The 57,671-nt window shown below is 50.3% G+C and carries 41 protein-coding genes and 3 pseudogenes (2 of these 44 running past the window's edge); 14 read left to right on the forward strand and 30 right to left on the reverse strand.

Features of this window, described 5'->3' with window-relative positions; translation table 11 throughout:
- Positions 1 to 1,195 carry the 3' portion of a tetratricopeptide repeat protein gene (locus tag IPN95_17905; GenBank protein ID MBK9451244.1) on the forward strand. The gene continues 1,160 nt to the left of window position 1, outside the view, so the window shows 1,195 of its 2,355 coding nt (coding positions 1,161–2,355); its start codon lies off the left edge, out of view; the stop codon is at positions 1,193 to 1,195.
- A gap of 69 nt (positions 1,196 to 1,264) precedes the next feature.
- On the opposite strand, the gene IPN95_17910 is transcribed toward IPN95_17905, so the two are convergent.
- The gene (locus tag IPN95_17910) at positions 1,265 to 3,055 is read right to left on the reverse strand and encodes an aminopeptidase P family protein (protein MBK9451245.1); all 1,791 of its coding nucleotides are present in this window, start codon (positions 3,053 to 3,055) and stop codon (positions 1,265 to 1,267) included.
- Between the two features lie 230 nt (positions 3,056 to 3,285).
- Here IPN95_17910 and IPN95_17915 point away from each other — a divergent pair, with 230 nt between their 5' ends.
- Positions 3,286 to 5,814 carry a PAS domain S-box protein gene (locus IPN95_17915; GenBank protein MBK9451246.1) on the forward strand — a complete coding sequence of 843 codons (2,529 nt, stop codon included), beginning with the start codon at positions 3,286 to 3,288 and terminating at the stop codon, positions 5,812 to 5,814.
- 76 nt (positions 5,815 to 5,890) lie between these two features.
- Positions 5,891 to 7,834 (forward strand): hypothetical protein, encoded by a 1,944-nt coding sequence (locus IPN95_17920; GenBank protein MBK9451247.1) that lies wholly within the window; start codon positions 5,891 to 5,893, stop codon positions 7,832 to 7,834.
- A gap of 90 nt (positions 7,835 to 7,924) precedes the next feature.
- Here IPN95_17920 and IPN95_17925 read toward each other — a convergent pair whose 3' ends face one another.
- The 8 genes from IPN95_17925 to IPN95_17960 all read right to left on the reverse strand — a co-directional run bounded on the left by IPN95_17925 (position 7,925) and on the right by IPN95_17960 (position 17,994).
- Entirely contained in the window at positions 7,925 to 10,168 is a 2,244-nt protein-coding gene (locus tag IPN95_17925) for a copper-translocating P-type ATPase (GenBank protein MBK9451248.1), read from the reverse strand.
- A gap of 81 nt (positions 10,169 to 10,249) precedes the next feature.
- Positions 10,250 to 10,819 carry an AraC family transcriptional regulator gene (locus IPN95_17930; GenBank protein ID MBK9451249.1) on the reverse strand — a complete coding sequence of 190 codons (570 nt, stop codon included), beginning with the start codon at positions 10,817 to 10,819 and terminating at the stop codon, positions 10,250 to 10,252.
- Positions 10,820 to 10,834: 15 nt separating this feature from the next.
- A complete protein-coding gene (locus IPN95_17935) occupies positions 10,835 to 11,791 on the reverse strand; it encodes a hypothetical protein (GenBank protein MBK9451250.1) in 957 nt (318 codons plus the stop codon).
- Between the two features lie 89 nt (positions 11,792 to 11,880).
- Positions 11,881 to 12,861, reverse strand: coding sequence for a hypothetical protein (locus tag IPN95_17940; protein ID MBK9451251.1), 981 nt, complete (start codon positions 12,859 to 12,861; stop codon positions 11,881 to 11,883).
- A gap of 49 nt (positions 12,862 to 12,910) precedes the next feature.
- On the reverse strand, positions 12,911 to 14,758 hold the full coding sequence (locus tag IPN95_17945) for a tetratricopeptide repeat-containing sensor histidine kinase (GenBank protein MBK9451252.1): 1,848 nt from the start codon (positions 14,756 to 14,758) through the stop codon (positions 12,911 to 12,913).
- Positions 14,759 to 15,041: 283 nt separating this feature from the next.
- On the reverse strand, positions 15,042 to 15,848 hold the full coding sequence (locus IPN95_17950; GenBank protein ID MBK9451253.1) for a BtpA/SgcQ family protein: 807 nt from the start codon (positions 15,846 to 15,848) through the stop codon (positions 15,042 to 15,044).
- Positions 15,849 to 15,890: 42 nt separating this feature from the next.
- Entirely contained in the window at positions 15,891 to 17,003 is a 1,113-nt protein-coding gene (locus IPN95_17955) for a lactonase family protein (GenBank protein MBK9451254.1), read from the reverse strand.
- A 286-nt stretch (positions 17,004 to 17,289) separates the two neighbouring features.
- On the reverse strand, positions 17,290 to 17,994 hold the full coding sequence (locus IPN95_17960) for an NUDIX domain-containing protein (protein MBK9451255.1): 705 nt from the start codon (positions 17,992 to 17,994) through the stop codon (positions 17,290 to 17,292).
- A 17-nt stretch (positions 17,995 to 18,011) separates the two neighbouring features.
- Between IPN95_17960 and IPN95_17965 the strand changes: the two genes are divergently transcribed.
- The 3 genes from IPN95_17965 (at position 18,012) to IPN95_17975 (ending at position 20,101) form a co-directional block, all read left to right on the forward strand.
- Positions 18,012 to 18,665, forward strand: a complete 654-nt coding sequence (locus tag IPN95_17965) for an orotate phosphoribosyltransferase (protein MBK9451256.1) — start codon at positions 18,012 to 18,014, stop codon at positions 18,663 to 18,665.
- Positions 18,666 to 18,706: 41 nt separating this feature from the next.
- Complete coding sequence (locus IPN95_17970) at positions 18,707 to 19,201, forward strand: NADH-quinone oxidoreductase subunit C (GenBank protein ID MBK9451257.1); 495 nt, start codon at positions 18,707 to 18,709, stop codon at positions 19,199 to 19,201.
- 276 nt (positions 19,202 to 19,477) lie between these two features.
- Entirely contained in the window at positions 19,478 to 20,101 is a 624-nt protein-coding gene (locus tag IPN95_17975) for a hypothetical protein (protein MBK9451258.1), read from the forward strand.
- A gap of 149 nt (positions 20,102 to 20,250) precedes the next feature.
- On the opposite strand, the gene IPN95_17980 is transcribed toward IPN95_17975, so the two are convergent.
- The 3 genes from IPN95_17980 to IPN95_17990 are packed head-to-tail and all read right to left on the reverse strand — an operon-like array spanning position 20,251 to position 22,138.
- The gene (locus IPN95_17980; GenBank protein MBK9451259.1) at positions 20,251 to 21,168 is read right to left on the reverse strand and encodes an aspartate carbamoyltransferase catalytic subunit; all 918 of its coding nucleotides are present in this window, start codon (positions 21,166 to 21,168) and stop codon (positions 20,251 to 20,253) included.
- Positions 21,169 to 21,726 (reverse strand): bifunctional pyr operon transcriptional regulator/uracil phosphoribosyltransferase PyrR, encoded by a 558-nt coding sequence (gene pyrR / locus IPN95_17985; protein ID MBK9451260.1) that lies wholly within the window; start codon positions 21,724 to 21,726, stop codon positions 21,169 to 21,171. It abuts the gene before it with no gap.
- The gene (locus tag IPN95_17990) at positions 21,719 to 22,138 is read right to left on the reverse strand and encodes an EVE domain-containing protein (protein ID MBK9451261.1); all 420 of its coding nucleotides are present in this window, start codon (positions 22,136 to 22,138) and stop codon (positions 21,719 to 21,721) included. Before IPN95_17990 ends, pyrR begins: the two co-directional genes overlap by 8 nt.
- 121 nt (positions 22,139 to 22,259) lie before the next feature.
- Here IPN95_17990 and IPN95_17995 point away from each other — a divergent pair, with 121 nt between their 5' ends.
- The 3 genes from IPN95_17995 to lon all read left to right on the forward strand — a co-directional run bounded on the left by IPN95_17995 (position 22,260) and on the right by lon (position 28,523).
- Positions 22,260 to 22,616, forward strand: coding sequence for a hypothetical protein (locus IPN95_17995; GenBank protein ID MBK9451262.1), 357 nt, complete (start codon positions 22,260 to 22,262; stop codon positions 22,614 to 22,616).
- A 113-nt stretch (positions 22,617 to 22,729) separates the two neighbouring features.
- Positions 22,730 to 25,819, forward strand: a complete 3,090-nt coding sequence (gene secD / locus IPN95_18000; GenBank protein MBK9451263.1) for a protein translocase subunit SecD — start codon at positions 22,730 to 22,732, stop codon at positions 25,817 to 25,819.
- Between the two features lie 205 nt (positions 25,820 to 26,024).
- Positions 26,025 to 28,523, forward strand: a complete 2,499-nt coding sequence (gene lon / locus IPN95_18005; GenBank protein ID MBK9451264.1) for an endopeptidase La — start codon at positions 26,025 to 26,027, stop codon at positions 28,521 to 28,523.
- A gap of 8 nt (positions 28,524 to 28,531) precedes the next feature.
- On the opposite strand, the gene IPN95_18010 is transcribed toward lon, so the two are convergent.
- Genes IPN95_18010 through IPN95_18030 form a run of 5 tightly spaced genes read right to left on the reverse strand, consistent with a single transcriptional unit; the run spans position 28,532 to position 36,418 of the window.
- On the reverse strand, positions 28,532 to 30,946 hold the full coding sequence (locus IPN95_18010; protein MBK9451265.1) for a DUF3536 domain-containing protein: 2,415 nt from the start codon (positions 30,944 to 30,946) through the stop codon (positions 28,532 to 28,534).
- On the reverse strand, positions 30,943 to 32,871 hold the full coding sequence (glgB, locus tag IPN95_18015; protein MBK9451266.1) for a 1,4-alpha-glucan branching protein GlgB: 1,929 nt from the start codon (positions 32,869 to 32,871) through the stop codon (positions 30,943 to 30,945). Before glgB ends, IPN95_18010 begins: the two co-directional genes overlap by 4 nt.
- Positions 32,864 to 33,835 carry a hypothetical protein gene (locus IPN95_18020; GenBank protein ID MBK9451267.1) on the reverse strand — a complete coding sequence of 324 codons (972 nt, stop codon included), beginning with the start codon at positions 33,833 to 33,835 and terminating at the stop codon, positions 32,864 to 32,866. The genes glgB and IPN95_18020 overlap by 8 nt, the downstream gene beginning before the upstream one ends.
- The gene (locus IPN95_18025; protein ID MBK9451268.1) at positions 33,832 to 34,473 is read right to left on the reverse strand and encodes a hypothetical protein; all 642 of its coding nucleotides are present in this window, start codon (positions 34,471 to 34,473) and stop codon (positions 33,832 to 33,834) included. Before IPN95_18025 ends, IPN95_18020 begins: the two co-directional genes overlap by 4 nt.
- Positions 34,397 to 36,418, reverse strand: a complete 2,022-nt coding sequence (locus IPN95_18030) for an alpha-1,4-glucan--maltose-1-phosphate maltosyltransferase (protein ID MBK9451269.1) — start codon at positions 36,416 to 36,418, stop codon at positions 34,397 to 34,399. The genes IPN95_18025 and IPN95_18030 overlap by 77 nt, the downstream gene beginning before the upstream one ends.
- A gap of 540 nt (positions 36,419 to 36,958) precedes the next feature.
- On the opposite strand from IPN95_18030, the gene porQ reads away from it, so the two are divergent.
- The gene (gene porQ, locus IPN95_18035) at positions 36,959 to 37,996 is read left to right on the forward strand and encodes a type IX secretion system protein PorQ (protein MBK9451270.1); all 1,038 of its coding nucleotides are present in this window, start codon (positions 36,959 to 36,961) and stop codon (positions 37,994 to 37,996) included.
- A gap of 150 nt (positions 37,997 to 38,146) precedes the next feature.
- On the opposite strand, the gene ppsA is transcribed toward porQ, so the two are convergent.
- Both ppsA and IPN95_18045 read right to left on the reverse strand, forming a co-directional pair.
- A complete protein-coding gene (gene ppsA / locus IPN95_18040) occupies positions 38,147 to 40,585 on the reverse strand; it encodes a phosphoenolpyruvate synthase (GenBank protein MBK9451271.1) in 2,439 nt (812 codons plus the stop codon).
- A gap of 289 nt (positions 40,586 to 40,874) precedes the next feature.
- Positions 40,875 to 42,176 (reverse strand): citrate synthase, encoded by a 1,302-nt coding sequence (locus IPN95_18045; protein ID MBK9451272.1) that lies wholly within the window; start codon positions 42,174 to 42,176, stop codon positions 40,875 to 40,877.
- A gap of 224 nt (positions 42,177 to 42,400) precedes the next feature.
- Between IPN95_18045 and IPN95_18050 the strand changes: the two genes are divergently transcribed.
- Positions 42,401 to 42,754: a hypothetical protein gene (locus IPN95_18050; GenBank protein MBK9451273.1), complete on the forward strand. Its 354-nt coding sequence runs from the start codon at positions 42,401 to 42,403 to the stop codon at positions 42,752 to 42,754.
- On the forward strand, positions 42,712 to 43,449 hold the full coding sequence (locus IPN95_18055; protein ID MBK9451274.1) for a hypothetical protein: 738 nt from the start codon (positions 42,712 to 42,714) through the stop codon (positions 43,447 to 43,449). Before IPN95_18050 ends, IPN95_18055 begins: the two co-directional genes overlap by 43 nt.
- A gap of 191 nt (positions 43,450 to 43,640) precedes the next feature.
- Here IPN95_18055 and IPN95_18060 read toward each other — a convergent pair whose 3' ends face one another.
- From IPN95_18060 to IPN95_18075, 4 genes are all read right to left on the reverse strand, one after another.
- Complete coding sequence (locus IPN95_18060) at positions 43,641 to 44,192, reverse strand: transposase (GenBank protein MBK9451275.1); 552 nt, start codon at positions 44,190 to 44,192, stop codon at positions 43,641 to 43,643.
- Between the two features lie 253 nt (positions 44,193 to 44,445).
- Positions 44,446 to 45,849 carry a B12-binding domain-containing radical SAM protein gene (locus tag IPN95_18065; GenBank protein MBK9451276.1) on the reverse strand — a complete coding sequence of 468 codons (1,404 nt, stop codon included), beginning with the start codon at positions 45,847 to 45,849 and terminating at the stop codon, positions 44,446 to 44,448.
- Positions 45,846 to 46,775 carry a methyltransferase domain-containing protein gene (locus tag IPN95_18070; GenBank protein ID MBK9451277.1) on the reverse strand — a complete coding sequence of 310 codons (930 nt, stop codon included), beginning with the start codon at positions 46,773 to 46,775 and terminating at the stop codon, positions 45,846 to 45,848. The genes IPN95_18065 and IPN95_18070 overlap by 4 nt, the downstream gene beginning before the upstream one ends.
- A gap of 103 nt (positions 46,776 to 46,878) precedes the next feature.
- Entirely contained in the window at positions 46,879 to 49,362 is a 2,484-nt protein-coding gene (locus tag IPN95_18075; GenBank protein ID MBK9451278.1) for a hypothetical protein, read from the reverse strand.
- Positions 49,363 to 49,680: 318 nt separating this feature from the next.
- On the opposite strand from IPN95_18075, the gene IPN95_18080 reads away from it, so the two are divergent.
- Both IPN95_18080 and ltrA read left to right on the forward strand, forming a co-directional pair.
- Positions 49,681 to 50,007: a hypothetical protein gene (locus IPN95_18080; GenBank protein ID MBK9451279.1), complete on the forward strand. Its 327-nt coding sequence runs from the start codon at positions 49,681 to 49,683 to the stop codon at positions 50,005 to 50,007.
- Between the two features lie 50 nt (positions 50,008 to 50,057).
- Positions 50,058 to 51,275 carry a group II intron reverse transcriptase/maturase gene (gene ltrA / locus IPN95_18085; protein MBK9451280.1) on the forward strand — a complete coding sequence of 406 codons (1,218 nt, stop codon included), beginning with the start codon at positions 50,058 to 50,060 and terminating at the stop codon, positions 51,273 to 51,275.
- 50 nt (positions 51,276 to 51,325) lie between these two features.
- Here ltrA and IPN95_18090 read toward each other — a convergent pair whose 3' ends face one another.
- The 7 genes and pseudogenes from IPN95_18090 to IPN95_18120 all read right to left on the reverse strand — a co-directional run.
- Complete coding sequence (locus IPN95_18090; GenBank protein MBK9451281.1) at positions 51,326 to 51,604, reverse strand: hypothetical protein; 279 nt, start codon at positions 51,602 to 51,604, stop codon at positions 51,326 to 51,328.
- Between the two features lie 16 nt (positions 51,605 to 51,620).
- Positions 51,621 to 51,773, reverse strand: coding sequence for a hypothetical protein (locus tag IPN95_18095; GenBank protein MBK9451282.1), 153 nt, complete (start codon positions 51,771 to 51,773; stop codon positions 51,621 to 51,623).
- Between the two features lie 361 nt (positions 51,774 to 52,134).
- A complete protein-coding gene (locus tag IPN95_18100; protein ID MBK9451283.1) occupies positions 52,135 to 53,814 on the reverse strand; it encodes a hypothetical protein in 1,680 nt (559 codons plus the stop codon).
- 350 nt (positions 53,815 to 54,164) lie between these two features.
- Complete coding sequence (locus IPN95_18105; protein ID MBK9451284.1) at positions 54,165 to 55,193, reverse strand: alpha/beta hydrolase; 1,029 nt, start codon at positions 55,191 to 55,193, stop codon at positions 54,165 to 54,167.
- Between the two features lie 87 nt (positions 55,194 to 55,280).
- Positions 55,281 to 56,415: pseudogene (locus IPN95_18110) on the reverse strand (hypothetical protein).
- Between the two features lie 135 nt (positions 56,416 to 56,550).
- A pseudogene (rluF, locus tag IPN95_18115) lies at positions 56,551 to 57,299 on the reverse strand (23S rRNA pseudouridine(2604) synthase RluF).
- Positions 57,300 to 57,617: 318 nt separating this feature from the next.
- Positions 57,618 to 57,671, reverse strand: a pseudogene (locus IPN95_18120) (SNF2 helicase associated domain-containing protein) (it continues 3,322 nt past the right edge of the window).

Here is a 57,671-nt window from a genome sequence, read left to right on the forward strand (position 1 = left end):
GGTGGCAGTCGTCGGGATTTTGTACGTTGCCAAAGTTCCCGGCGTGGAATCGCTCAGACGTTTGCTTGCGGGGATGGGTGTTGCGGTTCTCTGCATTGCCTATAGCGCGATGACAGAACCGCCCAATGCAAGTGCCAATGTCGAACGTCAAGCGGTGGGCACGATCGCCACATTTTACAAAGGTTCGGAATGGCTTGGCCGTGAGGCCTATATCAATCACAATTGGTTTTTCTGGTCAGCGGATTTGGATGCATATCACCCCCGGTACAAGCGGGTGACGATGGCCAATTTGGATCAGGCAAAAGACGGTGCGATCGTAGTTTGGGACATCCATTATTCGACCCGGCTTTCGGGCGATGTTTTGCCTGAATATTTTGCTGACCATCCTGAATTCGTCGAATTGCTCCGTGTGGGTCATCCCGATCTCAAGGAATGTGTGATTCTTTACGAGAAGGTTGCCGGAGACAGCGCGGCGCGTATCGCGCGTTCGGAGGCTTTCAGTGTGCAAAACGCGCAGTTTTTGCCAGCCATAGCGGCAAGGGCCAATTTTTTGAAGTCACAGCGGGATTACCGCGGCGCCATCGAGCGCTTTGATTTTATGCTGGCCAACGTGCAAAATGATCCTGGAATCTGGTACAGTCGTGGCTTGACGATGATGGAGACAGGTTATTATACCGAGGCCATCGCCAATCTGAAGAATACGGTGACGCTGCAAACCCATCTACCGCTCGCATGGTACCACCTGGGCGTGGTGCAAGCGCGGACGGGAGACCTCAAAGGTGCCCTGATTTCGTTGAATCGCAGCCTCGCCTTGGAGAATGCTTCAGAGACACTGTACCACACGCGTGGTGCTGTAAGATCTGAAATGGGTGATTTTAACGGAGCCATCGCGGATTATTCGCTAGCCATCCAGTTGAATCCGGCCAATCTCCAGGCTTATTGCGACCGCGCAGCGGCTTATGCCCTTGGCAGGCAGATTCCACAGGCGCGGGCCGACATCAATATCGTGCTCGCTGCCAAACCAGATGATCTCCAAGCGATTTTTGTGCAAGGGCGTATTGAAATGCAGGCAGGAAACAAAGCCGAAGGCTGCCGTTTGATGCAAAAAGCCGTCGATGGCGGATTGAAGGACGCTGCACAGTTCCTGCTCAAGTCCTGTGGAGCCTCCGCCGATTCGTTGAATTTGCCCCAATAAGGTCTTGCGCACAATCAATCTTGGAATGGATCCTTTTCAAGGTCTTTGGAACAAAAGATGCTTCGCCTTTTACCGAAGGTAAGGTGCGCATTGTACTGCAAGCCATTCTCTTTCTTCGGGTTCGAGAAGTGGATTTAGCCGACGTTGAACCTCGGCATGATACGTTTTCAGCCATTCCAGCTCCAAGCGATCCAGCAATTCCCATTCGATCATCGTCGATTCAATGGGGAAGAGGCTGAGCGTTTCAAATGCGAAAAATTTCCCGGTGCGTGTCGATTCAGCTTCAACGACCAATACCAAGTTTTCGATGCGAATGCCATAACGATCAGGCTCATAGAAGCCGGGCTCGTTGGAAATGATCATGCCGGGTTCGAGTGCCGTGCGACTGCGAGGGCTTGCAACCGGCGCGATGCCTTGCGGACCTTCATGGACATTGAGAAAGTAGCCGACGCCATGGCCGGTACCGTGGCCATAATTCAATCCCGCGGACCAAAGGTGCATCCGAGCCAGCGGATCGAGTTGATAACCCGTCGTTCCGGCAGGAAACTTGGCTTTTGCCAAGCCAATGTGGCCCTTCAAAACCAAGGTATAGGCTTTGGCCGCGCCGCTTGGAACGGCGCCGAGCGCAAAGGTGCGCGTGATATCCGTCGTGCCGTCGCGGTATTGCCCGCCGGAATCCAGCAGGAAAACGCCTTCGGATTGGAGGGTGGCGGAGCCGCTCGCGGCGGGTCGGTAATGCACGATCGCGCCATTTCCGGCATAACCCGCAATGGCTGGAAAACTTTCGCCAAAATATCCCGCTTGTTGCGCTCTGAAGCTTGCCAGTTGTTCACCAACCGCAAACTCCGTGAGATTTCCGGTTTTGAGGGCATTTTCCATCCAACGCACGAGCCGCAGCAACGCCACGCCATCTTTTTCCATTGCCCGCCGGATGTGGCCCAATTCGACGGAATCCTTTTTTGCTTTCATCGCCGTCGAAGGGGCAACGGCATGGATTTGTTTGCATTCCGCTCCGAAAGCCTTTTCGATGAAAACGGAAACCGTGCCGGGATCAATCAACACGGAACCGTTCAGTTTTGAAAGTGCCTGCGAAAGTCCGTCATAGGGTTGCACTGCCACACCCGCCTTGGCAAGCTCCAATTTCAAAACATCGGGAACTTTAGCAGGTTCGACAAACAGAATGGCATTCTCCAAATCGATCAAAGCAAAGGCATAGAATACCGGATTGTATTCCACATCACGTCCGCGCAGGTTAAAAATCCAGGCGATATCGTCCAAAGTGACGACCAAATGCGTGTTGGCGCCAAGGTTTTGCATTTCCTTGCGGATTTCCGCGAGTTTTTCCTGACAACTACGTCCGGCCAGGTTGGCCTCATGCGCAAAAATCGGCGTCTCAGGCAATAAAGGACGGTCGAGCCAGGCCTCTGCAACGGGATCAAAGTCCGTGACAATCTCAATTCCTGTTCCTGCGAAAGCGGATTCCAGCCCGCGCATGGTCTCTATACTGAGCAGTTTTCCGTCGATGCCAAGCCGGTCGCCCGATTTGAGTTTTGTTTTAATCCAATCATAATGCTCCGGCGCACCCGAAACTGATTGCTTGTAAAATGTTACCTCGCCGCCTTCCAATTCTTGCGCAGCCTGCAAAAAGTAGCGCGAATCCGTCCAGAGACCTGCCGTTTCCAGGGTCACCACGGCAACACCTGCAGATCCTGTGAAGCCGCTGATCCATTCCCTGCTTTTCCAGTGGTCACCGACATATTCACTTTGGTGGGGATCGTTGGAGGGGATGATCAATGCCGCCAACTGCCGCGATAGCATGGCTTTGCGAAGAGAATCAAGCTTTTTTGCCGAATCTGTCATTTTCGATGCGTTCCATTTTAGTGGAAGTAATGTGGGCAAAATATGAAAATCAAGCGTGATTGTTACATGCCGGGGACAATGGTTTTATGAAAAATATCCGCATATCGAGATGTGACCTATTGTGGTTCAGGATTAACCCCTAAATTGGAGTTTGACAAGGATATTCTGTGTTCAACAACGTTAGTTCCAATTCGCGCTTAAGGCCCAGAGGAATCAACTTCGGAGGTCGTTTGAACGTTTACCGCATCTATACAGCTGCGGCGGCCATCCTTGTTTTCGGTCTGAAAGTGATGGTCGTGGATCCGGAGAATACCTTTGATCCACTTGCCATTCGCCTTTCGCTTTCTTTGTTTTTTGTGTTGATTCTTGCGGCAAGCTTCTTTTCTGATTGGGTCAAGGAGCGGATGGAGGGACTGTATGCCGTTGGGATGACGCTACTTGCGGGCTGGATGTGCCTGCTCATGCAACGCAACAGCTTCGCTGCGGAATTCATGTCAGGATTTAATATCCTCTCCATCGTGTCGATCTTGTTGTTTGAAAATCGGCGATTGATGGCATTTTTCACCATCGCAAGTTCCATCATGCTCGCGGTCGCCACAGTCACAGTTGGAAGTCCTCCTGATGGAATTTGGATCTTTTTGGGGTTGAATTTGACAGTGTTTCTCATTGGCAACGTTGCCGTGGCGGCGCGATCTGCCACGCGTACCAATCTGGAAATCAGCCTTAGCCACCTTCTCACCATTCAGGAAGCAGCGGTGGAAAGCAATTCCGACGGCATCATGTTGGTTGATCAAGAAGGTAATTACCTCAAAGCCAACACGGCTTTCTGCCATCTATGGGGGATTTCCCAGGAGATCATCGAGGGAAACCGGCTGGAGGAAGGCGAAAAGTTTGCAATGGCGCAGGCAGTTCATCCGGAGGAGGTGCGCAAGATTTGGAGTGGGAACGAAGGCGGAATGTCCATTGGGGAACTGCGCGAAATCGAATTTTTGGATGGCCGCATTGTGGAATCCTGTTGGCGCCCGATGATCAACGGAGACGTGCTGATTGGCCGACTTTGGATATTCAGGGATATCACCCAGCGCCGCAATCGCGAGCGTCAATTGCTGGAAAACGAACGACGCCTCCGCGGCCAAAACGAACGATTGATGGAGTTTGCCACGAGTTTCGTGACCAATGCCGGCAATTTGGAGGCATCCTACCAAGAGATTACAAGCGTTTCGGCCGATTTATTGGGTGTGGATACCGTTGGACTCTGGCTATTTGACAAAAATGCAGGTACGATGTCGATGCACTTGCAGTACGATAGAGAAACTGCAACGTTTTCCTCCGGAGCGACTGTTTCCATCAATGCGCATCCTGCCTATTTTGAGGCCCTATTTAAAAACAGGGTACTTGTCGTCAATGACACGCTCAAAGACGCAACCACACAACCTTTTTACAAAGGCGAATACAGTGGTCGCGCCCTCGCCCTCATGCATGCGCAGATACAGGCGCAAGGCGAGCGCATCGGGTTCATGAGCTTCGAATGCGCCGATGAAGCACGTCAATGGACCGCTGACGATCAACATTATGCAGCCTCCCTTGCCGATTTGGTTTCGATCGCGATGGCTTCCGATCATCGGCAGCGCGCCCAAGACGAACTTTCAAGTTCGCATGCCATCATGCAGGCCATTTTTGACCTGTCTGAAACGGGCATCATCGTGGAAGACAGCGAACACAACATCCTCAAATACAACGAACTCTATCTCAAAATCTGGAATATGTCCAAGGAGTTTGTGGAAACACAACCCTATCCGGTATTGTTGGCACGCTGCTTGGAGCAGCTCAAGAATTCCGAATCCATCCAAGAGGGCCTCGACAAAATCAAGATTCGCCCAGGTATGGAATATGCCGGGATCATGGAGTTTCACGATGGCACGATTGTCGAACGTTATTCCAAAGCCATCAATGTCGGCGAGACCCTCAAAGGAAGGGTTTGGTTTTATCTGGACATCACGGAAAGGAAGCGCAAAGAGCTCGAACTCATCAACCGCAACTTCGAGCTTGACAGTTTTGTGTACCGCGCCTCGCACGACCTGAAGGCTCCGTTAAACTCCATTATGGGGCTCATCGGCCTGATCAGGGAGGAGCATGACCTCGATACGATCTTGCGCTACGTCACCATGATGGACAAAAGCGTGAAAAAGCTCGATGATTTCATCCGGCAGCTCACGCAATTTTCCCAAGATGCAAGGCTCAAAATTGTGCGCAAACCGATCGATTTCAAGGAAATGGTCGACGACATTCTCGCTGATCTGCGCTTCATGGACAACGCCGCGCGATTGGCGATCACCATCGATGTGCAGCAGGCAAAAACGTTCCATTCCGATCCGGTGCGTTTGAGCATTGTTTTCTCCAATTTCCTGTCGAATGCCATCAAGTACCAAGACCTGAAAAAGGAGAAATCCACATTGTTGATCCAGATCGTTGCCGATGAAACCCAAGCCGTCTGCCGCTTTGAAGACAATGGATTGGGGATTGATGCCGACCATTTGGAAAAGGTGTTTGACCTATTTTTCAGGGCCTCCGTGCAAGCCACAGGTTCCGGCTTGGGGCTTTACATCACCCACAACGCGATTCAAAAGCTCGGAGGCAATGTCAAAGTGACTTCGGAATTGGGAAAGGGCACTGCATTCGTTTTGACTGTTCCAAATGTTGTAGCTGCTGAGGACGATGTTGTTGCAGCCAAACAGGACATTGAAACACAACCTGTGTAAAACCCCGCAGTGGGTACGAACAAACGCGTCGTAAATTGTCGGCGTGTCAGGATGGATCCGTATATTGATAATGGCGATGCTGATTCCCGTAATGGGGAATTCGCAAATTCCTGCCGGGGTTTTGGCTGAATTCAGCACGAGCAGGGGAGGCGGTGTGCATCGTTTGCTGGCGAATGGTGATTTCCTCTACGCTGCCGAAGGCAGCAGTCTGTTGGTCTATGACACGCATTCGCCGACCTATTCCATAGCCTACGAAAAGCGATTTCCCGGCCCGATTACCGACTTGGTGTTGCACAAAGGTGCGCTCTACATCGCTGCAAATCATGATGGACTCACGAAATGGGATATTTCGATTCCGATCCGGCCAATGCTGGTGGGAGAATACCGTCCCGACGATTTTTCCACAGCATTCCATGACCTGCATTGGTCGGGAGATACATTGTTTGTTGCCGGCAACAATGCTGTTTACTTGCTCAAGGAATTGACCGGCATCGGGCCGATGTTTGAAAAAGACAAGCAAATCTTTGAGCAGATGGATGGCGTCGGGCGTGTGACGCATTGTGAAGTTGTTGGAGGGAATTGTGTTGCCGCCATTGTCGGCAAGGAAAAGGGCATCGGTCAAGGCGTTCATGCCTTCAAAATTGCACCCGAGGCCCGTCTCAATTTCCATCATTACGATGCCGGAGAAATCGTTGGCCTGCAGCGCCTCGGCACTACGTCACGCGTGCTCGCTTTTGGTGGGCATGCGAGCAAGGGCCATAGCCTGCTGTTGGGTCTTGATTTTGCCGATGCCTTGCACCCGCAACTCTATTTTTCCGATACCGTTTGGGGGACGAATGCCACGGTCGGAGCGGGCGTGGTCCAAGGCGATACTTTATTTGTGCCCATCACCGGCACCCTCCGCCGTGGATGTGCCGATTCGCTGGGAGCCATCGCCATTTATGATGTCAAAAATACTGCCCAAATCCGGTATCTAGGCCAATTGGCGCTGCCTGCCGCGCCATTACATGTCGCTGTCAGTGGCCGAATCCTGTTTGTCGCCATGGGCGACAAGGGCATTGTGAGCTACGATCTCAAGCAATGGAAAAGTGGAGGATGCTTTGCATTGTCTGGAAAAGGACGCAATGCAGGAACAGGAGGCTATTGCCGTGGTGCTGATGTCCAAGGGGAGCGGCTGTTAACCGCCAATGGTGATGCCGGCATGATCCTGCATCTGATCCAAAACCGGAAAACGATTGCCACCAAGACGTATGCACAACTTGGCAAGGTGGAGCAAGTACGGTTTTTGGGAGATGGCAGTTTTGCCGCTTGCTGGATTGCCGACAGCCTTGTGGACAGTTTGGTGATCATTCAACTGGCCGACGGCAAGAAAGTTGCTTCGTTGCCGGGACCATTTGGGCATCAAGCCGTCGGCACTTGGCAAGGCAGAGTGGTTTGCGTGAGGGCGGACAAAACGGGATTCGATATTTTGGACCTCCGCAATCCGTTGAAGCCCAAAAAAGATCAAACGGTTTTGCTCAATCTGAACGCGATGTACCTGGATGCGCTGGGTCGGTTGGTCGTGACAACTGAACACAACATTCGGGTGATCGATTTGAGTGCCGGAGGGTATACTGAAATTGCTTCACTGGCGCGCTGGGGCGAGGGATTTGGCGCGGTAGTAAGCGAATCGGATGCCATTTACGTCTGCACTGCCAAACGTGGAATGGTACGCTATCGCTTGGTCAAAGAGGGCCGTGCAACGATACTGCGCGAAGATGGATTTGCCCCTTTACCGCATAAACTGCCGCAAAAAATTGCCATTGATCCTACGGGGATTTATGTAGCCTACAACGATTTTGGGGTGTATGCCCTTGACAAACAGCATTTTTCAATGACAGGCTATTGGCGAACAGGCTTGGATTTTCTGGGTCTGCAAGCCGAAGGCCTCCAAGAGCTCTTTTGCCGTGATGGCAAAGTCTTCGTCGTTGAATATTTTGGCCAAGTGACCCTGCTGCAACGCAAGGATGTCGCGCAGTAGGGATCCTGAAGTCGGAAATGCATTCGAAGAGAAGAATCATTTTGCGCGCCAGCCCTACCTGAATTTTCATTCCGTATGAAGGCGCGATTTTCAGATTTTCTGCCACTTGAGCCTCAGACTATTGCCGACCACAGACACCGAACTCAATGCCATGGCCGCCCCGGCAATCATCGGATTGAGCAAAAATCCGGTGAAGGGAAACAAAACACCTGCTGCCAATGGAATTCCGATGACGTTGTACACGAAGGCCCAAAATAGATTCTGACGAACCGTCCGCACGGTCTTGCCGGATAGCAAAATGGCTTGCGGCAATTTGAGCAGGTCATTGGACAGGATCGTCATCTTGGCAACGTCGATGGCAATGTCGGAGCCTTTTCCCATGGCGATACTCACGTCTGCCTGCGCAAGCGCCTGCGAATCGTTAATGCCGTCGCCGACCATGGCCACAATTTTGCCTTCATCTTGCAGTTTCTTGACGAATTCGGCTTTGTCATTGGGCATCGTTTGACCCTTGAAATGCTGAATGCCGACTTGGGCTGACACCGATGCAGCAGTTTTTTCATTGTCGCCGGTGAGCATGTAAACTTCGATTCCGCGGGATTGCAGCATCCGAATGGCTTCTGCAGACGTTGCCTTGATTTGATCCGCAATGGCAATCAGGGCCAGAACTTTTGTCGCATCCGCAAACAAAATCACCGTTTTGGCTTCGTTTTCCCACGTTTCTTTCAACGTCGTCAATTCGGGAGCGATGCTGATTCCCGCGGATAACATCAAGGCAGCATTGCCGACATACCAAGTCCCGTTGGGTGCAACAGCCTTGGCGCCTTTGCCCGTGATGCTCTGAAAATCGGACAATTCGACATTTCCCTCGATTTGGTCCTTGAGGTAAGCGGTAACCGCCCGCGCAAGCGGATGCTCGGAGCGGGATTCCATGGCGTAGAGCATGGCTTTTGCATCAGAATGATCCGCGTTTTCATCCAACCATCGGATGTCGGAAACGGTGGGTTTGCCTTCGGTGATGGTTCCGGTTTTGTCCAGCACAATGGCGTTGACTTTATGCGCCAATTCCAGTCCCTCGGCGTCTTTGATCAAAATGCCATTTTCAGCTGCTTTTCCGACGCCGACCATGATGGCGGTTGGTGTGGCGAGTCCCAATGCACAAGGGCAGGCAATCACCATGACGGTCACCATCGCGAGCAATCCTTGGGTGAAGGCATGTTCGCCGCCAAATAGGGTCCATACGATCATGCTCAGCACAGCGATTCCCATCACGACAGGGACAAAAATTCCGGCGATTTTGTCCGCCAATTTCTGAACAGGTGCTTTGCTGCCTTGGGCTGCTTGCACCATGTGGATGATTTGCGCCAATACCGTCGCGCTACCGACTTTCTCCGCAACCATGTCCAAGCTGCCCGTTTGGTTGACGGTGCCTGCCAATACTTTCGCACCTGCAGCCTTTTCGACCGGGACGGGCTCCCCGGAAATCAGGCTTTCGTCTACGTAGGAAAATCCTGCGAATACCTCCCCATCCACAGGGATTTTTGCGCCGGGCTTCACCCGCAAGCGTTCTCCGGGAACAACTTCGGCGACCATCACCGTGGCTTCCTGACCATTTTCCAAGATTTTGGTCACCGTTTTGGGCTGCAAACCGATCAGCTTTTTGATGGCCGAGGAAGTTCCCGCCTTTGCGCGTTCCTCCAAGTATTTGCCCACGAGCAAAAAGGCAATGATCACACCGGCAGCTTCAAAGTAGACGTGTGCTTCAAGCCCTCTGCGGGTCCAAAATTCATGGAAAAGGGTATTGAATACGCTGAAACCGTAGGCGATGCCCGTGCTCAATGCCACGAGCGTGTCCATGTTGGCCCGGCCATGGCGTGCCTGCCGGAACGCTTGAACAAAAAACTGCCTGCCAAAGAAGAAGACAACCGGCGTCGCCAGGGCCCACATGATATAATTGGCGTAATGAAAGTGCATGAAGACCATCCCGAACAGGACCAAGGGGACGGACAATACCAAGGAGAAAATCATGCGGTTGCGCAGGCGCAGCAACGATTTTTGCTGCAAATCCTCCACAATCGAGGCGGCTTCTTCAGGTTCTTCGTTGACAATCAGGTCATAGCCGATAGCCTGAATAGCTTTCCTGAATTTCTCGGGATCCGTGATTTTGGGATCGAATTCCACCCAAGCACTTGCATTGGCGTAGTTGACGGTTGCCGAGGAAATCCCGGGCTCTGCTTGGAGCATGCTTTCGACGCTGCCTGCGCAGGCAGCACAGCTCATTCCGGTGATGGGAAAGCTGACTTTTTTGAGCAGTGAAATAGCTGGTGTATCCATGCTACAAAGTTGGCAGGCATGGACTACAGTGGACTTACAAAATTTTCGAATTGTTGTGCAAGATTCGCTCGACCTCTTTGCTCAATTGACCAAATCAAGCGGCTTGCGCCTAGGCAGACCCAATTCACGGAATTTTCCGGGGGGCAACCCCGTTGTTTTCTTGAATTGGTTACTCAAATGCGCCACACTGCTGTAGCCCAATCGATCGGCAATCTCGCTGAGGCTCAATTCATCATAGACGATCAACTCCTTTGCTTTTTCGATCTTCTGAAGAATGATAAAATGCTCAATGGTAATTCCCTCCACCGATGAAAACAGCGTGCTCAGGTATTTGTATTCGTGGTTCAGGGCCTCCGCGATCAGTTGTGACCAGTTGAATCGCAATTGCGCAAGGCTTTCGTTTTGCACTTTTTGAATGATCAGGTTCTTGATGGTTTCGATGATGCGGCTTTTTCGGTCGTCGATCCATTCGAAGCCTAAATCAGACAGGCGATTCATCAGCACTTGTTTTTGCTCGGCTGGCAATTCCTCCGCCTCCAAGCTCACCCAGCCCATGCCGACTTGAAAATGCCGATATTCCAGCTCGGTCAGCAATGCCTGAACAGCTGAAATGCAGCGGTTGCAGACCATACTTTTGATGTGGATGACCATTTTAGTAATTCAAAATCAAAGTCCCATCTCCTCGCGCAAGCCAATGTCGGCATTGCGGTGAAAATTCCAGTAATCTAATTTTTTGGTGACAATGCGGGTCGCTGAAGTTGTGAAATGTTTCGCGGCAGGCCCAAAGCCCTCCTCATAATCCTCTTCCCAACCCAAAATCGTGTGTGGGAAGTCCTTTTCGTACCGAATTCGTAATGTGCGGCTGCCATCGCTGTACACGACTTGATAAATGTTGACACCCGCGCTGTCTTCAGGCAATTGGCTGCCCATGACGGTGACGGGGTCCATTGGCTTGTGCCGAAGTCTTGTATAAATCGTCGCAGGAATCATTTTGAAGGTGCCCGTCGGCAACTTTTCCGGGGCAATGCGAAGGCGTGTCCAGATGGCATCCTCGGGCAAGACCCCGTCCAAAATCTTGCTTTGGTCACCTTCGCCAGGAAAATAAGAGTGTATCGTCAGGTCAAATTTTTTGTTGTGCTCATTGAGTTGGGTATAGGTATGTCCGCACCATTCTTGGGAGGAAGTTGCGACCTTCAGCGGAATCGGGTGGCGATCTACATCCAAAGGAGAGGCGACCGTCATCAGAATCGAATAGGGATAAATACCGGTCACAAATTTCTTTTCATAGTTGAGTTTGAGGACAGGCATTTGCGGACCATTGGTGCCGTCGGCCTTGGTGAGCTCCTCCGTCGAAAAGTCCTCCGCTACAAACATCAACATTGCCGTGCCAGCGTGCATCTCGCCATATCGTGCCTGATTCAAGCGGTAGCTTGTCAATTCGGCCTTTCCTTCATGCCAATATGCCTTGAATTGGGCGCTTGGCTCGTAAGGTTCTGCAATGTGGGCCTTACGTTCCTTGGTATGTTTCTCGACATCCGCAAACCAATAGATCCCCATACAAGCGATTGGAATCAACAGCACGGGCACAAAAACCAACGTCGAAAGGGTAATTTTTAGTCGCATATCGATTCAATTACAAAGAGAACTCAACCTTTTCAAGGATTTCAAAAATACGAAACTTGCTGCGCATGGGAAAGGTCCTCCGCTTCACCTCAGGAATTCGTGGAAGGTAAAGCGGCATCGACCACCTCACCCAACCGGTGCAAATCCAATTGAATATGCGTCTCTCCGGGATGCGAAATCGGGACAAACTTCTTTCCGTATTGTACGTCCCAAAATTTGTAAGACGTTCTTTGATAGACGGTTGTCCCAAAAGAATCGTCGAAGGCCTTGACCAGGATGATGAATTCGGCATCGCAGGCTTCGAGAAAGGATGGTTCCTTGCCCCAGAGCATGCTTTTTTCATCAATCGGATGCACGACGGTCCAGCTCAAAGCGAAAATGTTGATTTTGCTGATCTCCAAATCGAGCAATTCAAAGTCGCGTTTGCCTTCTTTGAGGTCGATATAGGATAGCATGACTTGGACTTCTGCCTCGATCAATTCACTGCTGCGCTCATTGGCCATGCGAAACATAAAAGCAGATTTGCCTTCGTAAGGTGCGACAATGGCGATTTCGCTGAATTTGATACGGGCATTGGGTCGGGAAAATCGTCCATAAAGTAAACCGGTCGCCAAGGCGAATCCGAGCAGGCCAAGCATGGATTCAATCGCGGCGATGGTGCTCGCGGCGGCGCCTACGGGAGCAATGCGGCCATAGCCCAGTGTAGTGATGGTTTGCGCACTGAAAAAGAAGGCATCGAGAAATTGATCGAAGGCGGTGATGCCGGTGGTGCCCGCAAGGCTATCGACGCCCACGAGCAAATAGGCGCCCGAAAAAAGCAGGTTGATGACCAGATAAAGCACGACAACGCCGCCCACAAAGTGCGTCCAGGGCATGAAAATGAGCTTCTGATAAAAATCGTAGGGTCTGAATCTGCCCCGACCGCGTTTGATCACGTTGGTGCTTCCATCAGGATTGATCATCCGCACACGCTTGCCATAGACCTTGTTTCCAAAGCCCAATTCGCGTTCTGCCGCCCCAGGTGTCGGACCAGACTGCGGTACGCCAACTTTGTTTTGATCCTGCTCCAAATTGTAAAATGATTGAATCTAAAATGAAACCGGATGATTCCCAAATGGTTTACTTCGGCGCGCGAATTCCGATTTTGAAGGAAGTTCCTTGCCCCACGACGCTTTCAAATACCAATTCAGCCTGAATCCGCTGCGCCAACGCTTTGACGATGGAAAGCCCAAGTCCAGTCGAACTCTCCCCTCCAGTGGGGCGTGCGCCAAGACGCTGGAATTTGCGAAACATTTTTTTCTGGTCTTCCGCCGAAATTCCCGGTCCCTCATCGCGAATCAAAATCCATGCGGTCTCATTCTTCTTTTCCAAGGAAATGTGGATCGATTTGCCCTTGGGGGTAAACTTGATCGCATTGGAAATCAGGTTGTCCAGAATTCGACCGAGAAGCTTTTCGTCAGCACGGGCCACTACCTTGTGAACAGCCAAAGTGATCGCGATCGACTTCTCCGCAGCTGCATTGCTGAATCCATGAAGGGAATGTTCGATTACCTCATCCAAGGCAACTTCGCTCCATTCGACGCTGAGCTGACTGTTTTCATAAGCATTGAGTTCCAGAAGATCTTGAATCAAACGCCCACCTTCGTCGGAGACTTTTTTGATCATTTGGACAAACTTCTCCTGTTCCGGACTCAGTTGGCCCATGGTCGAGATCAGTTCAGCCAAGGCGGCAGAGCGGTTGAGGGGGGCACGAAGGTCATGGGCAACAATTCCAATCAGCCCGTCTTTTTCAATGTTGACCTCCTCCAATTGTTTGTTTTGCAACGAAAGCACTTCATTCTGCAAGACGATTTCCTCTTGTTGCCGTTTAATTTCGTCGTTTTTGAGCGTTAAGAGGGTCATCATGCGGTTGCGTTCTCTTCCACGCAGCACGACCACCACCAACAAAGCCACGGTCAGGAAAAAGCCGACTGAAATGCCAATGGCCAACCACATCCATCGCGACTTTTCTTTCAGATCGCTGATTTTTGCCTCCTCGACAAGGAGCTTTTCTTTGTTCAGAAGCTCAATTTCAAGTTGTTGGCGTTTGTTTTGGTAGGCCGCCTCGAGTTGCGCGGCCTGTTCGGCCATTTGCGGTCGATAGATGGAATCCTGCATCAAGGCCTCTTTCTCAAAATGGATGGCGCTCAGCTTGAAACGCCCCATTTTGAAATACAGCCTGCCCCAAAGTTGATGCAATTGTTGAATCCGAATTTTTTCTTGGGCCTCCATCACGAGTGGATCAGCCTTTTTGAGCTGAATTTCAGCAGCCTCAAATTCTTCTCGGGCAAGATGCACATTCGCGATGTTCATCAAAGTGTTGCCAATGCTGCTTTTGGAGGGAACGGCTGCCATGTATTTGTAGCGAAGGGCCGTTTCATACAATTTGATCGCACTATCACCCTCCGTGAAGGGGTTCATGAGATTGGCCAAATTGTTATAGGTGGCTGCAAAATGGCCCCAAAGGGTCGTTCCTTGCAAAATTTGGAGGTTTTGAAGCAATTGCTTTTGGGCTTTGACCGTGTCCCCAAGGTTGGAATAAACCACCGACATGTTGTGCAATGCACCAACCCTGCCTTTTAGATTTTTCTTTTTATCGTAATGCGCCGCGGCCTTGCGCAAACTCGAGAGGGCTTTGTCATGCTGCTCCAGTTGCGATTGCACCAGCCCGATGCTCATCAACGACCGTCCCATGCCAAGGTCATCTGAAATACTTTGATACAGTTTCAATGCCTCCAACGAACTCGCCATGCTCAAATCATAAGCGCCCAAATGATTTTGAATTTCGCCATAACAGGCCTTTGCCATCGCCAGACCTGAGATAAAACCGATCGAATCTGCCAAATGCATGGCATCATTCAGGTAGTCAATCGCAAGTTGGTATTCGCTATAACGTAGCTGCTCGGCAAGTTGGTTGAGAATGTCCACGCGAGAAGTGTCTTGTGGCGCATTGATCAGCAGAAGTTGAAGGCTATCTGCCCGGCGATTTTGTGCATGCGAGGGCTGTGCCCAACATAGCAGACAAACAACCCATACGATTAATTGAAAATTCGCCAATCGTGAACGCACGAAATTCCTTAGTGGTAACTGCAAAACGCATCACAAATTAGTATGCGGGAGTCAGAATCCAAGCGAAAAGGTCCAATGGAGCTTGAAAAGCACCTAGAAAAGATCGGATGCCTTGTGTGTTCATTTCATTCGGAGTTGGTTATCAATTCGTTTCCTTCAAGGCCGAGACCAACCTTGCCGAACGCTCAAAATCCACTTCGCGCCGCCAATCCCCATTGACCTTGATGCTGCTCCCGACGATGAATCCGTTACAGAGGCGTGAATAGTCCGTGATGTTGGTCGCATCAATTCCTGAACCCACCAAAACAGGAAGTGCGGTATGGCCTTGTAAATCATTTAATTCGGAGGTGGATGCGGTTTTGCCCGTTGCCGAACCGGTCACGATCAAGCCATCGCTATGAAAGAATTCAGCGGCATGCGCTGTCTCGGTCAAGCTGATGTCAGCAGTTGCGGCATGGGCACTGTGTTTTTTCTTGATGTCGGTGAGAATGAGAATGTTTTCCGCGCCGATTTGTTTGCGGTAGCGCAACAAAGGTCCGGCATCGGCATCCATCCAGCCTTCATCCGCCAAATGCCCGAATACAAAACCCTCTGCACGGATGAAGTCCAATCCGGCGGCGAGCGATGCCCCCAAGGCGGCCTGATTGGCACCTGCGAGAATCTGCATGCCGGTGGGCAGGTTGAAGGCCTTTTTGCAAAGGTAGGCGACCAAGGTCATCAAGGCCGAAACTTCATGCCCGACTTCGCGCCGAAGGTAGGGGAGGTCGTGCATATTTTCGAGGAGAATCGCGTCCATGCCTGCGCGCTTGAGGGTGGCCGCATCCCGAAGGGCCGCGTCAATGATTGCCTGCACCGAACCGCCATACGCGGCTGTTCCCGGCAGGGCTTGGACATGCACCATGCCAATCAAAGGCTGCGCGCAGCGCATCGTTTCCGTAAACTTCTCCATCATCGGAAAATTAGCAGGGACAGACTGCATTTACAAGGACGATCATTCTTGAAGCGAACCGTAGGTTCGCATCCAAAGACTTGATGGGTTTTTCATTCGAATGTCTTTCCCCACCGTGGTCAACATGCCCGTGTTGGAATCCCGCCTGAAGACCACCAAATTCCCCGTAACTTGATTGGCAACGATCAAAAATCCACCGTCGGGACTGATGCAAAAATTCCGCGGATGGTCGCCCAGAGTGCTTGAGTACGCCACGAAGGTCAACCCACCGGTAACCGATTCGACCGAAAAAATGGCAAGTGTATTTTCGTTTTCCCCGCGGTTGGAGGCATACAGAAACCGCCCGTCAGGCGATAGATGAATGTCTGCGCTGCTGTAAATCTCCCGCTGCTTGGAATTGGCAAAAACACTCTGAATCGAATCCAAGCGACCATTTTGATAGCGGTAGGCCGTGATCCTTCCGCTCAATTCCTCGATGCAATAGGCAAAATTTCCATTCGGATGGAAAGTCAAATGCCGCGGGCCTGCAGCGGGGAATGATTTTATGGTCCCTTCCGCGTTTTCTTTCAAAGGCAATGAACCGGCTGCCGAGAAGGCAAACATTCGAATCTTGTCAGCACCCAAGTCCGGCACGAACAAAAAGCGGCCATCCGGTGAAAATACGGCGGCATGCGGATGGGACTTTTCCTGCCGCAACTTGTACACACTGCTGTCGGAAAATTGGATTCGCTGCGAATAAGGGCCGATTTCTCCCTTTTCATTGACTGGAAATGCTGCAATCGTTCCTTCCGAATAGTTGGCCACCGCGATCCATTTTCCATCGGGATGCACCGAAACATAAACCGGATTGGCGCCACCGCTCGGTTGCCTTGAAATGCGTTGCAAACCGCCATGAATGCTGTCAATCGCAAAAGAAGTTACACCGCCCTCGCTCGGCATCTTCGTTTCGGTGCAGGCGAAAAGAAATTTTCCGTCCGGAGATACCGTAAGGAAGGACGGATTGACGATATGCCCAACCTTGCCCATACTTCTTGAGCGAACCGGTTTCAGGATCAAACCCGAAAACCCGGATCCCGTTCCCAGGCTCACCATCGGTATAGCTCCCGACAAAAAGCAATGTTTGTGGAGCCGAATGTTGACCAAAAATAAAGCCACTGAGCCCCATCAGCCCAAAAAGCAACCCCAAAATCCGAATGTGGAACGCTACAACCATACTGAAAATCCTAGTTGAGATGATTCTGAAATCAAAGTGACGATGTTGATATTCAAGGAAATCAAGGCAATCGCTCACAACCCGGGCGCCCATTCCGTCTTAGATTCCTGAGGCCCCATTCGATTTACCAGCACCAGAAAAAGGCACCGGTCAACCAAGGAAAATCCTCAATACGCCCACAGCCCCCAAAAACAGACTTTTCACTTTTCACTATCCACTTTTCACTTCTCAGGCTTTTTCCCCATGCGTGGCGCACATGAGCGCGACCAATTCCATGATCTGCGGATAAGTTTTGAGTTTTGCCTCGCGGAGGTCGGCAAGCGGCATCCAATGGACTTCGGTAATGCCTTCGTTGAGCTGTGGGACGAGTTTGGGGCGGCCTTCAATGCTCATGCGGTACCAATGGGTGGTTTTGAACCGCCATTTTTCCCTTCTGTCGAAGATGTGGTAGGTACTGCGCAGTAGTTTTCCTACGCGGTGGTCGAGAATCCCGGTTTCTTCAGCGACTTCGCGCCACGCACCTTGTGGCGTGGCCTCGCCCTTTTCGAGTTTTCCTTTGGGAAGATCCCATTTTCCGTCGCGCACGATCATCAGCAGTTCGTCAAAATTGTTCACCACGAGTCCGCCGGCCGCTTTGATCGTTTTGAAAGCCTCGATATAGCGGGTCTCAAACGCCCGCATCTCCTCTTCTGTGTTGAACAACAGAATCAAATGCGCGCGACGCAAGGCTATCCGGGGATCCTGATGAATCCGCAGCAATTCCTTGCGCTTGAGTCCCGTGGCATCTGTGTAGAAGACTTGGTTCTGAAAAAACAATTCGCCGCAAAGCAGCCGCTCCTCGATCTGGGCCAAGGGTTGGACCTCAAATGTGAAGTGCGGGTTTTCATGCCGCAGTTCAAAGGAGATCGCAAAGTTGTCTGCAAATATTTTCATAATTTCGCCACCGCAAGATGGAAACTTCGACGACAAAAATCGCAGAGCAACTGTTAAAAATCAAAGCCGTTCAGCTCCGGCCTGAAAATCCTTATCGTTGGGCATCGGGTTGGCGGTCTCCCGTTTACTGCGATAACCGCCTGACGCTGTCATTTCCAGCTTTTCGCAGGGAAATCACGGACGCACTCGTGGAAATTATCCTAAAAAATTATCCACAGGCGACGGGTGTTGCCGGCGTAGCCACCGCTGGAATTCCGCAAGGAGCGTTGGTCGCTGATCGTCTTGGGCTTCCTTACATATATATAAGGTCTGAACCGAAGAAACATGGCATGGGCAATCAGATCGAAGGACGCCTGCAGCCGGAGTTGAATTACGTGGTGGTGGAAGACCTGATTTCGACAGGAGGAAGCAGTTTGGCAGCTGTGAAGGCATTGCGCGAGGCCGGAGGGAAGGCTGTCGGGATCGCTGCGATGTTTGACTATGGATTCCCGCATTCGGTGAATGCCTTTGCCGATGCCGATTTGGAATGCAATGCCATCGTGATGCTTGATGACCTTTTGGCAAAAGCGGTGGAAATCCACTATATTCAGCCCGGCGAAATGGAAGTGATCCAGTCGTGGCGGAAAGATCCCGTCGCTTGGACAGCAAAAATTGAAGCTGCAGCCCAATAAGGCTTTTTGTAAAATACTGTAAATGAATTGGATTCGATAATATGAGCGCGATTCAACTGAACGATTACCAAGAAATCCAGGACTGGGTTGTAGGCATCAATTCCTATGCTGGCGAAACCACCATCGAGGTCAAAGCCGCCGCAATCGTGCAGGTCTGCGAAATTTTGAAAGAAAAATTCGATTTCAATTACTTGGCCGACATCACCGCCATCGACTATTATGTGGATGGCGACCGTTTTGGTGTAGCCTATAATTTGGTGAGCCTCGCCGGCAAAAAGCGTTTGCGCATTCTGGCCCGCCTTCCAGAGCACGAACCAACGATTCCTACCGTTGTAAAGGTCTGGCAAGCAGCCAATTGGTTTGAACGCGAATGCTGGGACATGATGGGCATCAAATTCCAAGGTCACCCTGACCTTCGCCGCATCTACATGCCCGAAGACTTTGAATATTTCCCGCTTCGCAAGGAATTCCCCTTGATTGGCATCCCAGGCAGCATTCAGGTTCCAACGCCTGATGGGCCGAAGGAGTACAAATAAGGAGCAGAATTGTCTGAATCAGAATTTACAGAATTTGCAGAATTTTCGGAATCCTGCAGGATTCTGAATGTAGAAAGTGTCTGTTTTGTGAGTACACTTTGTCCAGCTAGCCACAAAAAATTCTGTTCATTCTGCAAATTCTGAGAGTTCTGATCAAGAATGGAACAGTTGTTGATAAGTCCTGTTATTGAAATTCTGCTGAATTTCATGTAACTTCGGGACTGTTTGAATAATTTCACGATTGGAATGAGGCATTATCTACTTATACCATTAGTCTTGGGGCTATCCTTGGTATTGCCTGCAACCATTGATATTTCTGCGCAAGCGCAAGATGACCTGAAGGTTATCTTGGTGGATCTCAACGTCAAAAATCCGGCTGATGCTGGGAAATGCTACGGCAATTCCTTTGATTCTAAGCGCGTTGAGCTTTCGCTTGACATGGATGACCCACTCAATACGCTGGAAGACTTCGCCATGATGGAGGATCCCTTGGAGGGTCCTGACTGCTTTATGCCTGAATTGAAGGTGATCTTCCGTGAATACACCTACGTTTTCAGCATGTATTGCACGGCGGTCAAGAAATATGGCAATTCTGCGCCTTTTATTCCTTCTGCAAAGGCCCTGAAGCCTGACGTGGAAATGACGGAATCCGTTGTGGAACTCTTGGATGATCTCCGCAAAAAGCATTTTGGAACCTCTGTGGACCCCAAGATTGCCGCTGTTTTCAACAAACCGATCAAAATTGAAGACGAAAAAATCGACGACTCCGACCTTTTCAAGGAGGATGACGACGACAAAGACATCGAAAAGGATGCCCTCGACAAAGAAGGCTGGTTCGACAAAGTCAAGGATCCGACACTGGAGGAAGACGAAACTCCAGAGGATGACGGAGACAATTGACCCTCTGAAGAATGAGAAATTAGAAATTAGAAATGAAAAATGGGTGTTGTATTCGTACGACACCCATTTTTCATTCTTCATTGCTCATTTAGCTTCGCTGAATGCTCCGCAATTCTCATTTCTCATTTCTCATTTCTCATTTCTAATTGCTAACTGCTCATCGCCAGCAAGTACATCACGGCCATTCGCACAGCAACGCCGTTTTCTACTTGATCCAGAATGATCGCTTGGTCGCAATCGGCCACTTCGGCAGAAATTTCCACGCCGCGGTTGATCGGGCCCGGGTGCATGACCACCAATTTTTTCTTGGCAGCTTGGAGGCGCTCCATCGTCAGGCCGTATTGCATGCTGTATTCGCGGAGCGTCGGAAAATACCGCACATCTTGTCGCTCGAGTTGAATGCGCAGCATGTTGACGGCGTCGGCCCAGTCCAAAGTTTCCTTCAAATCATAACTCACCTCGACACCCAATTCGTGGATGTGCTTGGGAATCAGTGTCGGCGGCCCGCAGACGCGCACATGGGCGCCAAGTTTCTGCAGCGCAAAAATGTTGCTCAGCGCGACCCGGCTGTGCAGGATATCACCGATGATCGCAACATTCAAGCCCTTCAATTCGCCGAATTTTTCCTGCAAAGAGAAGCAATCCAGCAAAGCTTGCGTCGGGTGCTCATGTGCGCCATCGCCGGCATTGATGATCTTGGCATCGATGTGCCGGCTCAAAAAGATCGGCGCACCTGCATTGGAATGGCGCATCACGATCATGTCGACCTTCATCGCCAGGATGTTGTTGACGGTATCCAGCAAGGTTTCCCCCTTTTTGACGCTGCTGCTGCTTGCAGAGAAGTTGATGATATCCGCAGAAAGCCGCTTCTGTGCCAGCTCAAAGGAGATTCTCGTCCGCGTCGAATTCTCGAAAAAGAGATTCGCCACGGTCACATCCCGCAAGGAAGGTACCTTTTTGATCGGCCGGTTGATCACATCCTTGAATTCTTGCGCCGTCTTGAGGATCAGCCCAATGTCTTCGGCGGTGATGCCTTGGATGCCTAATAGATGTTTGGAGCTCAGCATTTATCGCGATTCAATTCTCACACTGTCTTCGCCGCCACTTTCTTTGAGGCGAACAATTACTTTTTCTGAGGGCAGGGCATCGACGGTGATGCCGGTATAACGTGCCTCGACGGGCAATTCACGTTGACGGTTGCGGTCCACGAGCACGAGCAATTCGACGGCGCTTGGCCTTCCGAAGGCAAGCATCGCGTCCATCGCTGCCCGGATGGTGCGTCCTGTATATAAAACGTCATCGATCAGAATGACGCGTTTGCCTTCGACCAAAAAGTCCACCTTGGTGGCATTGGCGAGGAGCGGGGAGGCGTGTCGGCGAACATCGTCACGGAAAAAAGTCACGTCCAATTCGCCGTAGGGGAGTTTTGCCTCGGGCAACAATTGCTGCAAGAGCCCGTGCATGCGGCGGCCCAAATAGACGCCGCGTGGCTGAATGGCGAGCATTGCGCTGTTTTTGAAGTCGATGTGGTGCTCGATCAACTGATGGCAAAGGCGCAGCAGGGTAACATCGAGTTGCCCAGGCAGGAAAAGGTCTAGAATCTGCGTTGGAGGGGTGCTATCCATGTTTTGCGTTGTCTGCAAGTTGGAGAATATGCTCGAATTCATTCGAAGTCACCGGCTGAACCGATAGTCGGCTGATCCGCAAAAGTACCATTTCTGCTAATTGGGGATCGGTTTTGATTTCGTCCAAAGTCACGTGACGCGCGAGCAAGCGTTCAGGAGCGATGCGCACTGCCACCCAACGCTCATCGTCCGTACTCGGATCCTGATAGGCGGCTGTGACGATGCGCACGACACCGACGATGGCACGTTCCTTCCCGGAATAATACATCAGCGCGAGATCGCCTACGGCCATGGCTTTCAGGTGATTGCGCGCAGCATAGTTCCTCACCCCATCCCAATGGGATTGCCCTTCGCGTTGGAGATCTTCCCAAGAAAAGGCTTCGGGTTCAGTTTTCAGCAACCAGTAATGCATTATGCAATAAAAATTGGGCTGCAATTTGCCGAAAAAAAAGGCGACAAACATCAGAAAATCGATGGGTTACCTTTTGGTCATAAGCGGAATTAACCCTAGATTTGAAATCTTTTTCAGCGGAATGCGTCAATTTAATCGGATTTTAGGTTTTGTAGCGGTGAGCTTCGTGCTGCTCTTCCTCGGAAGGGTCAGCAAGACGAGCTTGTACACCGTCTATTTCAAAACCATCGCCGAGGTTGAAATTCGCAATTCGCAGGCACTGGATTTTGGTGACGCCCATTTCGACATTGCATCCTCCAAAGAAGTTGGAAGCGAAGGGAATGTTGTTGTTGGCGGTTCTGCAGCCTTTTTTGCATGTTTTAAGTTTTCCGAATTCCATTCGCCAAATCAATCCTCAGGCTCCATTGCTTCACAGGCGGTCCCAACCTTGGGTTTGCGCTGCTTTATGGATGTCGCACCACGCGCTCCCGGCGCCTGACAAACCAACGTTCACCCTCACAGCTTTGTGATGTACCACTTCGACCTTCCCATGGTCGCTTCAGATGATTTTTCTTAGCATTGAATATATAGCTATCTGTTTTCTAAACTCAAATGAGAAATAAGAATACCATTATCGCATTGCTGGTGATTTTCACCGGGATATGCTTGTTCAACCTCTTCATGACCTATCGGGCGTTTAGCATGGAAGCGCAGCTGAATGCAGCAACCCCCGAGCAGGCAGAGGCCATGCGCCGCGAGGAAGGTTTCAAAGAGGACTATGACTATGCCCAACGCAACGCTTTCTCGCTCGGATTGGACCTTCAAGGTGGTCTTTTCGTGACTTTGGAAGTTGGTGTTGAGGACATCTTGCGTGAATATGCTGGTGCTACCGGCATTTCTGACCCTGACTTCGAAGTCGCACTCAAGGCGGCAATCGAAGAAAAGATCACAAGTCAAGAAGACCTTGTGGAATTGTTCCACAAGAACCTGATTGCCGTTTACGACAAAGCCAATCGCCCAAAGCCTGTCATGCAGGGTTCCGGCGAATCGATCCTTTTGGCACGTTACTTCGCAAGTCAGGCCCGTGGCATCAACGCCAATGACGCCGACGAAAAGGTAAAAGCCAAGTTGAAAGGCGATACCGAGGCTGCAATCGAAAACACGTATACGATCATCCGTAGCCGTATTGACCAATTTGGTGTGAGCTCACCCAACTTGCAATTGCAGGCAGGAACGGGCCGCATCTTGTTGGAACTTCCTGGTGTGAAAGATCCAGACCGTGTGAAGAAATTGCTGCGCAACTCTGCAAAGCTGGAATTCCGCGAGACGGTTGCTTACAATGATGCATTGCCAACGCTGAACGAAGTCGACCGTTTGGTCAAGCGTATCATGGACCGCGAAGCCGGCATTACACCTGTTGCAGAAGTTGACACTACCGCCAATGACAGCAGTGCAACTGCCGCCACCGACGACAGCACCAAAACCGTTGCAGCAAGTGGCGACACGGCAAAAAGCAGCATCGATGACCTGTTCAATGGCAAGACCGACTCCGCAACAGCATCTTCGGACTCTGCAGGTGATTCAGCCAATGCAACAGCCGATGCTTCCAAAGACTTGGAAAAATTCAAGAAGGAACACCCATTTTTGGCTTTGTTTGACTTGACCATGCAAATGCAAGGTGACAAGCCATTGATCGGTGTCGTTTCTTTGGGCGATACAGCTACGATGAACAAGTGGCTGAATCACCCTGAAGTTCGCGCCATCATGCCTTACTATGTGAAGTTCCTCTGGGAAGCCAAAGTCGATACCGACCGTGGCGCAGAGTACAAAAACAAATTGGGTTTGATCGCGATTGCCAGCAACCCAGAAGACAAGGCTAAGTTGGAAGGCAACGTAGTGGTAGACGCACGTCAAGACTACGAGCCAAATTCGACCAATCCGATGGTGTCCATGAACATGAACGCCGAAGGCGGTACCATCTGGCAAAAGATTACCCAAGACAACTTGGGCAAATGCGTGGCCATCGTGCTTGACAACTATGTTCAGACTTATCCAACGATCCAAAGCGTGATCAGCGGTGGTCGTTCACAAATCACGGGTAACTTCACCGTCGATGAAGCCAAAGACCTTGCAAACTTGCTCAAAGCAGGTGCGCTTCCTGTCAAGGCGAAAATCCTCGGTGACTCGCAAGTGGGTCCTACGATGGGTGCTGAAAACCTGAACAAAGGTTTGATCTCCTTTGTGGTTGCATTCTTCGCGGTGATTGCCTTCATGGGCTTCTACTACCGCGGCGCTGGTATGGTGGCCAACATCGCGTTGATCATCAACTTGCTGTACATCTTCGGTGTATCTGCTGCATTGGGTGTCGTCTTTACGCTGCCTGGCCTCGCGGCTGTGGTTTTGACCATGGGTATGGCGGTGGATGCTAACGTGCTTGTTTTCGAACGTATTCGTGAGGAAATGACGCATGGCAAAGGCCACAAGGCAGCTGTGCAAGCAGGTTTCAAGAATGCATTCAGCACTGTGATGGACTCCAACATCACCACTTTCCTCACCGGTTTGATCTTGTTCTGGTTCGGTATCGGCCCAATCGCTGGTTTCGCGGTGAACTTGATGATTGGTATCGTGACTTCCTTGATCTGCGCACTTTTCATTACACGTATCATTGTTGAGTACTTCGGTGAGCGTTTGCCAAATGGTCTGAAATTCGGTACTGATTTTACGATCAATATCTTCAACCACGTGAAGATCAAGATGACACAACGGAAGAAGTTCTTCTATGGTTTCTCCGGGGTCTTGACGGGTCTTTGCATCTTGAGCGTTGTCGTTTTCGGCTTCCGCACCGGTGTCGAATTTGACGGTGGCCGTCAGGTCAAAATTGAATTCGCATCCGCAGTGAGCACAGAAACGATCCGTGGTCCATTGACAGCTGCGTTTGACAACAAAGCTCCGCTGATTCGTGAAATCTCCGGTTCCAATACGATGTTGATCACGACCAGCTACAAAAGCGATGATCCTGCTGGCTCACAAGTGGTCAATGATGAAATCTTGAATGTCATCAAAACCGCTGCTCCTGGTTCAGAGCCTAAGATCATCGAAAGCGTGGTCGTCGGTCCTGCTGTGGCTAGCGATATCAAGAAAAGTGCAGTTTTGTCAGTTGGTTTCTCCCTCTTGGCGATCTTCCTCTACATCTTGTTCCGTTTCCGCAGGTATCAATACTCCATCGGTGCATTGGCAGCCTTGGTGCATGACGTGGCAGTGACCATGGGCTTCTTCTCCTTCTTCGGACACTTTGATGGCATCCTGCCTTTCTCCTTGGAGATTGATCAGGCCTTCATCGCGGCGATCTTGACGGTGATTGGTTTCTCAATCAACGACACCGTGATCGTGTTTGACCGTATCAGGGAAAACCTGGCGGAGATGAAGTCGTCTTCCTTGAGCACGATTTACAACGAAGCGATCGACCGTACCTTTAGCCGTACGATCATCACCTCCGGTACCGTGTTGCTCACGATCTTGGTGATGTTCTTCTTCGGTGGGGACGTGATCCGCGGGTTCATGTTTGCATTGTTGATCGGTATCGGTGTCGGTACCTATTCTTCGATCTTCGTGGCGAGCCCGATTGCTTATGACATGATCCGTGCAGTGGAAGGTGAGAACCGCGAGAAAATCAAAGCTCCGGCTCCTGCTCCAAAGCTGTAAGGAAATATTACTTGTTAAAAAGCCCCTACAGCTGCATGTTGTAGGGGCTTTTTACTTCTATCTGCAATCTTGTCAGGTAGATTCGGCGATGTTGGCGGATCATTGTCCTATTTTGGCGAACTTTGAACTGCGGCACCACCTTTGTTGCTTTTGCCAAGCTTGCCATGACACTCTGTTGCAAGCCAAGAATTTGATTTGATTTCGAATGGAAAATATACGACTCGCAGACGCATCCTTTGTCGACAGTGACTTCCCCATGCTCACCGAAGCCGAGGAAAAAAGCATGTTGGCCGAGCAGGTGCCTGAATATCTGGGGATTTTGCCCTTGAAAAACACCGTCCTCTACCCTGGCGTTGTCATTCCGATTACCGTTGGAAGAGACAAATCGATTGCCTTGGTAAAGGAGGCCTATGCGACCAAGGACCGTGTTGTGGGTGTAATTGCCCAACGCAACATGCATATCGAGGATCCGGAGCCGACGGACATGCATCGTTTTGGAACGATGGCGCGCATTCTCAAACTCATTCGCATGCCGGATGGAAGCATAACCATCGTGATTCAAGGCCGAGCACGGTTCGAAGTGGTCGAGTTTGTGCAGGAGGACCCTTATTTCAAGGCACGGGTCAACAAGCTGCAAGAAGAATATCCGACCAAAAAGGAAGCGCAGGCTTTGATGCGTAGCCTCAAGCGGCAGGCCCAGCAGATTATTGAGATCAGTCCCAATATTCCGACCGAGGCCCAAGTGGTCTTGCAAAACATTTCAGGTCTCACTTTCCTCGTTTATTTCATCGTCTCCAACCTGAATCTCGAAGTTACCGAGAAGCAGCAGGTGCTGGAAATGAACTCCTTGCTCGAAAAGGGCCAACAAGTTCTCGGATTCATGGGCAAGGAATTGGCCATTCTGGAACTGAGCGAACAAATTCATAGCAAGGTTCGAACCGATCTCGATAAGCAACAACGCGAATACTTCCTCCGGCAGCAGATCAAGGCCATTCACGACGAATTGGGTGAAGGCGGCTCCGAAGGCGATATCGAAACGCTGCGCAAGCGCGCTTCTGAAAAAGTTTGGCCCAAGCGCGTGCAAGAAGTCTTTGACAAGGAGATTTCCAAGCTCGCACGCATGAATCCCATGCAGCCCGATCATGGTGTCGTGCTGAATTATTTGGACTGGATGCTGGACATGCCTTGGCAAAAATATTCCGAGGATGTTTTTGACTTCCCGCGCACACGGGAGATTCTGGAAAATGACCATTACGGGCTGGAAAAAGTCAAGGAACGTATTGTCGAATTCCTCGCGGTTTTGAAGCTCAAAGCCGACAAAAAAGCCCCGATCCTTTGTTTTTACGGCCCTCCCGGGGTTGGAAAAACCTCGTTGGGCAAGTCGATTGCGAGTTCGTTGGGCCGCGAATTTGTGCGTATTTCGCTCGGCGGATTGCGTGACGAGGCGGAGATTCGTGGCCACCGCCGCACGTACATCGGCGCGATGCCCGGTCGCATTATCCAAGGTCTCAAGAAAGCGAAAACCAGCAATCCGGTTTTTATGCTCGACGAGATTGACAAAGTGGGAAATGACTTTCGCGGCGATCCGTCTTCTGCTTTGCTGGAAGTGCTTGATCCAGAACAGAATGATTCGTTTCAAGACCATTTTCTGGAAGTGGAATACGACCTCTCGCAGGTGATGTTCATTGCCACGGCAAATTCCTTGGCTACGATCCACCCCGCATTGCGCGACCGCATGGAGATCATCGAGATCAATGGCTATTCGATCGAGGAGAAGATGGAAATTGCCAAGCGGCACTTGATTCCCCGGGCAAGAAAGGACCATGGATTGAAGGCAAGTCAGCTCAAAATTGCTGATACAGCCTTGCGCCGCATCATCGAAGGCCATACCCGCGAATCAGGCGTACGCAACCTCGCCCAAAAAATCGCAAGCGTGTGTCGGGCCACCGCGAAAAAGATTGTCGTGGACGCATTGCCAAGCGTTTCTGTCAAACCCAACGACATCGAATCCTACCTGGGCGTGTCGCATTTGGAGAATGACACGTATCAGAAGATCACTTCGCCGGGCTTTTCCATCGGATTGGCTTGGACCCCCACGGGCGGTGACATCCTTTTTATAGAAACCTCGCTGAGTCGCGGCAATGGCCAATTGACGACGACCGGACAGCTTGGAGATGTCATGAAGGAGTCCGCCATTTTGGCACATAAGTATCTGAAAGCCCATAGCAAGCAACTCGGGATTGAGCACGAATTGTTCAACCATTGGGATTTGCATATCCACTTTCCGGCTGGCGGAACGCCCAAGGATGGTCCTTCGGCAGGTATTTCCATCATGTCGGCCATCGCAAGTGCCTACACCCAACGCAAAGTCGCCCAAAAATTGGCGATGACCGGTGAAATCACGTTGCGCGGAAAGGTCCTGCCGGTAGGAGGCATCAAGGAAAAGGTGCTCGCAGCCAAACGCGCCGGCATCAAAACGCTTTTGCTCTGCAAGGTCAATAAAAAGGATGTCGAGGAGATCAATCAGGATTATATCCAGGATCTCAACATCATCTATGTCGAGCGGATGGACGAGGTTTTGGAACATGCCTTGGAAAAGACCCGTGTCCCTGACGCGTTGGACTTGATGGAGCCCGTGCGCGAGGCGCGCAAGCGCAAACAGCACCGCGACGATGCCGAATTGGGGTTGATGGTCAGGCATTGACCGCCTCCCTAAACCCGCTCCTTCACCAAAATGCTTTGAACATCCATTTGGATGATCTCACCGAGTTGGGCGAGTGATTTATGAAATGGTCCATCCAATTCGTTGGTTTTCAGCCCACGGATGCGTTTGAACACAATCTCTTGCAATTTGGAAAGGTCGGGTTCGATGCCGATCGGGCGAATCACTTCGAGCACCTGCCGAATGTTGACGAGCGCCTCTTCGCGGTTGGTGCGGGAAGGAATGCTCTCTGCCAATCTGCGCAAACGGTGCCCTGCCTTGTACCGGAATTTCTCAACATCGATCTGAATATTCCATTTTTCCAGTTCCTGAACGCGGTTTTTGAGTTTGCGAATGGAAATGCGGCGATCCGAGTCCTCAAAAAGTGCTTCCAAGTCGCTGTTCAACACCTGCTCCAAATTGCGACGCAGGATTTCCGGAACTTCAAGCCCCGAATCGCGCATCACATTCATCAGGTTGTAATTGCGGTTGTTGATTTTCTGGTAAGAAATGCTCGCCTGCGTCAATTCTTCCTTCAAAATCGCATTCAGCAGGTTGAATTGCTCGTCTTTGAACATGTCAAAAAAGGCAAACGTGCGCTGATTGGGGATGGTATGCAGCAATTCGATGACGGCGCTGAGGTTGCTGCGATCGAATGCCTTTTTGAGATGTGCTGCAAATTCGCGGTATTGTTCCGTGGCCCATTCTCCGAAGGTATGCCCGATCACATGGTGTTGCCCAAGGTACAAAACCACGAAGCTGAACGTTTCCTCGTACAACGTCACCTTCGAGCGCACGCGTGTAACGCCGAGCGCGAGGCGCTGTGTACCAGCATTGTAGCGTTCAAATTCCTCGCTTTCGCATTCGTAGTTGAGCACCTCCTGCTTTTCGCCATCCTCACTGAAAATCGAACGCAAGGCATAGTGCATCCCGACTTGCGTAAGATTCAAGCGGGCAGGGGAGACGTATTGCGCGTAAACTTCACGGGCATTGGCAAATTGCGGCATGTTGCTCGGGGCAGCCTCCAATTGTCGCAAAAATTCGGTTTCGAGATCCACACCAAAGTAGAATTCAGCCAATTGAATCCCGCGGTTGGCATATTGCAGAATTTGGACCGGTTCGATGCCTGAGATTTCGTCAAAAAACCAGCCGCAACTCGTGAACATGTACAGGGATTGCCGTTGCATTTCAAGCAGTCCCAGAATATGCGTTTTGGCTTTTGCCGAGTGTTCGCCCGGCACGTAGGCGCGCAAAAAGGCCTTCGCCCGCTGAATACTGCGTTTCAAAGGAACTTTGACATATTCATTGCGCAAGGCCCAGCAGTTGGGATGGTAATGCGCCATTTCGACTTCGTAAATCGCGGCAAACTGATTGCGGAGCCAATCCAAAGCCTCGCGCAGCGGCTTCCGCCATTCCTGCGTCCAACCCGCCTGACCGCCGGTATTGCAACCGCAATTGCTGCGCCAACGCTCGACGCCGTGCTCGCAACTCCACGAACTGTTTTCGACGATTTCGACCTCATATTCGACTTCCGCGAGGCTCAGGAATTGGGCATAATTGGTGAGTTTGACCTTCGAATGCGTTTCAATATAGTTCATCGCAAAGGCCAATGCCATGTCGCCGTTGCGGTGATGATGACCAAAAGTTTCGCCATCGGTCGCAATATGCACGAGTTGCGGGTCTTTCAAATCCGGGTCAAACCCATTCAAAAGGCTCTCAGCAAAGCGTTTTCCATCCTGCAAAATGCCGCCAAAAGCCACCATTTGGGAACGGTCGCCATCGTAGAAAAACAAGTAAATGGTCTTTCCAGAAGGTAGGCGACACAGGTAGGGACGCTGCGTTTCAATACCCAGTGTCCAGGTTTTGGTTCCGATTTTGCGGAAATGTTTGCCCTGTCTCGGTGCCAAAACGGTGAATTCAATCCCCTGTTCAGCAAGCACTTCCAAGGTTTCTGTATCCACTGCGGTTTCTGCGAGCCACATGCCTTTGGCGGGCCTTCCAAAGCGTCTTTCGAAGTCTTGCAAGCCCCAATTCACCTGCGTTTCCTTGTCGCGGCGGTTGGCGAGGGGCATGATCATGTGGTTGTAAACCTGCGCCATCGCCGAACCGTGGCCACCAAAATGCTTCTGACTTTGTTTGTCGGCGTCCAATATCGCTTGATAAATGTCCGGCCGCTTTTGCTCCATCCAGCTCAGCAAGGTTGGCCCGAAATTGAAGCTCATCTTGGCGTAGTTGTTCCGGATGTCGACGATGCGCCCTTTTTCATTCAGAATGCGGGAAACCGCGTTGGGACCGTAACATTCGTCGGTAATACGCTCATTCCAGTCATGCCAAGGCCGGGCGGATTCCTGTACCTCAATCTGCTCTAGCCAGGCATTTTCGCGGGGCGGCTGATAAAAATGGCCGTGGATGCAGATGTATTTCATGCGTTGCGACGGTAAATGATGATGCCCAAAGGCGGCAAATTGAGTTCGAGCGACTGCGGATGCCCGTGGGATGGAATCGGTTTGCTTTTGGCACTCACGAGAATGCTGTAATTCGATCCAAAAAACTTCGAATCGTCACTGTTCAAAGCCAAGTTCCATTCGCCAGCGGCATGAATACCGATGCGGTATTTGTCGTGGGGTCTTGGCGTGAGATTGATGACTACCAACAGGTCGTCCTTTTCGTTCAACCCACGCCTGATGAATGCCAAGACGCTGTTTTCATGGTCGGCATGGTCGATCCACAACATTCCTTCGCTCTCGAATCCGCGTTCATACATTGCAGGTGCGCTGCTGTACAAGGTGTTGAGCGCTTTGACCCAGCGGCTCACACCTTGGTGCGGGGCGTGTTGCAGCAAATCCCAATGCAGGCTGTCATCCGCCACCCATTCGCTTGTTTGGCCGATTTCGGAGCCCATGAACAGCAATTTTGTCCCGGGATGCGTGTACATCCAGCCGTAAAGCAGGCGCAGATTGGCGAAGCGTTGCCATTCGTCGCCCGGCATGCGCCCGATCAGCGGCCCTTTTCCATGAACGACCTCGTCGTGGGAGAGGGGCAACATGAAATTTTCGGTGAAGGCGTACGTCAGGCTCTGTGTGAGTTCGTTTTGGTGGTATTTGCGGTAAATCGGATCGTGCTTGAAATATTCCAGGGTGTCATTCATCCAGCCCATCATCCATTTCATGCCAAAGCCCAATCCACCGAGAAATGTCGGACGGGAAACCAGCGGCCAAGAGGTACTTTCCTCTGCAATCATTTGAATGTCAGGGAATCGGGCATAGACAGCTTCGTTCAATTCCCGCAGCAACGAAACGGCTTCCAGGTTTTCGCGGCCGCCATATTGATTGGGAATCCATTCGCCGGCATTCCTGGAATAATCGAGGTAAAGCATGGAAGCCACCGCATCGACGCGGATGCCGTCGGCATGGTAGTTGCCCAACCAAAAAATCGCCGAACTGATCAAAAACGAACGCACCTCATTCCGCCCGTAATTGAAAATATAGCTTTTCCAGTCGGGATGGAAACCTTTGCGCGGGTCCTCGTGCTCGTACAAGGCTGTGCCGTCGAATCGGTAAAGCCCATGGGCATCACCCGGAAAATGGCTCGGTACCCAGTCCAAAATCACGCCAATCCCTTCATTGTGAAAGGCTTCGACCAAGTGCATATAGTCTTGCGGAGTCCCAAATCGTGAGGTGGGCGCAAAATAGCCCAATCCCTGATAGCCCCAAGATCCGCCAAACGGATGCTCCATCACCGGCATGAATTCCACGTGCGTGAAGCCCATTTCCTTGACGTAGGGCACCAATTCCGCCGCCAATTCCGCGTAGGTCAAGGAGCGCATGCCTTCCTCGACTTTGCGTTTCCAACTTGCCAAATGCACCTCATACACCGAAAACGGGCGGTTCAGCGCATTGGCTTGACTGCGGGTTTGCATCCAATGTTGGTCGTTCCATTCATGCTGAATGTCCCAGACCACGCTCGCTGTCCTTGGCGGAATTTCCCAGTAGTAGGCGAATGGATCGGCTTTTTCATGTTGTTGGCCATCTACTTTGCTGAGAATGTGGTATTTGTAGGCTTCGCCGTTCCCGATTCCAGGAATAAATCCTTCCCAAATACCAGACCCATCCCACCGTGGATACAGCGGATGCTCATGTGCCAACCAGAAATTGAAATTTCCGATGACGGTGACCCGTTCCGCATTCGGTGCCCAAACGGCAAATTGAACGCCTTTTTGACCATCGACCTCGATCAAGTGGCTGCCCAGCTTCAAATGAAGGTCGTAGTGCTTTCCAGTCCTGAAAAGCGCGATGTCTTCGTCACTGAAGAGGCTATGCGCCAAGACGTTGGGGCGATTCGAATCAGTCATTGTTCAAAATTTGGTTGAGACCTTTGAGCGGAATAATCACCCAATCCGGGCGGCTGTTGAGCTCGTAACCGAGCTCATAAATCGCCTTTTCAAAGATGTGGTAACGCAAGAGGAAATCGATTTCCTGATAATAGCCGATGTTGAGTCCGTTGTCGAATGCGGTATTCAAATAAGTATCAAGGAACACGGCGACAATCGCACGGTAGTACCTGCCGCCGGCTTCGGCCAGATTTTCTTCAGACATTTTGAAGTTGTGGTCCCCAAAAATGGTGGCAAAAACTGCATAATGAAACGAACGGATCAACCCTGCGACATCCTTGAGCGGCGAATGTTTGACCTTGCGGTCACGGATCGTTGCTTCCGGTTCGCCTTCAAAATCAAGGAAATAGAAGTCTTCTTCGGTACGCAGGATCTGCCCCAAGTGAAAGTCGCCGTGGATACGAATCCGCGAACTGTTCAAATGGGATTCGTCAAAACTGAGAATGCGGTTTTTGACTTCGACCTTGCGGGCAAGGAATTCTTCGGCATAGACCCGCGCCTGCGGGGAAAGGTTGGGCATCACGCTTTCCATCGTCGTGATGCGGTGGTCGAGCATGTACAAAATGCGGTTCAGCAACCAAACCTTGTAGTCTTCGGAGTAGGGGATCGGCGTAAAAGCCGTGTCACTGCGATCCAAAAACAAGGCCAAATGCAGTTCGACGGTACGTTTTGCCAGCAATTGCAAGGCCTGAATGGTGTCCTCGCCGATCAAGGCCGGGTAAGGCTCAGGCAACTTGCTTGCATTCAGCGGCTTGTAAAGCGGGACTTTGGCAAGGTCGGTCGCGGCCAATCCTGAAGCTTGCAACCTGCGAAAATAGGCTTCGACACGCCCCAGAAAATACGGCCACGCATCTCCCTGATTGTCAACCTTCAACTGCATCAGGCCGAGGGTGACTTTGTAGAAGCCGGGTTTGTTCCACGTCACCGATCCGCAATAGGCGGGAGTATTGTGGAAACCTGTTTTTCTGAGAGAAAGCGGCTCACCTCAAAGTCTGGATTAAGGCCGCGGTAGAGTTTGCGGTAAATCTTGAGGTAATATTTGTCGTTGAAGACGATGGTCGAATTGCTTTGCTCGGCATTCAACAGCCTGGAAACCAATTCTTCGCCGGGTTTCCAAGTGAGCGCACTACCGCGTTCCATATCCAAGGTGCCTGCGCCAACGTCGAGTTTGAGGTTCTCCTGCACATTGCGAAAAAGCCCTTCCCGAATCACTGGAACATGCAAAGCATCCACGAGCCAGCCTTTGTTGCCGTTGACATCGAGGTTGGCGATCAGGCCTTCGGGCTCGAAGTCCTCGCGCATCCTGAAACTCAACGGGAGCAAATAGGTATCCGAATTCGAAGTCTGAAACGTGACCTCGATCATGAGCAAATGCACCAATTCACCACCGAAGGAATACTTCAGGTGAATTTCGATCTCATGTTTTTTGATGTTGGCGCTTTTGGCTCCAAACCAGCGGCGCGTCATCAGGAAGTCCGGCAGGACTTTATCCACCAAGTGCTTCCGCAATCGGCTGTCTTCCAGGAAGCTGCTCCAGCTGTGGGTGGTTTTCAGATCTACCATTTTGAGTGAGTGATTTCAGTTGAAACAAATGAAAGGGGAGTGCATGGGGATTCAATTCGACGTAATTCCACTCTTGATCCCAGCGGTAAGTGTTGCCAGTGAGCAGGTCGTGGGCCTGAAAAGCTTGCCCGGGACGTAATCCGATGAGATTCAGCGGGACTTGCACCCAACCCGATTGCACATAATGCGGATCCAGGCTTACGACCATCAACAGGGTATTTCCCGTGGCCGCATCGTGTTTGCAATACGCGATAATGTGCTCATTTTCAATGCTGCAAAATTGCAGGTTGTGCATGCGGTGAAACGCGGGATTGGCTTTGCGCGCTGCATTCACCTTGGTCATCACATACGTCAGGCGGTTGCGTTTTTCCCAATCCCAATTGCGGATTTCGTATTTCTCCGAATCCCAATATTCCTCGCGACCCGGCACGGCCTCATGCACAAGATATTCATAGACAGGTCCGTACATGCCGTAATTGCTTGACATTGTTGCCGCCATGAAATAGCGCACCAAGTAAATGGCCTCGTTGCCGTTTTGCAGGTGCCAAGGCAAAATGTCGGGCGTATTCGGCCAAAAATTCGCGCGAAAATACTCCTTGCCCGGGCCTTGTGTGAGTTCGGTGAGGTAATCGGTGAGCTCGCGTTTGCTTACCCGCCATGTATAATAGGAGTAGGACTGCGAAAATCCGGCCTTGGCCAATTCGTGCATGACCTTGGGCCGGGTAAATGCTTCCGACAGAAAAATCACGCCCGGATCGACTTTGTGCGCCTCCGCAATCACCCATTCCCAGAAACGGTAGGGCTTGGTATGCGGATTGTCGATGCGGAAAATGCGGACTCCTTGCTGCATCCAATAATGAATCACGCCCCAAAGCGCGTCCCAGAGGTTTTTCCAGTCCTCGGTCTCGAAGTAAATCGGAAGGATGTCCTGATACTTTTTCGGCGGATTTTCGGCGTATTGCACGCTGCCGTCGGGGCGCCACTTGAACCATTGCGGATGTTCCTTGACCCAAGGATGCTCCGGCGCGCACTGAAACGCGATGTCCATCGCCATTTCAAGCCCATGGGCTTCAGCATCAGCGATCAGGGCTTTGAAATCTTCCAGCGTTCCCAGCGCGGGCAGGATGTCCGTATGCCCGCCTTCGCTTGCGCCCACGCCCCAGCAGGAGCCGGGTTCGTCGGGGCCGGCAGTCAATGAATTGTTTTTCCCCTTCCGGAAACCGCGCCCAATCGGATGAATCGGCGGCAAATACAGCACGTCAAAACCGAACTCCTGCAAGCGCGGCAGCAGCTTTTGCACATCTTTAAATGTGCCATGCTGACCCGGTTCGCGCGAAGCTGACCTTGGAAAAAGCTCGTACCAAGCGCTGAATTCGGCTTTTTGACGGTCTACCCAGAGCTTGCGCACAGGGTATTCCACCGGCCAAGCTTGCTTGGGGTATTGAAGGAAAAGCGCATGCAATTCGTCGGACAAGGCTGCGGTGACTGCCGCTTCATAGCTTTCAGAATCGGCAAACAAAGCCTTCCATTGGACCAAAATCGCCTTTTCTGCGACTTCTACGAATCCGAGCAAATGGTCCAGATGCTGTATGCCATCGAGCAATTCGACGTTGACGTGTTGCCCGCCTTCGACCTTGCGACCGAGTTCGTGTTGCCAATTGAGGGCATGATCGACCCAGCCCATGGCCTTGTATTCGTATTCGCCAACTTGATCCAGGTCGAATGCAGCTTCCCAGCGGTCATTCACGAGGTGAATGAGCTGTACGCTGCTCCAGTTGCCTTGGCCGCCATGGCGGTAGAGGAGGTGGCCGTTGACCACGTCATGGCCATCGCCAAACAGGTCGACTTGCACGACAAATCGGTCACCGACAACGCGTTTGACCAAAAACCGCCCGCCATCGACTTCGGGGCTTAGATTTTCCAGGATGACCCTGCTTTGGGACATAATTTCAATGAATAAGTGTCATTCGGACACTAAGATAGGGAAAAACTGAATGAATGCCCGTTGAAAATGGACGAGGTTGGTTTACAGGCACTCTTTTTGGAGAAAATTTCGCGTATTAGATCATAAAACAAGTTGATGGAAGAGATATGGAAGTTGGATGCTGAGGAGCAGCTTTTGATTGCCAAGGCGATTTTGGAAAGAGCTGAGGATTCTGGGATGCCCCATTCCATTGAATTTGAAGAGGAACAGATTTGGTACCAAAACTTGCTTGCGCGCCAAGAAAAAGCGCCCAAAAACGTTGTTCCTTGGGAGGAGATGAAATCAAGGATTCGTGGTCGGATATGATCTACGAGGTTCAAGATCGTCTGCTCGAACAACGACTGATAGAAGCCAAATAGAATTCAGAATCAGCATTTACTCCATTTTAACCAAATCTGCGGGCACTTTCGCGTCCACACCCATGCTCACACAAGGAGAAGCCGTCTTCATCCCTTCATTTTTGCATTCCCATCTTTGACAAATCCTCCCTATTTTAGCCTCGTGAAGAAATGGTCGCTTTTACTCCTCGCTTGCTTGCCTGTTTTGGTCAATGCCCAGATTGGTGGCAGGCATGTTTATGATTTCTTGAATCTGAGCCCTTCCGCCCGGATTTCATCCTTGGGAGGCGTGAACATTGCCACCTACGACCATGACCTGAACTATGCCTTGATGAATCCGGCGCTTGCGAACGACTCGATGCATCAATCCGTGTCCATGTCGGTAGCTAACTACCTGAGCGACATTACTTATGGCTACGCAGGGTACTCACATTCCTTTGAGAATGTCGGCAATTTCCACGGAGGAATCCAGTTTTTGAGCTACGGAAAGATGGTTGAAGCGGATGTCTATGGCAACCAAACCGGTCGTTTCTCTGCTTCGGACCTCGCCTTTGTGGTCGGTGGTGCGCGGCAAGTCGATCGTTTTCGCATCGGAACCAATCTGAAACTGATCAACTCCAACGTGAGCCGTTACCGTTCGCATTTTGCGATGGGCCTTGATCTCGGCGGCGCCTATGTCAGCGACAACGGACTTTTCACAGCAGGAATGGTCTTCCGGAACATGGGATTCAATCTGACGAAGTGGGAAACGCCGGACGGGGTGAATACGCCGCTGCCCTTCGAGATTCAAATCGGCATTTCGCAACGCCTGAAGCACATGCCGCTGCGTTTTTCCCTCACAACGACCAACTTGCAAACACCCAACTTGATTTACTACGACAAGGATGCGCCACCGCAAATCGACCTGAGCGGCGACACGATTGAAACCAAGTTTCCGGTAGTGGACAACTTGTTCCGCCACGCCGTTTTCGGCGCAGAATTTTTGATTTCCAAAGGTTTCAACCTGCGTGCCGGCTACAACCACATGCGTCGCCAAGAGCTCCGCAGCGCCAACCGCGGCGGCATCGCCGGATTTTCCTTTGGTGTTGGCATCAAGGTGAAGATGTTCCGCTTCGACTATTCCCTTGCAAGCTTCCACGCCGTCGGCCCGACGCATCAGTTTACCTTAGCGACGAACATCGGCAGTTTCAAGAAGAAGTAGCTTGAAATTCAGACACCGGTGAATTTGGTTCCTTCAGAAGCCAAACTTTCATGACTCGTTTTTCTTAAAATTCCGGGCACCTCGCCGAGCCACTTTACAGGAAGCGATCGTTGCTGATCCCTATTATTCTGGGACCTAATTGATGATAGATCAATCCATTGGGTGTATGATTTCCGGCTGCAGTTCCGATTCGGCCAAGGCGATATTTTCAATTCCTTTCAGCAGCGCATCGGCGTTGAACGAGATGCTGTCGATCCCGCAACGCACAAGGAATTTGGCATACGCCGGATAATCGCTGGGTGCTTGTCCGCAGAGACCGATTTTGATGTTGGCGGCTCGGGCTTTTTGGATCGCCATTTCGATGAGGCGCATCACGGCGGGGTCAAACGGGCTGAAAATTTCGCTGAGCAACTCCGAGTCCCGGTCTGCTCCCAAGGTGAGCTGTGTCAGGTCATTGGAACCGATGGAAAACCCGTCGAAATGCTCGGCGAATTCCGTTGCCAAGATCGCATTGCTCGGGATCTCCACCATCATGTAGCGTTCCAAGCCCTTTTCTCCGCGCCGCAAGCCTTGCTCGTCCATGATCTGATTGACCTTCAGGGCCTCATCGACCGTGCGGCAAAATGGAATCATCAATTTCACGTTGGTGAATCCCATTTCCTCGCGCACCACCTTCATCGCCTTGCATTCCATCTCGAATCCTTCCCGGTAGAGCGGATGATAATACCGCGAAGCCCCTCTGAACCCGATCATCGGATTTTCCTCATTCGGCTCGAACTGCTTGCCGCCCAATAGGTTGGCGTATTCGTTGCTTTTGAAATCGCTCATGCGCACGATCACATCCTTGGGGTAGAATGCCGCGGCGATCACCGCTGTTGCCTCTGCCAATCGCTGGACAAAAAACTCCTTTTTGTCGGGATAGGCATGTGTTTTGGCCTCAATTTCGGACTTCACGGCTTGGTCTTCGAGTTTGTCAAAGTGATGCAACGCCATCGGATGAATGCCAATCGCATTGTTGATGATAAACTCCATCCGCATCAAGCCGACACCCGCATTGGGCAATTGCGCGAACTGGAAAGCTTTGCTGGGATGCCCCAAAATGAGCATCGGCTGTGTCCTGGGCAACTTCACATTGCTGATATCGGTAGTCTTCTCGGTCCATTCGAGTTTTCCTTCCAATACCGAGCCCGAATCGCCCTCGGCCGCATTGACTGTGATCCACTGTCCGGTCTGAATGCTGCTTGTGGCATTGCCGGTACCCACCACAGCCACCGCGCCCATCTCACGGGCCACAATGGCAGCATGGGAGGTTGGCCCGCCTTGGTCGGTGACAATGGCGGCTGCTTTCATCAAGACGGGATCCCAATCTGGATCGGTGCGGCAGGTCACCAAGATTTCGTCGGCCTGCAAGAGGTCGATTTCGGACGGGGATTGCAGAATCCTCGCTTTTCCACTTGTGATGCGATTGCCGAGGCCGACACCTTTGCAGAGCACTTTTCCTTTGGTTTTCAGCTCATATTCGGTGTACAAGCGCGTCTTCCCTTTTTGGCTGTGCACGGTTTCCGGTCTTGCCTGAACGATGAAAAACTCATTCGTGATGCCATCCTTGGCCCATTCGATGTCCATGTGGCAACCATAGTGCTGCTCGATGGCCTTCCCCCAGAGTGCCAAATCGCGAATTTCGTCGTCTTGTAGCACGAACTTCTGCCGCATTTCCAATGACGTTTCGATGTTTTGTATTGCGCTTTCAGGACGCCTGAGATCCCAACTTTCGACAGGGGTGTAGACCATGGTCAATTCCTTGCTTCCAAGCTTCCGGGAAATGATCGGGCGGTTTACGTCTCCTGCCAATTCCTTGAAAACCAGCCATTCATCAGAATTTACATTCCCCTGCACAATGTTTTCTCCCAAGCCATACGAACCCGAGATGAGCACGACATTTTCAAAACCGGAGTCCGGGTCGAGCGTGAACATGACGCCCGAGCAGCCGAGATCCGAGCGCACCATGCGCTGGACACCCACAGAAAGGGCCACTTTTGCATGTTCAAACCCATTGTCGATGCGGTATTTGATGGCACGATCCGTGTAGAGCGAGGCAAAACATTGATGACAAGCTCGGATCAAAAGATCTTCGCCTTGCACATTGAGGTAAGTTTCCTGTTGTCCAGCGAAGCTTGCCGTGGGCAGGTCTTCGGCGGTGGCGCTGCTCCTTACTGCGAAAGATATCTCGGAACCGTATTCGCTGACCATGCGCTGAAATCCCTCGCGGATCGCCTGACGCACAGCTTCAGGCAATTCAAACTGTAACAGAAGCGCCCTACAATCTGCACCGACCGCTGCAAGATTGGAATAACCCACCGTATCAAGCTTGGCAAGGGCCGCATCGAGCTGCTGCTGAAGCCCGTTTACCTGGACAAAATCGCGGTATGCTTGGGCGCTCAGCACAAAACCATCCGGAACACGGATATGCGCCCCGCCAAGTTTCGAGAACATTTCTCCCAGGGAGGCATTTTTGCCCCCGACCAATCCAACGTCCTTTGACCCGATCTCCCCAAACCCGTAAGTGTATTTTTTTTCAGCTGTTACCATGACAAAGTCTTCCGTTTTGAAAACACCAACAAACGTCGACAGGATCTGTAAGCAACTGAATGACAATACTCAATGCCGGGAATAACATTGATCACTTTAATGCCTAAGGTGACGCATTCAAACAACGGCAGGGTTCGGGTCGGATGAATGCAAGCGTTCCACCATTTGCGCGCAACTTCCGACAGCAGAATGGCGATCAGACCCTTTCTTGGGTTTGGGAGATTGGGTTCCACCCAAAAAGAAAAGTCCCGCTTGCGGCGGGACCTTCCTGAAAGAAAAACTTCTTTTCTTAGCGGTTTTCGATAGAGACGAAAGGCCGTGAGGTGTGGCCGGTGTAGATCTGACGTGGGCGACCGATTGGTTCGCCGCCTTCACGCATTTCTTTCCACTGTGCCATCCAGCCTGGGAGACGACCGAGGGCAAACATGACCGTGAACATTTCGGTTGGGATGCCCAAAGCGCGGTAGATGATGCCGCTGTAGAAGTCCACGTTGGGGTACAATTTGCGCTCCTTGAAGTAGTCGTCGCTGAGGGCGGCTTCTTCGAGGCCTTTTGCAATCTCGAGCACAGGATCATTGATGCCCAATTTGCCGAGAATCTTGTCACATGCCACTTTGATGATTCGGGCACGTGGGTCAAAATTCTTGTACACACGGTGACCGAAGCCCATGAGGCGGAAGTCGTCGTTTTTGTCTTTTGCTTTGTTGATCCACTTGGCCGTATCGCCGCCGTCGGCTTTGATTTGCTCAAGCATTTCGATCACTTCCTGATTGGCACCGCCATGGAGCGGACCCCAGAGTGCGGTGATACCGGCTGCAATGCTGGCATACAGGTTGGCGTGGCTGGAACCGACGATACGCACGGTCGAGGTAGAGCAGTTTTGCTCGTGGTCGGCGTGGAGGATCAACAATGTGTTGAGTGCTTCGTTGACGATCGGATCCGGGGTGTATTCCTTGCCCATGCTACCGTACATCATCTGCAGGAAGCTGCCGACGTAGTCGAGGCGGTTGTCAGGCTGCAACAATTGTTCGCCACGACCTTTGCGGTAGATGGCGGCAGCGATGCCGGAGAAGTTGCCCATGATGCGGTCCATGGTGCGGGCCACTTTTTCTGGGGTAAAGTCGTCGTCGCTTGCAGGATACCAGCCGGAGAGTGCCAAGGTGGATGCAGACAGCATCGCCATCGGATGCAATGACTTTGGCATGGCGTTGATGAGGGCGCCCATTCCTTCTGGAATTGCATTTTGAGCCTTCAAGCCCAATTCGTGAGCGTGCAATTGCTCCTTTGTGGGCAATTCGCCGTTGACCAGCAGATATGCTACCTCGATGAACGATGCTTTTTCAGCAAGTTCTTCGATAGAGTAGCCGCGGTAATGCAAAATTCCGAGCTCACCATCCAAAAACGTGATGCCGCTCTGGCAAGCACCCGTGTTTTTGTAACCAGAATCCAAGGTCACGTAGCCCGTTTTGGCGCGCAATGGACCGATGTCAATCCCTTTTTCGTTTTCGGTGCCTACAACCACAGGAAAGGAGATGGTATTCTCCCCAAACTTCAGTTCCACCGTCTCATTCAACTCAGCTATCTTGGACATTTTCGTATCAGTATTTTATCGATTTTTATTTCAGGATTCTGTATAGTACGGGACTATGAAAGAAAACCCTGCAATTTAGTAATTCGGACCACATTACAATACATAAATCAATGCAATCAACTATTTTTTCAACCCATTAGCCGGTAAAAAGGTTTTCTGATTGTTCTCAAATTTTTGGAATCTGGCAGCCATCGGAGGGTATTGAATTTGTTTAACTTGCAGCAATGAAGCCCGAAAGGAAGGCATTTTTCAAAAAGTGGTTACGAAAATTGGCATGGTTGCCGATTTTGTTGCTGCTTTTTATCGCCTTGCTGGAGCTTTTTTACCGAAATCAATGGATTGATACCTACAAACGGGAACTGAATGCGCTGAATCCTGTTGAATTTTCTGTAAATCCGAAGAAAAGGGTGCTGGTCATGGGGGATTCCTTCTCTGCTGCGACAAATAGCTGGGTGGACGTGCTGCGAAAACGACATTCTGACTGGCAAATTGTCAATTCTGCAGTTCCCGGACCACGATTCTGCAAGCGAACCTCATGTTGGAGAACCGTTTGTCGGATTTCAAGCCTGACCTGCTGATTTATCAAATCTATGTGGGCAACGATCTTTTTGACCTTCGCTACCCGCTCAATTGGGGAGAAATCGGATTTTTCAGGAACCTTTATTGGGCGTTGGCAAATCGAATCCGGTCCTTGGCTTGGTTCAACTATGCCTTGGGACAATTCAAACGATCGGTGGCGCTGCCTGATTTTCAGCAAGGAAAGGTGGATGAAGGCGAATTTGATCCGGCCAAGTATTCGGAACGTGAGCGGTTGTATCTGAAGGCGGAGCCGGGAATGGTTGAAAATCAGGTTTTGCTGAAGGAAGGCCGGGAAATTGACATGGTGAAGTACGGCGGTTTGTTGAGCGAGTTCATCTACGCTGCTTTGGAGGCCGATTGTAAAGTGGTGTTGATGGTCATACCGCATTGCAGTCAGGTCCATCCGCGTTATCTCCATCGGTTGGAATTGTTGGGCGCCAAATTCGGAGAGCAGACTGCCATGGCTACCGAGGAATATCCGTTTCTGCGGGAATTGCGCGCAATTGTGGATGACAAGGCGGAGATTTTGAATCTATTGCCGGTGATGCAGGAGCGGGAAGCCGCCGGGCAGTCGATGTACTACCTGCACGATGCCCATTTGAATGATGCAGGGCAGGCAGTTGTGGCGGAGTTGGTGGAGCCCGTGGCCTCCGGCCACAGGGCTATCGACCGCACGCCTCCGGCGGAATTTTAAGTGGAAGAGAAGCTTGGATATAGACTGCCTACTGACAGACTTCGGCGAATTGCATTTGACTGATATCTAATTGGGCCATTGCAAAGTCGAAATTCCGCCGGAGGCGTGCGGTCGATCGGCGTTAGGGCCGGAGGCCCACGCCTCCAACGACTAGGGGCGGAGTCCCACGCCTCATTTGTCAGCCCTCGCCCCTAAAATGACTGGCCAATCAGGAAGTCTCCACGCTGAATCAGAAGCGGGCATTCTGGATTTGCGGAGGAGTGCAACCAATCTTCCGGCCGATGTACAAATCCTGCCCTCACGGGATTCATATGAATATAGCGTTCCTTTTGAAGATAGAAATGGTCAGTTTCGATTTGAACGGGATGATTGTCCCTTTCCCAAAATTGATAGCTTCCGTCGTTTTGTCGAACATGCGAAAGAAAGGTCAGTCGATCTTCAATGAATTCTCTTCGGCTTTCATTCGGATTCTCTCGAACCATTTTCATCAGTTTTTTGGCCGTAAAACTCTTGAAATTGGTCAAAACAGAGTTGAGATAACCCATTTCACAACCTGCTATCAAATGTAGGTGGTTCGTCATTAAGCAAAAGGAAAAAATACGCAGCCCTTTTTCCCTTTGGCAAAAATTGAGGTTCGATACAATTTCATCACGGTATTCTGAGCGGATGAATATGTCCGTCCAGCCGGCAACTTTCAATGTCACAAAGAAAATGCCTCCTTCTTGGCAGTATGGTGCTTTCATGAATCTGAATATTGGCTAAATATGTTTGCAAAGATACCAGCAATAAAGGCTAAATGCAAATTTTGATATCGATAGCCCCGTCCCGAGCCTCGGGACGGGGCTATCGACCGCACGCCTCCGGCGGAATTTTAAGTAGAAGGGAGGCGTGGATTGAGATGTCCTATTGATAGACTTCGGCGAATTGCATTTGACTAATATCTAGGTTTGCCATTGCAAAGTTGAAATTCCGCCGGAGGCGTGCTGTCGATCGGCGTTAGGGCCGGAGGCCCACGCCTCCAACACTTCCCATCCTGCGCTTCGCAACCCAAGCCTTCGCCCCCAGTTTCCAGGAATCCAGCAATTTCCCCTTCTTCCTCGCCTTCGCCGCATTCACCTTGTTCACCACATACCGCACCGCATGGTCGTAGTACACCCGCGGAAAGGTCCGCACAAAGTCCAAATCGCGGTCGGTGCTCGTTTCCCAATCCAGCTTTTCCAGCATTTGGGATTCGACTTCCTCGTACATCGGCGTGCCTTTGATCGGGTAGGCGACGGTGATCGTGAAAATATCAGGATCGCTGCTGATCAGGTGCTGAACCGTGTCTTCGATATCCTGCTCCGTTTCGCCGGGGTAGCCAAGCATGATGAATGTACCCGCTTCGATGCCGTGGGCTTGGCTCAGGTGGATCATGTCGCGCACCTGCGTCACCTGCACCCGCCTGTCCATGAGGTCGATCACGCGCTGCGAACCGCTTTCGGCGCCGATCCAGACGCGGAAACAGCCGGTTTGTTCCAAGAGTGCGACCACTTCCTCGTTCATGCGGTCGGCGCGGGTGATGCATTCGTAGCGAATCTCAATCCCCTTGAGCATCAGCTCCTCCGCGAATCCCGCCAACCATTTGTGGCTGATCGTGAAGACGTCGTCCACAAACCAAAACCCATCCACTTGATAGTTTTGCTGCATCCACGCCAATTCCTCGACGACCAATTTGGGCGAACGGCGGCGGTAACTCAAGCCATACACGGCCCGGCTGCACCATTTGCAGGTGTAGGGACAACCGCGCATCGTGCTCACGGAGGCCGTCGAATAGCCATGGCGTTCCTTCCAAGCGGCGAAATATTTGTTCAGGTCAATGGCTTTGCGGTCGGGCATCGGCAAGACGTCGATGTCCTTGATCTTTTCGCGTTCCTTGGTGCGCACGATTTCGCCACGCATGTTGATGAAGGCGATGCCGTCGATCGTGTCCAAAAACGGACTGAAGGCCGAATCCACTGAGGTGAGCAGGTCATACAGCGTCGTTTCGCCTTCGCCCAGAACGATAAAATCCGCTCCAGCACGCAAAAATGCCTCGTCGTGGTGCTTGACCTCGGGGCCGCCCAAGATGATGCGCGTATGCTTCAGCCGTTCCTCCGAGCGCACAAACCGGATGATTTCCAGGATGTTAAGCTTGGTCATCAGGTTCACGTACAACCCGAGGAAGGAAGGCCGTGCTTGCAACAAATATTCCTTGAAGGCGGATTTGGAGGAGAATGTCGTGTCAAAAACCTCTGAATCAAGGCTTTTTCGCTTGAGATAAGCATTCAGGTAGAGGATGCCCAACGGAGGGTAGGGCCGCATGATGGCCTGTTCCTTGGGATCGTCGGCCAAAAAGTAGCCATGTGAGAGCAGTATTTTCATCTCCGCCGAAAAGCTACCAAAAAATGATCGGAATACTTGGCAGGAAAACGCTTCGAATAGGCATTTGTCTCCCAGCGGTTCATTTTGACCAATAAATTCGGGCGTTTTGCAAAAAACGGATCCAAGTAGGAGGGGGGAAGGTAGGCGCCGACGGCCAACCTTCGTTCGGGGATCAGCGAACCCGACATGAGCCGATCGAATTTCGCAGGTGTATAATAATATGTATCCTGAAAGACGCCGTCGGCAAGTCGCGCCTTCACGGGGCCACGCTTGAAGCGTCGGAAGGCCTTTGCAGGCTGCAGCTTCGCCAGAAAATAAAGCGATTCCCAAGCACAAAACTTCCCCATGACCACGGCCACAAAATGTCCGCCGGGTTTGAGCAGCCTTCGAATCGTCGCCGCCGAAGCTTGAATCTCGGCCGCTGTCAAACAATTGAATCCCCCGAAATTGCTCAAAATCAGGTCGTAGCGTTCGTAGGGTAAGGTTTGGTCGAGCCCTTGGATGCCGGTTTGCAGCACCCTTATTCCCTTGCCGATGACTTTTTGAGTCGTTGCTTCGACCATTTCGGCGGAAAGGTCGGTGGCCGTGACGAGCAAACCTTGATTCGCCAGCCAAAGCGCATCCTCACCTGTGCCGCAGTTCAGTTCCAAAGCCGTCTGAGGCTTGGCGGTTTGGATCAATTCCTGCAAATACCGATGCGTGACAGCGCGTTGCATCCGACCGATCTGGGTTTCGGTGAATTCCAAGTCGTAGCCACGGGCCGTGGCATCAAAAGGCGTCGGTGTCAAATGTTCCTGCATGCGCTGTCGGCGAAGATAGGGCAGTCCGGTCGGTTGGGCAAGGGTCGGAAGGTTTTCGCAGGGTTGGAAAATCGATTCGCAGGGAAAAGAAAGTGAAAGGTCAATCTCAAAGCGATCAATGACCACGGACGCCAAAGTTCAATGAAATGTTTATGAGACACAACCTAGGGGAAACATTCAATGTGGTTCTTCAAGAGTCTCAACTCGTTACAAATATTATGAATATCAGCTATTCCGGTTTCCAAATATCTCCCCCTTGAAAGGCATTCATCCAATCTTCCAATAATTGAATAGTTTCTGACGAGTTGATATCAACTGAATAACCCAAAATATATAGCGTTCTCAGTAGCTCTAACTTATTATTTCCATATTTTGTTTCAAAATAGGTCTTCAAGTCAGCTCTATAAGTTTGGACGATTTCAGGTCGTTCGCTTAAAAGCGCAGCTAATAACAACCCTCTAGTTCGTAGGGCTTCCTTGGGTCCTTTATCCGCAGGAAAATCTGAATTATTATTAATTGTAACAACTTCAGTAAATGGCAAATCCTGGGTCAATGATTTAGTTAAAAATAGATCGTGGTCATATTTATTATTATTGACCGAATAGGGATCATTTACAATGAACCTGAGCGAATCCTTATTGACGACAGACAATATTCCGCGCACGCCCCTCATGCTAGAGGCAAAGTAAAAAATGAAATTAATTGAGCCATCAGGGGATCTGGATGCTTTGGTCTCTCCACAATATTCGTGAATATCAGACCAATAAAATTCCTCACCATAGGCAACGTTAATAATAGGTTTACCATTTCTTGAAGTAACAAGAACAATCCAATCGTTACACAGCCATGTGCCAATAAATGGGGCAATCTCTTCATTTATCACTGCATCCGATTTCGAGCTTGGACGTTTTGCTTGCAGTATAGGATCTACCTTTCCTATCTTTCCCTCAAATGTCGTTTTAATTCGTGGCCAATATTCATAAGTATGTGAACCTAAACTTCTCTCATGAGTCTTATGGTCTAGCTTTCCCTTAATTACCCATCGCATAGTGTCTGAACCAATCGTAAGTTTGATGTCTGAATTAATTTCAGTATCTCTTCTTCTTCCTGACCAATTGCTCTCAAATTTTCTGGAATATCCTCTTGGTTCAAGTATATTCTGGTTAGAATGCGCCTCCAAGGCCAATTTGGCGTCTTCGACTTCTTTCGGACATACCCAAGCATTTCCAACTGCAAAGCTTCTTGTAGTTACGACATCATAAGTTGAATAAGTTTCTTGCCTGGTGGATGAATGGTATAGCGTTTGATATTTACATCCGCCAGTTGTTTGTTCAGCGTAGAATAGGGCATTCTTTAGTCTTGTTAATTCAGATTTCCATTCGGAGTATGCTTTATATTCAATTTTATATTCTGGACTTTCCGTAAGGTCAGTCAGCACTTCTCTAGATACACACCAAGGGCCATCATATGTATATCTCCAACTGGTCAGATCTTCAATATCTTCAATAGCCCAAAATTGTGGTAAATTAGAATTCTCAGACCTTGTTAAGCGCCATGAAAAGCTTGGGTGGATAGGTAATAAACCCATTTCACTACATCCAAAATGTTTAAGATTCTTTATTTCTGGAATTGTATTCAGAAATGCATCACTTAGATTTATAGCTAAACCTATAGGATTTTGCCTATTTAGTGCTTCTTTTAAGAGAGAGGCTAACATTTTCTCAGCCGGATTCAAATCCGTTCTTTCTAATGCTTTTTTCAACAAGAGGAATAATGATTCATCTATGTTGCCATGCCAGGACTCATCTATATTACCTGAACTTCTTCTTAGCCACTGAATAGATTGGTATGTGGAATACATATTCGCGTGCTGTGTTCCCATTCTATGACTGATACTTCTTCTCAATTTGTAGCGCAGTGCTCCAGCTATCAAATCTATATCGTCGAGATATGTAAGTGTATCAACTCTATTCCTCCAAACATCATCGCAACGTTTTAGCAAATCTGTTGCACCCGGAGTAGGTGCTCCCCAATTATGTGGCCATAACTCATCAATAACTGGATTACAATCACATGCTTTAATAGCTGCTTCGGTTCGCTTCACAAGATCATCCCAAGAAACCAAACATTTGGTAAAAACCTCCGGTAATTGCCCTGAATACCAAAAAACATGGAATGCATCACCTTCGTGCGAAAACAATGCAACTTTATCTATTCCGGCTTCAATTAATGTAATAGGCACTCTAATAGTTTCCTCTATATTCTTGCCAATTTTATTAGGAATATATCCGATTACCTTACCTAAGACAATCCCTTTTGTTTCTAGAAGCTTTATTGGCCAATCAGAAGTTTTGTCCTTTCTATTTAATGCTGGGTAAACTTCGGTAAATAAAGAGCTATTTCCCCAACCAGAAGCCACAACGATCCCATTTTCTATGATATCCATTCCAGTATATGAAAATATTTGAGACCTAGCTACATAAGTAGAACTGATCCCATCATAGTCCCAACAGCCCGACCAGCCATCCCAATACGATCTGCTTTGGAGAATGGGGTCTTTAGCTATTGTGCCAATTTTTGTTGGTGGACCCTCCCAGGAAGACTCCAACGCAATCATCCATTTAGGTGGCTTTTGAGCCAAAGTCTGCTCAAAAAAACTAATGAAAATGAATATTACCAACAGTATACTTATTTGCAATTTCGTACTTGCCATTTCCTATCCATTTAATCGTCAATGCATTAAACATTATATGAATTTAGGATTTAATGTGCACAATGCAATGCTTGTCAGAAATTTTGCAGGAGTTTTTGACACGAGATGTCGTGTGTCCTGATAAGTTTCATACATGATGAAGGAAGTTTTTGAAATAGAACTTGGCCCTTTGGGGCGGCTTGCAGGAGCTGCCCGAAACCACCTTGGGCGGCATTGGTCAAAAGCCCTTGTCGTGAGCGTCAAGGAAAAACACCCGGCTTGGGTGAAGGTGTGCGTAGTGGAGACGAATGTGAATGAACCACTGATGAAGCGTCGAAAGTGTCAACAGATGACATCAAAACGGGGCTTGACATCAGCTCCCCGATGAGTACTGCGGGAACCTGTTTACTGGCAGTGCGGTGTCCGGCGTTTAGGTGGCGTGAACACTATGCGGGCGTGTATGGAAAACAGGAGAAACAGCCTTGCAATGCCAAGGGAAAAGGCGCGATCCCAGAAAGAGAGGCCGTAAGTACCAATGTGCATGGCTGTGGCGGACCGCATCGTAGTAGCGTTGAAGCCTTGGAAACTTGGTGGAGCGAAGGGTGCGGCCTTTTCGGTCTCCAAGCCCTGACAACTGCAAAAGCAGGAGGATCAGGATGGAAGTGACCAGACCGATTCCAATCACCAGAATGATGGTGATGGAGGCTTACAAGCGGGTGAAGGCGAACAGGGGCAGTGCAGGAGTCGACGGCGAAAGCCTCGAGATGTTCGAGGCGAACCTGAAGGACAACCTGTACAAGATCTGGAACCGCCTGACCTCGGGGAGTTACTTCCCACCTGCGGTGAAGGCCGTGCCGATACCAAAGGCAGGGGGAAAAGTGAGGGTATTGGGTGTGCCGACCGTTGCCGACAGGGTGGCACAAATGGTTGTGAAGCAAATCTTGGAACCAAGGCTGGAAGCGGTCTTTCACCCAAGTTCATTCGGCTACCGACCACGCAAAGGGGCAAAAGATGCGCTGGAGCAAGTGAGGCGGAACTGCTGGAAGTTCGGATGGGTGATCGACCTTGACATCAGGGCGTTCTTTGACGAGCTAGACCACGAGTTGCTGTTCAAGGCATTGGAACGGCATGTGAGCGAGAAGTGGATGTTGCTGTATGTTGGGCGATGGTTAAAGGCGGAAATGGAAGAAGCCGACGGGACAAGGACAGCGCGTGACAAGGGTACACCGCAAGGTGGCGTAATCAGTCCGTTGCTGGCCAACCTGTTCCTACACTATGCATTCGACAAGTGGATGGAACAAGAATGCCCCGAACTGCCTTTCGAGCGTTACGCCGACGACATCATCGTCCACTGCAACACGCTGGAACAGGCCGAGCAAACCCTAGCCCTCATACGGGCGAGGATGGAGGCCTGCCGACTCGTGCTGCACCCAGACAAGACGCGCATCGTCCATTGCAAGCAACGCAATCGCGTGGAGGATTACCCAGTCGTGAGCTTTGACTTCCTAGGTTACACGTTCAAGCCCCAAAAGGTGAAAACCAAGGACGGGCGCACGAGCCTAGGGTTCGGGCCATCGGTGAGCAAGGGAGCAATGTCCAAGATGAATGCCAAGATCAAGGAGATCGGGATACATCGGCGGACGGGTTCGACCTTGCAATCACTGGCCGACAGGATAAATCCCATGCTGCGCGGATGGCTGAACTACTTCACGCTCTACCGCAAGCACGACGTGAGGCCGATCTTGTACAATCTGGAAAATCGGCTGCTAGGCTGGGCCCGCAACCGCCACAAGCGGTTGCACGGCTCCTTCAAGCGCGCTGCAAACTGGTTCACAAGACGCTATGTCGAAAACCCGCGATTGTTTGCCCATTGGACAGCAGGCTTCACCCCGACCCATGTAAGCCAGAGGTTACGAAAAGGAAGAGCCGTATGAGTCGAGAGGTTCAAGTACGGTTCTGTGAGAGGGTGGGAGTGAATTATTTTTCACTTCTGCTCTACTCGACCAAAAGCCAATCTTTCTTGGATCACATGCGAGTACGTGTACGCGCAGGGAAGGTCCCCATACCAAGCCGTTTTGCGTTGCGTGAGAATCTTGCGCCCGAAAATGGTCAATTCGTCTTGTTCCCAGGGAAGGGTCGTCAGCAGCGTCGCCAAAAATTGGGCTGCCTCCTCCTTCGAAAAAATGACGCCATGGTCCACGACGATACCGTCACTTGGCAAGCAGTTGGCGACTTCATTTTCGGGTGAATGGAACAACAACATGTCCGAAAATAATGAATTATCCCTTCACGCGTTTTTTTTCGGTGTCGGCGTTGCCGCTGTTGTGTTTGCGATGGTCAACCAAGCTCTTGCCAAAGCGGTAGTTGAAGGTGCAAGCCGATACGCTGTCAAATCCTAACGCTACACCTATTTTTGCGACTTTCTCACTCACTTTTTTACAAAATACTCGTAACCATAGGCCAAACTCGTATCGACGGATTGCGCAATCAATATGGGGTATGGCGTATGGTTACTTGCATGGAAGAATCAATGAACTACAAACAGGAATATGAGTATCCCGTGACCAGACGAAAAGGACATTGGTTACGCAAGATAAGATTTAGTCGGCCCCTGGAGTGATCGCCATTTAAGGTTCAGTTCTTAAACGCCGACTATGTGCATTATGCTCCCTTCCCAGATCTTATTTGATAGAGAGGAAGCTCGCATGTCTGCCCATAAAGCGTTCCGATCGTCAAGAGAAAAAATAAGCTTATTGCAATTTTCATTGGATCAATGTTTAAGTGAATGTGCTTCTATTTTATTTTCAACCCAAATACTTCCATTTTTTCCTCATCAAAAAACAAGAACCCGTATTTAGGAGACCAAATTCCCAAAAGGGTGGACCTTGTGTTAAAAGGGATTCCGATCTGTTCACCATACAGGTTTGCATTTAGAGTGTAAATTTGGTTTTCCTTCTTTATTTTGAACATCGTGTTGTTATTTGGTTCTTTCCAAATAGCAATATCATCACCAGAGATCGTAATTGGTGATATGTTACTAGAACGGTCTAGTCGAGAGACAGAGAAATCCTTGTTCAAGCCATCCAATGTATGAGAATGATATTTGTTGGAAGAAGTATCATTTGGTAGATGACTAATACGCCAGTTATTATTTATTATTTCAATCCTGCTAAAGAAATACTTTCTATAATAAATAATTTGAGGGGCTCGGTCAACCATATTGTTTTGCCAGAATGTTTTCGGAGCTTTTGGACGCGTAAAAAAGGTGTAGCTTTCTTCTTTAAGTGCAGCTCTTGAGGTAATTGATTTTTTCTGGAGGTCTATGTTAATAATATGAAAATAGGAAGAATCATTGTTGGTTTTTTGAACTGCAGTAAGAATCATTTTTCCAGGCTCCGAAAACAACTCCATATGCCCGCTGGAATAATCCGGATCGGAGATATCATTTCCAATGATCGATTTTAGCGTATCTTTTAATGCAACTATTGAGTAAACATATTTTTTATACTCGGGTGTGAGGACCTCAAGTTGCACCGTATCGTTGAAGGTTGTTACTACGCAAAACTCTCCATTGTTCATGACCTTGATATCATCTATTCCAGCAAATGAAGCATATTCGTTCAATACATCGATGTTCATTTGTGAAGAAAGATCTATCAATTCATATTTGCCCGTGTAGGGTATAAAGGCGGAAGATTTCAGAATGGCCCGTTGCCCATCTTTCATAAAAGTCATGAAGTTATCGAGGTAAAACTCCTTGTTCTGAAGCAATCTCCCCTCACGGGCCAATTGCAGCGAGCAATACTCTGCATTACCATAAGGCAACGAAAAATGGAAAACATATTCATACAATGAAAGATCAGAAGGGATAGTTGTCCGCAATTCAGGCTTTACGGCCATGTATAGATCATTTATCACCTGTTGCTCAAACTGTTGCTTTAATAGTTTTAGCTTGGGATTGACCTCTGCAAGCTCATTCAGAAAAGCAATTGCAAAATGATCAGCAATATTTTCCCATTCAGAACTGTTTCCCCTTAGATTGTTGGCCTCAGAATAATAGTGCCCCAATTCATGCGCCATAATAACCATGATGGTATAATTGCCAACCATGTAGGCATCCTTGCCTTTTGGAAATGCTTTTTTTAAATTCCATGAGCTATCGGCTATCAGATTTGACCAATTTTGCCAATATAAATATCCCTGCTCCTGTTGTGACATCAATTCGGTCTGTATAATTCGTTCGTCATTAGTCATAGATATCGGCTTCAAATAATCTTGTTTCTCAAGGCGCGGCCTGGGCTTGTTTAGTTTCCATCCGGCCATTTCATAACAGCGCTGTATATCCAGAAAAAGTGAATCCGTTTGACCCTTTTCCAAGTCAGACAATACCTCTTTCGACATGGAAGGGGTCACGGATACTTGTCCAAAACAAGCCGTTACTGACATAAACAAAACAAAAACATACTTTTTCATGGTCACCAATTGGTTGATTTCAAAGCTACTCCAAGGAAAACGTGTCTCTACACCGAAGAGACGGACCAAATTGTAAAAAGTCAATTTAGGCTCGTAATTATAGCAATAGTATGTGATAAAAGCAATCAAAATAGTCGATAATTGGAAGCCCTTCAGCGATTACTTGATCTCTCCCTTGTCCCATGATACAATTGAAATTTGTGGTTTCACTCTCTTCAACTTACACAATGCTCCAAATGTAGCTGCAGGATTTTGGGTAGCGGATTCTATTCTGCCAAATGGGTGGATTTGTCTGCGAATTGGGGATTGGCATGTGAAGCCCGTGACGAAAGTGATTGGCGGCCATCCCCCTACCTCAAGAACTCCCGAATCGCCTGAATGTACAAATCGGGTTGCTCGGTGGGGATCGAATGCCCCGCTGAGGGGATCACCTTCAGTTGGGCATTGGGAAACAGCTCCAGATATTCCTGCGCATATCCCCAAGGTTGGTTGTCGCATTGACCTTTCAGAAGCAGCAGCGGCACCTTGTTGCCTTGGAGTTTTGTCCGCTGATCTTGAACATTTGCAAAGCTGTGGACGGTCATGATGCTGGCATAATATCCGCCGCCCGAATTGCCGGGCAGGGCATTGGCGGTATCGCAAACCGTTGATTTGTTGAGTTCATGGCCGAGTTTTGCATTGAATTCATCGGCCTCGGCATCCGTCGCCAATTTGCTTTCAAATGCAAACGCCCACCATTCGACAACTTTGCTGCGGAAATTGGCCACCTTGAGATTGCCTTCACGGTTGGTGACGAGGGGATTGCGCAAGTACAAGCTGTCGGGTGCAGGGATTTCGGCGAGTTTCTTTCGGATGGGCAAGATAGGTCCGGGGCCTGTGAGAATCAGCTTTTCGACCTGCTCGGGAAATGCCGCAAAGAATTGCATGGCGAGGATGGCACCCCAACTTTGGCCGATCAGAATCACCTTGGACGCCCCGATCTGTTTGACAATGGCCTCCAAATCATGGCGATGACGGTCCACGGTGTATTCCGCAATATCCTCCAGGCGTGCAGAATGTCCGCTGCCTATTTGATCATAGAAATAGAGGTCATAACCATCGTCAGTCAGGGGAGCAAGCGCCGAGATAGCCAAGTCACTGATGCATCCACCTGGTCCGCCATGCAGGTAAATGATCGGGCTGGAATGGGTGTTTTCGCTTGCCTTCAGATGCGTATAGCCGATGCGGGAGCCTGTCGGGAGTTCCCAAAATGCCGTGCCGGGTCTTGGCTGAAAAGCAGCAACATCGTATGCGCGCGGATAGAAGGCGAGCAAGGCGAATACGGTCAGCGTCAGCAGCAAGCCAAACAAAATGCCATTGCGGAGATTCCTTTTTTTCATACGCTGAAATCTTGGCGGATGGCGGACAACATCAACTGTTTGGAGTTTTGGATTGTATTCCTGATTGACAGCCGGATACGCAAGGGATCATGCTTTCTCCCGCGTCCCATCATACAATTCAAACTTGTGGAAACGGCATTCGATGCCGCCATTGAGCAGCGGAATTTTTTTGTTGGCGCGGAGGCCGATGCGTTTGATGGCCGCGGTATTTCCGCTCAATACCCAGGCATCGAAGCCCTTGTAATGCTGTTTGAGTGTATCGCCCAATAGTTTGTAGAAGCCTTCGATTTCTTCGATTTCCATGCGTTCCCCATACGGCGGATTGGTCACGAGCAGGCCCCCGCCCGCAGGCGGACGTGCATCCACGAAGTCTTGGCAGCGCACTTGCACATGCCCCTTCAGGCCTGCGCGTTCGATATTGCGGCGCGCACTTTCCACGGTTTCCGCATCGACATCCGACCCGGAGATGATGCCCAAAGGTGGATGAATCCGCTCTCTCGCTTCTGCGACCGTCATAATCTGCCCATCGCTGAAAACCAAAGCCTTCGCGGCACAATCCCGGTGCCAAATCCATCGCAATTCCTGCCGCTTCGATCAGCAAAGTTCCCGAACCGCACATCGGATCGATGAAATTGGTTTTGCCATTCCATCCGGTTAACAACACCATTCCGGCAGCCGTAATTTCATTGAGGGGTGCCTCGTTTTTCTCCAATCGGTAGCCGCGTTTATGCAGGGAATCGCCACTTGCATCGAGCGCAAAGATGATTTCGGAGTCGTGAATATGGAGGTTGATCCGCAATGTGGGATTCTCCAAATCGACCGAAGGCCGTTCGCGTTGCCGGTCCACAAATTGATCCGCGATCGCATCTTTGGCCTTCATGGCTGCAAACAAGCTGTGTTGAAACAATTCGCCACTTGCGATGCAATCAATGGCAAATGTGTCGCGCACCGTCATATAATCCGACCACCGGATATGGTAGGCGCGTTTGTACAGGTCGCTCGCGTTGTAGGCGGTCGCATAATGTATGGGCACCAGGATGCGCAAGGCGGTCCGCAACCAAAGGTGGGCCCTGTACAGCAAAGTTTTGTCTCCGCGAAACGACACTGCACGGCGCATCACTTGGATATCAATTCCGCCAAGGGACCAAATCTCGTCGGCGAGCACATCTTCAAAGCCGGCCAAGGTCTTCGCGACCATCTCAAATTTACCTTCAGGTACCATGCGGGCAAAGGTAAGGAAAGATTTTGGCCATGTTGCTGCGCCATGAAAATTGGCCACGAAGGCACGAAGACACGAAGAAAAGAGCGCTGACCTTTGTGTCTTCGTGCCTTCGTGGCAAAACTCAGAACAATAGGATCACTCCAACTCGTCGTCGGCTGTTTTGGCGCTGTCCTCGACCAAGCCATACAAGTCCTGCACTTCCTTTTCGGTGAGGTGGCGCCATTGTCCGATGGCCGTGTCGAGCCGGATGTTCATGATGCGCACACGCTTGAGTTTGGTGACTTCGTAGCCCAAATATTCACTCATCCGCCGAATTTGACGGTTTAATCCCTGCGTGAGGATGATCATAAACTGGAATTTGCCGGTTTGTTCGACCACACAATTGCGGGTGACGGTATCCAAAATCGGGACGCCATTGCGCATTTATGGAGGAATTCCGGCGTGATCGGCTTGTCCACCGTAACGATGTATTCCTTTTCGTGGTGGTTGCGCGCCCGCAGGATTTTATTGACAATATCGCCGTCGCTCGTGAGGAAAATCAGCCCTTCGCTGGGTTTATCGAGGCGCCCGATGGGGAAAATGCGCTTCGGATAATTGATAAAATCGATGATATTGTTGCGTTCGACCTTGGTGTCGGTGGTGCAAACGATGCCGATGGGTTTGTTGAATGCCAGGTAAACATGTTTTTCCTTGGGCGGCGAAATGAGTTTGCCATCCACACGCACGACGTCACCCGCCACGATTTTGGTGCCCATTTCCGGAACCACGCCATTGATGGTCACGCGGCGCTGTTCGATCAACTTGTCAGCCGCCCTTCGCGAACAAAATCCGGCTTCGCTCAGGAATTTATTAATCCTCGTGGTCGTGGTATCGTCCTTTTCCATGTCTCAACCGCGCGTAAACATCGTTTTCATGCAGCAAGATTCGGGAATTTGAGCGGGGAATGCAAGGTGGGGGAGTGGGATGTCGTTATCCATGTCAGGTTCAATTTTGCAGACATGATTCCATCGAAGGAGTTCTCTCGAGTCCCGTTTTGGATGTCTTTGACGCATCAAGGCCGATTTTCAAGTTTCGTTTCTGCACGATCAAATGGTCTGGTCACCCTGGCACCAACACAATCCAATATCGCTTGGTGTCTTGGTGCCTTGGTGGCAAATCTGCTCGCGCTATAGACTAACAAATCGGCAATTCTCAAGTGCCCCTCACCCCAACATCTCCAACAACTCCTCCTGCGTCAGCGACTTCAAAATCTCTTC

Source organism: Bacteroidota bacterium (assembly GCA_016718825.1).
Taxonomy (GTDB): domain Bacteria; phylum Bacteroidota; class Bacteroidia; order J057; family JADKCL01; genus JADKCL01.

What these genes read in the sequence shown, in the direction of transcription:
- lon (MBK9451264.1), top strand. Translation starts at nt 26,025, where the DNA reads ATGGAAAATATACGACTCGCAGACGCATCCTTTGTCGACAGTGACTTC.
- IPN95_18105 (MBK9451284.1), bottom strand. Translation starts at nt 55,193, where the DNA reads ATGAAAAAAAGGAATCTCCGCAATGGCATTTTGTTTGGCTTGCTGCTG.
- IPN95_17935 (MBK9451250.1), bottom strand. Translation starts at nt 11,791, where the DNA reads ATGCGACTAAAAATTACCCTTTCGACGTTGGTTTTTGTGCCCGTGCTG.
- secD (MBK9451263.1), top strand. Translation starts at nt 22,730, where the DNA reads ATGAGAAATAAGAATACCATTATCGCATTGCTGGTGATTTTCACCGGG.
- IPN95_17960 (MBK9451255.1), bottom strand. Translation starts at nt 17,994, where the DNA reads ATGAAAATATTTGCAGACAACTTTGCGATCTCCTTTGAACTGCGGCAT.
- IPN95_17910 (MBK9451245.1), bottom strand. Translation starts at nt 3,055, where the DNA reads ATGACAGATTCGGCAAAAAAGCTTGATTCTCTTCGCAAAGCCATGCTA.
- IPN95_18055 (MBK9451274.1), top strand. Translation starts at nt 42,712, where the DNA reads ATGTTGGAGAACCGTTTGTCGGATTTCAAGCCTGACCTGCTGATTTAT.
- IPN95_17925 (MBK9451248.1), bottom strand. Translation starts at nt 10,168, where the DNA reads ATGGATACACCAGCTATTTCACTGCTCAAAAAAGTCAGCTTTCCCATC.
- IPN95_18100 (MBK9451283.1), bottom strand. Translation starts at nt 53,814, where the DNA reads ATGAAAAAGTATGTTTTTGTTTTGTTTATGTCAGTAACGGCTTGTTTT.
- IPN95_17950 (MBK9451253.1), bottom strand. Translation starts at nt 15,848, where the DNA reads ATGGAGAAGTTTACGGAAACGATGCGCTGCGCGCAGCCTTTGATTGGC.
- IPN95_18045 (MBK9451272.1), bottom strand. Translation starts at nt 42,176, where the DNA reads ATGTCCAAGATAGCTGAGTTGAATGAGACGGTGGAACTGAAGTTTGGG.
- IPN95_17920 (MBK9451247.1), top strand. Translation starts at nt 5,891, where the DNA reads ATGCTGATTCCCGTAATGGGGAATTCGCAAATTCCTGCCGGGGTTTTG.
- IPN95_17980 (MBK9451259.1), bottom strand. Translation starts at nt 21,168, where the DNA reads ATGCTGAGCTCCAAACATCTATTAGGCATCCAAGGCATCACCGCCGAA.
- IPN95_17995 (MBK9451262.1), top strand. Translation starts at nt 22,260, where the DNA reads ATGCGTCAATTTAATCGGATTTTAGGTTTTGTAGCGGTGAGCTTCGTG.
- IPN95_18010 (MBK9451265.1), bottom strand. Translation starts at nt 30,946, where the DNA reads ATGAAATACATCTGCATCCACGGCCATTTTTATCAGCCGCCCCGCGAA.
- IPN95_18025 (MBK9451268.1), bottom strand. Translation starts at nt 34,473, where the DNA reads ATGGTAGATCTGAAAACCACCCACAGCTGGAGCAGCTTCCTGGAAGAC.
- IPN95_17990 (MBK9451261.1), bottom strand. Translation starts at nt 22,138, where the DNA reads ATGCATTACTGGTTGCTGAAAACTGAACCCGAAGCCTTTTCTTGGGAA.
- IPN95_18090 (MBK9451281.1), bottom strand. Translation starts at nt 51,604, where the DNA reads ATGTTGTTGTTCCATTCACCCGAAAATGAAGTCGCCAACTGCTTGCCA.
- IPN95_17930 (MBK9451249.1), bottom strand. Translation starts at nt 10,819, where the DNA reads ATGGTCATCCACATCAAAAGTATGGTCTGCAACCGCTGCATTTCAGCT.
- IPN95_17970 (MBK9451257.1), top strand. Translation starts at nt 18,707, where the DNA reads ATGAGCGCGATTCAACTGAACGATTACCAAGAAATCCAGGACTGGGTT.
- glgB (MBK9451266.1), bottom strand. Translation starts at nt 32,871, where the DNA reads ATGACTGATTCGAATCGCCCCAACGTCTTGGCGCATAGCCTCTTCAGT.
- pyrR (MBK9451260.1), bottom strand. Translation starts at nt 21,726, where the DNA reads ATGGATAGCACCCCTCCAACGCAGATTCTAGACCTTTTCCTGCCTGGG.
- IPN95_18050 (MBK9451273.1), top strand. Translation starts at nt 42,401, where the DNA reads ATGAAGCCCGAAAGGAAGGCATTTTTCAAAAAGTGGTTACGAAAATTG.
- IPN95_18060 (MBK9451275.1), bottom strand. Translation starts at nt 44,192, where the DNA reads ATGAAAGCACCATACTGCCAAGAAGGAGGCATTTTCTTTGTGACATTG.
- IPN95_18065 (MBK9451276.1), bottom strand. Translation starts at nt 45,849, where the DNA reads ATGAAAATACTGCTCTCACATGGCTACTTTTTGGCCGACGATCCCAAG.
- IPN95_18030 (MBK9451269.1), bottom strand. Translation starts at nt 36,418, where the DNA reads ATGTCCCAAAGCAGGGTCATCCTGGAAAATCTAAGCCCCGAAGTCGAT.
- ppsA (MBK9451271.1), bottom strand. Translation starts at nt 40,585, where the DNA reads ATGGTAACAGCTGAAAAAAAATACACTTACGGGTTTGGGGAGATCGGG.
- IPN95_17965 (MBK9451256.1), top strand. Translation starts at nt 18,012, where the DNA reads ATGGAAACTTCGACGACAAAAATCGCAGAGCAACTGTTAAAAATCAAA.
- IPN95_18075 (MBK9451278.1), bottom strand. Translation starts at nt 49,362, where the DNA reads ATGGCAAGTACGAAATTGCAAATAAGTATACTGTTGGTAATATTCATT.